Genomic DNA, 55,974 nt, shown 5'->3' on the forward strand with positions numbered 1-55,974 from the left:
AACGCAAGCCGTCAATTTTAGGACGGATAAGATTTGTCCGCCTTTGGCCGATTGTTGCCCGTCACGACCGGCAGCGATCGGTCGGCCACTGCCGGTCGTAATAGGCAGTGATTTTTTGATGTGGCAAACACCGGCCCCTGTAAAAATCCCAAGAAACTGAGTTATTCAAGCTTCGAACTGAGAAACGGCTGATACCTATACTTAGCCTCAAGCCCGTCCTGAATCCGCCCCTGAAGCAGTACCTAACTTATGCTTGGGTAGTGCCAGAGACGGTGTATCGCGGCTCTCCGAACTTCTTCGCTTTGAGAAGCATCCCGTGAAAGCTCCTCCAGAAACTCCGCGCCTGCACAATTGCACGCGAACGCTCGTGGGGCATCGTCATCTGGCGAACTCTTCGCAGCTCATTAAAACATGCTGGTCACTATAGCTGGATCTGCTGTCTTCCGGCTTCCTGCACCCAGGAGGATGTAAACACTATTTTTGGTTTCAAAAAGACAATTACTCTTTTGATCGACCAAGAGCGTGCTCCTGACCCAATCACCTGGTGAAAAGCGACGTGCACTATCGGTAACTACAGTGTGGGCATAGAGAAGGACTGGCTGAAAACCTTGCTCTGTAACCAACGCTTTCTTGTCATCTGAAATATCGAGATCGACGAGAATCCACTGCCTTACTGAGCAGTATGGTTTTCCTTGGCACAGCTCCTGAGCAAGCACGATGCCAGCAGCCTCGTCGTCACAGGCGCTATGTATTGCTTCGCCTTCTTTTGATAGAAAATCACTGATCTTTTCAATGCTTATGTTTGCCATTTACGGCCTCCCCTGTAGCCACAATTACCGTTGCCTGCGATTTGATCCCCATGCTTACCTCCGATTATTTGCCTAGCCAATGACGCGGACGATCGCGCGCAATTCACACGCTGCCACAACTCTGGCTAAGGCCTCACAGCATCAAAAACAAGCCAACAACTGCTGCCTATAATGCTGAGAAAAGTTCACCTGATAGCTTGGCTCAGCTGCAAAGCCCCCAAGAGAAATATTGTTCGTAGCTTCTGCCCCGTCAGCCAGCTCAAACCCTCCACCAATACCATCATCCAGGCCTTCAACGCTGCCAACAACTCCAATCAAACCGGGCTTTGAACCCGGGGTAAGGCCTGGCATCTGCACCTCGTTCAGCACCGCAAGGTCATCAGGCAGGTCATCCGCTATTCGCTCCGCAAAGCTCTGCAGCGTCGTTTCCGCCAGCATAAATAGCCAAGCCTGGTCATCGGATTCACCTGTGCGCCGAAGTATCCGCCCCAGTACTTGCCGGTAATGCAGTTCGGTTCGGGTGCGACTGAGGTAGCAGCACACTTGCAGGCGTGGAATGTCGGTGCCTTCGCTGATCATTCCGACGGCGACAATCCAGCGGCAAGCACCCTGCCTGAACGCATTGATCACCTGTTGCGCATCAGGGGTTTTGTTGGTCACGAAGCGGCAACCCTCACCCCTAGCATCCAGGGCCTGGACAATTTGCTGGGCGTGCTCAATATCAGTGGCAACGACCAAGCCGGCTGCATCCGGCTTGATCTGGCGAAGATCATTGAGCTTGCTGCAGCCAAGATCGAGTAGCTGATAGATCACATCGTCATGGCGCAGCAATTCTTCGTAGGTGACAGGTGATTCCCCTAAGAGCTTGGGAATGCTGGGAAACAGCTTCACAGAGCTATCAGCGCCCAGTTCTTCCGTGAGTTTCACCTTCTGATTGTCGAGCAGGACAATGCGAGGGGATCGGCACACGCCGTCTGCAATGGCCTCTTCCAGGCCATAACGATAGTCGCAGATCAAGTGCCCCTCCGGCGAGGAGTAGCGAGCCAGGGCAATGGCCCGATCGTCCGAACGCCAGGGTGTGCCAGACAGGGCCAGCGTGAAGGCAGCGCGATCCTGTATCCGGTGCAGTATCTGCTGGCCCCAGGCGTTGCTGAGCAGCGGATCATGGCCAGCGCAATGGTGGATCTCATCAAAGACCACCAGCACACGGTAGTTATCAAGAAGCTGCCAGAACCCCTCATCCCGGTATTCCATGGCTTGGTAGGTGAATGCCGCACCCACGGCACCTATCTGGCCGTCGAGACGCCTGCCAAGCACCGCAGCAAAGGTCGAACGGAAGCCCTCAACGACCTGGCAGGATGGCGCGAAGCACATCACTAGGTCGATCCTGTTTTGCTCAAGCAGCCGGCTGGCCAGTTCTGCAGCCATGCGCGTCTTGCCAGCCCCCGGTGTTGCCTGGCAGAAGAAATGCGGCGTGACATTAAAGTGCTCCAGTGCCCTGGTGATACATCTGCATTGCCAGTCCCGTAGCAATCGGGTCATAAGGGGGCAGCAAGCGTCTTGAGGGTCTTTTCGATGGCACGAAGATGCCCGAGCAGGCGAGAACTGCGATCTCTGGCCTCCAGGTACTCGCCTTCAACCTTGTCCCGCAAATGGGGCATATCCTCCAGAAGCAGCTTGAATCGCTCCGCCTCGCCCATTGAAGACAGGAAATCCAAGCGAATTTCTTTGTGAAGCGCTTCCAAGTGCTGATCCGTATGGTCTGAAGAGTTAAGCGGTAAAGCCTCATTTTCTGGCACTGCAAGTATCTGCTCGGGCTCACAGGCAGTCTTGAGGCTGTTCTCAAACCCGTTGTCGATCAGCTCCAGTTGCAAATGCGCCGGAATCGGCTGCAGGTGGTAGATCTGCCCTCGAACACGGAGATCTTTATCGAGTACGACCCACCCCATGCGCAGTAATCGACGGATCTGCTCATACACATAGCGGCGTACATCGGCGATACGGAAATTCATGCCGTCCAGGCGATTGGCATAGGCATCGCGTAGTTCACGGGTCGTGAACGTTGTGCGCCCTTCCTCCTGAAGCAGCTCATACAGACGCCTATCGAAGATAAACGAGGCCGATTTCATTGAGGCACCAGAAGAGTTAATGCGAAAGAAATACGGATTATAATCCGTGGCTCGTGTGTCCGCAAACGCACGATAGTGCCGCCTCAGTGGAATTGAGACGGTCATGGATAAGTTGGCGAAAGCGTTAGGGGAACGCATCCGAATGCAGAGGAAAGCCTGTCGGATTTCCCAGGATGCACTGGCGCTGGCGTGCAATATCGACCGCAGCTATGTGGGGCGGATCGAGCGTGGCGAAGTAAACATCACCGTCGAGAAGCTATACCGCATCGCAGGGGAGCTCGCCTGCGACCCTTCAAGCCTTCTGCCTCAGCTGTCAGAAATCTAACCCGACTGAGCAATACCGGCCTCAAGAAGGTCTGACCCTAGCGCCGTTTTTCACATTTCCCCAAGCCTCTCGCCGCCATCAGCATCCTAAAAACTGCTAACACAAACGCCCGACTTTTGGTCTCGTTATCCAATTCAGGTAGACCTAGCGGCTCAACAAACTCACCTTGGTTAGGTCTCGTCAGTGAGTTGCGATATGTGGCCCCTGTATTAGTCGCTTCAATGTCCGCTTCTGGCCCAGGCTGTGTAAAAACGTGCACTGAGATCGACGCGACCAAAAAGCGACCTCCTGTAGTCGCGGGGGGGGGGGCACAACCTGCAATGACTATCGATGAGAAGTGGGGGCAGGTGGGGTCAGTTGCTTCTGCGATTTGGCTTGTTGAGAATCCACCAGGCAATGGGGCTAGTTGTGAAGGAGCCCCTCTCAGTTATTTCCCGTTTTTTCAACAATTGCCCGATGTCGCAACGGGTATGCTAATTTTTATCTCCCCTCGGACTAGCTAACAGAGGCTTTTATTCCTGGTCACCTCATAAGCTCGTATGAGGTGACCAGGAGCGAAACAGCCGGGGGCGCTGCTTTGCCGGCTGAATCGATGCTGAGCGTACCTAGCCAGATTCTAAGTTAGACAGGATTATGTCGACACTGTTGACATGCTCACCTAACCGGTAGCTCGTCGAGAAACAGCACGCCGTGGTGGGCGAGGGTGATTTCGCCGGGTTGTGGTTTCGAGTTGCTGTGACATTTGGGAATAGATGCAACGCACCTACGCTGTGCTCCGCATTCTGTCGTATGATTCGCCCAAATATTACGCAACTCAAACATGCTAATAGGTGCAACTGGCCGCATTATGGATAGCAATAGCTGCAACCAGCCTCGGTTCTCAGTTGCGAGGCGCATAAAATCTACGACGCGTAGCCTTTCCGGAGTGTTTGCTTTTCGCGGACAAGGCGTTGCCTTCGAGTCCATGTTGGAGCGTGACTTCCTCAGTCGGATGGATTTCAGGAAGGATGTTCTGACTGTGGTCTCGCAGCCGGTTCAACTGGATTTCGTTGCTCGCAGCGGCCGATCCTATACTTATACCCCGGATTATCTGGTTCATTTCCATTCTCACACCCATCTGCGCCCCATGCTCGTGGAGGTCAAACCGGCAGAGAACTGGCGTGAGAACTGGCGCGACCTGCTACCAAAATGGAAGGCAGCGTTGCGTTATGCGAAGGAGCGAGGTTGGCGCTTCCATATCTATGACGAATCGCGGATCAGAGGCCAATCACTGAAGAACATCCAGTACTTAGAACGATTCAAGAACGCGGATTACGCGGATCAGGATCTGGACGCCATCATTCGCACGGTCGCTTTCAAGGGCATTGCATCAATCAGCTATCTCGTGGCGCTGCACTTTCAAGGCGCTGAAGCTCTGGGCAAATCGCATATCTTTCATCTCATCGCGACCCGTCAGTTGGATTGCGATATTTCCGGGCCTCTGAGCGATTCGTTAGAAGTCATGGTGGCCGAATGAATGACTTCGTTAGTGAACAGCCTAAGAGAGGCAAGATTGACCGGTCTTTCGTAAATATCGCGCCCGGCCAGGTTGCTTGCTATCAGAAAGAGACCTTCCGGATTACCCAGATATTAGATTTCCAATCCGTGCTGGCGATCAATGTCGAAACCGGGCAACCGAAGGTGCTTCAAATCGGCGAGCTCAAGCCGTTTCTTGGAGACAAGGTAAGAGGGCCCTACGCAGATTACGATTTAGAGGATATCGGTGCTGAGGAATGGGCCATCGCGCAGAAACGCTACGCGGTCATCGCCCCACTCCTGAGCATTGGAGGTCAGTCACGTAGCGTGGTCGAGCAACGTGCGAAAGACGCCGGTGTTGATGCGGTTACGGTTTACAGATGGCTGCGCCGTTACAAAGAGCAAGGCGAAGTTACCGCACTGATCCCACTTAAGCGTGGGTGGGGCAAAGGTCGTTCCAGGATCTCTGAGGGCGTCGAGAAGGTTATTGCCGAGACCATCGACGATTTTTACCTGACCGAGCAACGCCCGGATGTTGCCTCAACGGTTTATGAGGTCCGAAAGCGTTGCAAGGCTTTGAAGCTGTCTCCTCCAACCGTGTCGACGGTGCAGGCGCGCATCAAGAACATTCCTGATCGGACGCGTTTGCGAAGACGCGGCGATAAAGAACTCGCGGGCAACAAATATGACCCGCGCCCAGGCGGACTTAACACTGAGTACCCGCTCCAGATCGTGCAGATCGACCACACGCCGGCGGATATGATCATTGTCGACGACGTTCACCGGCGTCCCATCGGTCGTCCTTGGCTGACGCTGGCAATCTGCGTGTATTCGCGAATGGTGACCGGCTACTACCTGTCGATGGATGCCCCCTCTGCGGTCTCGGTGGCAATGTGCGTTGTCCATTCAATCCTACCTAAGGAAAAGTGGCTGGCACTTCATGGGGTGGATGCTGAATGGCCGGTGTGGGGGAAAATGGGCACGCTGCACAGTGACAACGGTGCTGATTTCAAGACCAATAGCCTTGTGCAGTCCTGTGTGAACCACAATATCCGTCGTGACTTCAGGCCGAAGAAAAACCCGCAATGGGGTGGACACATTGAGCGCTGGATGGGCACATTCGCCGGCATCAACAAAAAAGATCGGGGCGCAACTTTTAGCAATCCTGCCGAGCGTCGTGAATATGACTCTGAGAAGCAGTCGATCTACACGTTTGCAGAATACGAGCAGCGGTTGGTCAGAAACCTCATCAAGTACAACAATAAATTCCATGAAGAGATCGACATGGCGCCGATCAAGAAATGGAATCTGGCATTTTTCGGAGATAAAGAGCACGACCCGATTGTGCCCCTACCGCCCAGGGTCGCGGATCCGTGGGGTTTCCAACTCGACTTCTTGCCTGCGACGCTGAGAACCATTCACCCCTATGGCGTGGAAATGGACGCGATGTATTTCGCTGAAGCACTGCGGCCGTGGATAGGTGCAACCGATCCTAAAACAGGCAAGGCTCGAAAATTCCTTTTTCGGCGCGACCCTCGTGACATCAATCGAATCTGGTTCTACGACCCGGCGTTAAAAGAGCACTTTGAGGTACCGATCATTCGTGGCAGATACGCCGGCGTAACGGTGGGCGAGTACGTCAACGCCAAGAAAAAAGCGAGGAAGGCCGGCCGCGACGCGGTCAACCACGACGTTATCGAGCGGATGTTGGACGAAAACAAGCAGCAGGAAACTGAGGCTGCCATGCGCACCAAGCAGGCTCGCAAAAGTGTTCAGAAGCGGACGAACAACACCAAACAAACTACGCCGGCTCGGCCCACGCCGCACGTCGAGCCCAAGTTGCCACCTATTGGGTTACCTGAATCGCCGCAACTGTTGTCGGTGGATGAAGTGGACACTTTTGGAGAAGTCTGGTGACTAATTACGCCCATATCACACCGCAGTTCAGAGACGTGATGGAAAAGTCCGATCTTGATCGGCTCGCATTCCTGGATGAGCCGCGCTGGGTTGATTACCAGGCGGCTAACAACCTGATGGACATCCTCAATGGCTTGCTACGCAAACCCGAGCGTCCTCGCATGCCAAACCTCATGCTTGTCGGTGAGTCCAATACAGGCAAAACCACGGTGGTCACCCGGTTCAAGGAGCTATCAGGGCAGCCGTACGTCAGCGACGATGCGGTCAGCGTGCGGCCGGTAATTTGCGCTGAAGTTCACAAGCCTGATGAGCGAGAGCTGTATAACGCCATTCTTCGAGAGTTCTGGGCACCCCACAACCCCGTCGCGCCGCTGGAAAAGCTTCGACATCAGGCCATTCATCTCTTGCGTGATGCGCGTACTCGCATGCTCATTCTTGACGAAGTGCATACGATCAACAACGGATCGGCTGCCAAGCGCATGGATGTCATGAACGAATTGAAGATGCTGTCGAACATCCTTCACATTCCTTTGGTGTTGGTCGGCACCCGGACGGCACTTCAGCTACTGGTCCTGGATTCACAGTATTCAAGCCGGTTTGAGGTTGTCTCGCTGCCCAACTGGTCGGTCAATGCCGAGTTTCAGCGTTTCCTGAAAAGCTTCGAATCAGTGCTCCCTCTCAAATTCGCTTCAAAACTGTACTCGCCGGAGCTCACCCCGCTCATTCACGCGATCTCCAATGGCAACACGGGCAACATCGAATACCTTTTACGTGAGTGTGCAAGGGAGGCGATTCGAAACGGTTCGGAAGTGATTGACCGTCGACTGCTGGAGAAAAACCAATGGATGCGTCCTACCAGTGCAGATGGGGTGCGGGAGCGCGTCCTTTAAATCCGGTCTGGCCGATGGTGCCAGCTCTTCTGCAGGACGAAGTTATCTCCTCCTGGCTAATGCGATGTGCTTTGGCCCAAGGTTGCGATGCCACAACGCTAACAGGCGAGGTCTGGCCTAGGCTGAGGTACTGGTGCAACGATCCGGACAGAGAGTTATCCATTGAACAGTCGCAGCACCTGACCCGCCTTTCTGGCATTCCCACAGCAGCGCTTCAAGCGGCCACTTTACAGCCGCTGTATCAGTTGATGACGGGAACTGCGGAATTCCCAAGAGGGATAGCGCCCTGGTTTCTCTGTCTGGGGTGCCGGAATCGACGTCGCAGCGGCGGCCTTCAGTACTGCCCAAAATGCTTCAAGGAAAGACTTCCTCATTACCTGATACAGGATCGGCTGGCGTGGCACAGCGCATGTCCATTGCACCAGGTGATTCTGCTGGACCGCTGTGAATGCTGCCATGCGCCATTATGCCCTCATCTGCTTGCACCACCTGAGCAGACGCTAGGTCGGTGCCATCGCTGCGGATATGAGCTGGGCTTCGCGTCAACTGACAGGGCACCGATCCAGGCTCTGAGTTTCCAGCTTGCGGCTGATGAGCTGTTTTCCAAACCTACCCTGCGGTATGGCGAGAACCATCTGCTTCTGACTGAATGGTTTGCTCTGTCGCGATGGATGATTGGTATATTGCGCACCGCCGCGCGCGCACCCAGCCCCTGCACGGAGATGTTTTTCCGTGAGCTTGGTGTGAACCTGGCCGAACTCAGGCCTCCTCCAACGGGCTTGCCATTCGAGTATTTGTCACCCGTGGACCGCGCAGGCGTCTTGGCACACGTCTGGAGCATGCTAGAGGTCGGTCCCGAGCGCTTGGTGGCCGTGGCCGAGCGGGAGCACGTGCGCCCATCGCTGTTGCTGCCGCGCTCGGGAGAGTTATCGGCCTCACTTGCTAGACTTGGCGCAGTGCTGAAAAGCAGTCGACGCCGTAACTACAACCTCGCCCCAGTCCGAACCCCGCGCTCTGTGAAAAGCGTATTGATGAGATGGCAACGATTGCTCAGGAAGTTTCAACGATGACACCTCCGGAACTGCCACTGAAATGCGATGAATGCCAATGCATCGCATCGAAGATTCACCGGATCCACAAGGGACGGCGATTCTGCAACACGTGCTATGCCCGACTGTTCAAGCGCCGATTGTGTTCCGGCTGTGACAATTTCGCCCGGCTCCCCGTATTTGAAAAAGACGCCAAATGCATCCGCTGCGAGTCGAGAGCGCCTTGTGTACGGTGCAAGAAGACCGGGAAGCCGGTCGGATTGATGACGGTCTATGGCCCAGCATGTGCCAGCTGTGCACATCACTTTTCCGAACCTGAGCCTTGCCACCGATGCGGCAAGCTATCAACAAAACTAACCCGAGTCCTAGCAATCGATCCCGATGTTCGCTGCTGCGCTCAATGCGCACGGGCAGGCGCGGCAACGTGCCCGGATTGCCGTCATCACCGTTTCTTGGTCCAGTGCAACGATGGTCTGATGCGGTGTAAATTGTGCGCTGAAAAAGGCAAAGTTCAGTGTGCCAGCTGCACCCGGTTGATGCCGGCGGGACGCAAAAACGAATGCGAGACCTGCGCCTGGGAAAAGAGCCTTGATCGTCGCGCGCATATTCATGTCGAACTGTTCGCCCATGCCAGCACGCGTCAACGCTTCAATGAGTTCTGCCTGTGGCTCAAAAGTCAGATGGGGGCGCAGAAGGCAGCGCTGAAACTCAAACACTACGTGCCCTTTTTCAGCTTCCTGGATGCGCATTCCGTAGGTTTACCCTCGTACGTTTTCCTGCTCGAACATTTCAGTGCAGAGGGGCTTCGTAGGATGCAGACCCCAATGCTATGGCTCAGTGAGCGGTACGGTGTCGCGGCCGATGAGCAACTGCGCAACCAACACTCCGAAAAACGCCGAATTCAAGAGTTGATCGAATCGACGCCCGCCGGCGTTGGCTTGGAAGCACTGCTGGGTTACCGAGAGTATCTTCGGACCAAACAAGGCGACGGATCTACGTCGATCAGTTCTGTTCGGCTTTCCTTGCGTGCCGCGAAAAACGTATTGGCTTCAGCGTCACAGCAGTTCGATACGTTGCCCACGCAGAAGACGGTAACGGCATATCTCACTCAGTCGCCGGGACAGCGTGCGACCGCGCAGGGCTTCATCAGTTATCTGAACCGAACCCATGGACTCAGCCTTACAACAGAACTCAGCGAGCGTGCGGTAGCAAGGGCGAAAAATCGTAAGCTTGAGGCCACGCTATACAACTTGTACTCCACCGGTGGCGAAGGTGAAGACTACGAGCGTGCATGGATCAAGGCCGCACTGATGCTGTTGCATGGATTGAGGAGCGTGAATAAGAAGAGGTTCTCGTATAGCGCTCTCGTGGTGAAGGGAGTAGCTGGTTTTAATGTGGTGATCAACGTTCAAACGTATTGGGTACCTAGCTTTACCTCCGGTACTTCCTTGTTAAGTGATCCTATGATCTGAGGCAGATTGATATCAGATCGATCGAGATGAGACACAAATCGAGGGCTACATGCCCAATGCACTGAAGCATCCACTTTCATTTTTTGCCGATGGAGCTTTGGATAACCCTATCCAAACGGATGGAGCAGTCGTTGTGAGTTTGCGATGAGTGTTTTTGCGACGCTCGATGTCGCTCGAATCCGAGGTGTATCAAAGTTATGGAGTTTATGTTCGGAGCATAAACTCCATAATTTCAGTACAAATCCCGTCACTGCTCAGATGAGGGTGACGCCCAAGCGGTAGAAGGCGTAGAAGATCGTTGTGCCGATGTCAGAGTGATGCCGAAATATGTTGTGCGGATGTCTCAACGGCGTTTTCAGGTTACGGAAGTTACCGTTGGCAAACCGGATCTCAGCGCAAATTCTGGAGATCTCGACCAGCGCTTCGGCCTCGTTGTTGATTTCCACTAGAAGCCCTGAAATTTTCTCTTCACTGTACACGGTGTCTTTTCGAATTTTCTTGCGCTGTAGTTCAAACAGGTAGAAAGAGCGGCCCCTAATCTTGATGCGCGCAACCAAGATACCTCGACGGTGGTTAGCATTTTCTTTGTAAGAAAGCCATGTTCTATTCTTATCTTTGGGCGCTTCGGATGGGGTAAACGCCGCCAGTGTTAGTAATCTGAAGTCTTCGCTTTGCACGAAACCCTGACGCTCTGACTGCCACGCCAAGCTAGAGAAGCGGTTTTTGCCCAGGTGGTGTCGAAGCTTATCCCAAACAGTTTGAAGTGCGCCTCCATCACCCAAGACTCGCTTTGCGACAGCAGTGAATTTGCCGACGCCTTTGTTGTAGCCCTGCGGGTCTCCAGTGGAGAGCACCTTGGTCGTGCCCGGCGGGACCAGAATGGCCTTTTTCTTTGAAAGCGATCGCTCGTCAAATGAAACGGTATGGGGGCATTCCGGCCCGAGGATTTCAAACCCAGGATCGGGCTTTGACCATCGAGCAGATCCTTGATCGGGTTCCTGACGGTCGGTGATCAGAAACGGGTCCTGTGGCTTTTCCGTTTCAATCTTGACCCTCATCGTGTCGAGAAGGGTTGGATCTTGTTCAGAATCATCCTTGGAATATTTGACCCGGTTTATCTCGTAGGGATGATCCTGTGGCTGACTCATACCTGTGACTTCGTAGCACAGAAATGTGGTGCGATTGTTGATCCAGCGGCCACGAACCTTGACCTTTGCAGGGCCCTGGAACCACGGCTTAACCCGCAAACTCATTTCCTTCATGCGCTTGCCGTATGCATTGTCCAGTTCGGCGTAGAGCAGCTTGGCGGCCTCTTCGGTGTAATTGTTGTATAGGGCGTATGCGAGAAACAGCCCATCGTCGTCAGGAACATTGGGATGTGGTTTTACAAGCCAGCTGTTGGGGTCTTTCTGGGTATCGGCATAGAGAAGCTCCCGCACCTTGGGCCATGGGTAGGTCGTCAGTATCCGCGCCATGTCCGACGTGCTGCCATAACACCGGTACAGAAATTCAATACAGGGGATCAGGAGGTTTTTGCCTTTCGGTAGGGGAAAGCTGAGAAACTCGGTCAGTGCCTTATCTGTTGGCTGGCTTCTAAGCGGATAATCGATCTTGAAATAGGGAACGGGTTGGTGATTGCCTTTGATACTGACGTAGGACCAGACACCTTCAGTGAAATCCACAGAAAACTCTTGGTCTTTACCCAGGTCCGTTTCGGCAATGCATTTTCCCCCTTGCCAAATGGTCCCCAGACGAAAGCTTCCCAGCCGGCTTACGCCGATCAACGCAGGCGTCACGCCGGCAGGCTCATCGTTGCGGTCTAAAAACCGAAAGATGACCTCCACAAAGGGAATGCTTTCAGCTTCGAAATTTTTTCTAATGCGCTCGTAAGACCAGACCACCACTGTTCCATTGCGGATGTGCTTGATGGCATCGCCATCTTCGGTAGTACAAAGGTTGTCGCGGGGAGGAACTCGCTTGATTCGATGAAACAATTCGCAACTCCGAATATGCAGGAGCATCACGCTCGTCGCTGATTAGTGGCTGACTAAGCGTGGACTCATGCATATCGTCCTGATCATTTGAAGCTCCGTCAGAGGGGCTGTACGTTACCTGCAAAAAAGGATCAGCACCAAGTCGGCACCTCATGCATGCCGATCATTTTCTTTAGCATCTGTGAAACAGAGTCAGAACGACATCCCTTCCGATGCTTGAGCAAGAAGCTGCTCCACCTGACGGAATCCAACGGTTGTGGAGAGCATCTCAATCGAGCTTTTACCCGAGAAATGGGACTTCGGTTTTGACAGCCAGCGCATAGCCTTGTCAGTGTCGCCAAAAAAGGACTCGGCTAAGGCAATGGTATGTGCCAGGCGAAACAGGTGGTCACTTTGACTCGCGGTTAATCGCTCACCTGTGGCCAGCTTTGTCGTAATAGTTGGGGTGGGAAGGATTGCGTCCAGAGTACCGGAGCTGATGAGCCCTAAGTCGCTCATTGCCGTAAGGGCGGTCGCCTCAAAGCCAGCGTCGATCATCTCGTGAATTTGCTGTGCAGTCGCGTCGACCGGGATATTGAGAAGAACCTTCATACGGTTTCGGTAACTGTCATCAGCTTGAGCGCGTAAGACGTCGGTGCCCCTTGCAGACTCACGCTTCATGGCGCGTACGGGTGTCAGGATTATCGTGTCGCCGGCGACGGTGATAGCCAGCTCATCCCCGATGCCCAGACCCATTTCCTGCAACAGGGCGGGAGGTAAATCGACGATGACATCGTCACTGCCGTCTTGGGTGGCCTGGGTTTGAACGTACCAGTGTCTGTCTTTCTTCATATCATCCACCTGACGTGCAGTCTGCGATAAAGGATGCCCTATGCTCGCGCGTGCAACGGCATCTGTCATGGATAAAAAGAGCCTTCGCAGGATGCCGGGGCTTGAATGCGATCAGTGGTCCACTCGGTTTTGAGCCCGAAGGCGCTGGCTGTGGCTCGCTCAACTCAAACTCAGTAAATCACTCAGCGTAATTCTCTGGCGCGTGCCCGTACCCAGCAGCACGTACAAAGTATTTCTGGTAAAAAAGAGCCCTTCGTCCTCGTATCTCAGTTGAAACGTGCTGCGAACCCAGTCACCTCGGTTAAAGCGCTCGCGACTGTCGAGCACAACGTTGCGCGCATAGATCAGCACTGGTTCGAGGCCACGGGAGCGTAAGGCGTCGTAATCCTCGCCGCAGGATTCCAGCTCCAGCAAGGTCCAGTCCCGAACCAGGCAGTACGAATACTCGCCAAAATTGCTTTGTATAAAGTCGATTGCATCATCAACTGACAAGTCGCATCCGTTGATGCTCTCTCCTTGCCCACTCAACAGTTGCTGTAGCCGTAAGAGATCCATTCGCGCACGCCCCCCTTAGAGAATACTCGTTCGACTGAGCGCCGGCGGTTGTTCAGTGAGACCGCCGGAGTTACGTAGAGATGGTGATAGCGGGTATCGCCGATTGGCAAGCAGGCCTGTTGGGTGCCTCGTGATGCAGCGATGGCGTAGAGGATTGGGCGTCCTTTCCAATGCCGTCTCGGCATTTTTCAGTGTGCGTCCCCAGACCTGCCTGCGCGAGCCGTCCAGATGGTCTCCGAACGGCCGGTACGCTACGCCCTAAACGCTACGCGCGATCACCACCTTCATCTGCGGCGTCCAGTAATTTCTCCAGTGCTTCATAGCCTTCGTCTCGGCGCATGAGAAAGCCGATGACATCGTCGGCATCGAATCTGAATGGCTCAGAATCCAGGACTGTCCTGAAAAACGTGTTTGCTAGAACGATACCGCCCTGATTCAGCCAAAGCTCTGCTTTTCTACCATCGAGTTGATCAAAAAATACCGATAAAACCGCAGTCGCCAATGGGCGCATTTCGCTGGACGATGAGGAAAGCTCCCAATGCCAGCGTCCCTTGGTAGGGCAAAACGTTGGGCTATCATCGCTCAGCATGTAGTTCCAATTGTTGCTTTCCCACATCCAAGGCGCGGGCTGAAGCAGAGTTGGAGGAGTGCCTTCTCTATAGACGGTCACTTCATGGTTTCGACCATTACCCCAAACTTCAACTGGTCGGGTCTGGAAATATTTTAGGGCGCGCTCGCGAAGTTTGAAGGCTGCCAGTCGAGCGTTGACGCCACTTTGCACCTGCGCAGGTGTCCTGCCCTCGGCCACTTCCATCACTGCCGTTCCGAGATCAATGTTCAATTGATGCAGAGGTTGCAGATCTAGGTAGAGGCGTCCGATCAAAGGCTCAGGCAACTGGTCAGCACACCCCGCTTCCAGGATGACTGGCACAATCCGCACGCCCGGTTCATAAGCGATCTCGGCAAGCATTTTCAGCTCACGGTGCAACCCCGAACCTTTCTGTTGGGCGGCTCTGATGTAGTCCTGGTCACACAGGCATAAGACCTGGACTGGGCGCTTGGACAAGGCTTTAGCGATAACGCCATCGATTGAATCTCCGTAGGCGATGCTATCCCTATCCCAAAATACGTCATGGTTCCAACTGATTTGGGTGAGGACGCGCTGGCGTACCCACTCTTTGTTCTCAAACCCGTTGCCCCAGGCGTAGGAAATGAAGATGTGGCCACGGTTTTCTACTTCAGTCATTTTTCCAGTCTTCTGTAACGAGGGAGCGACATCACCAGGTCGCCGGTCTGGGGTGACGAATTGCGACGCACACGTCAACAGAAAGACCTTACCGAGGAATGATGAAGGCTAAAAGCCATCATATTGGAAATTATTGAGCTTTATGGGGTGGTTGTTCGGGTCGCGCCTGATGGGTAGCGGATGAGGCGGCCAGCAAACAGCGTCAGTTGTGCACTGAGTCACTGTTGGCGTTGCCAGTTACTTTGCTAATTTCTGAATAGATCTCTACATATTTATTAATGGGCGAAAACAAGCTCACGTTGACGTGTCGGAAATTTCCGCCACTCCCGTCAGTGTTTATTGCCACGCCTAAAGTTAGTTTAAGGTCGAGTTCTCTATCGCGACGATCAATATTGTTTGTTTGCGTTATTAATAATGTTGATGTTTGAACGGTCTTTCTGCCCTATCGTTTCGGGTGCTTGGTTCGCAGTTTCTACAGCTGCTGCCGCTCGTCGATTGGTTCAATAAAATCAAGGAAATTCGAGAGAAATACTGGACAAAAACCCACCATGGGCGATACTCTTACGTATAACTTAACGTAAGGAGTTTGAAATACTCTTTACGCTTCAAAATGGAATGGAGTCCTCATATGTTAGCTCGCAATGATTCAGCCTTTTAGTTGCACTGCTTAGGGCAGGAATTGGTTTCATGAGTTGACGACTCTGAGAAACAACCTTATGGCAGGATATATAAAATGGCGAATGGAAAAGTACTCAGGCAACTTGTAAAAGCGGGTGCTGTCGGAGATATGGCGGCGTTTCGTCGTGCATCTGAAGCTATCATCGAAGAAGAGCGCCAAAAGCAACATCACTTATTGGCAAATGATTTAGAGCAGATCCTTTATGGTGGGGATATGCATGTCCAGTCTGCACGTAAACCGCAGTTTACTGCGGACATTCCTGTGGACAAGGAGCGTGGACTTCCTTTGCTTGATATCAGGCCACCCAAGCGCTCGTTGGAGGAGATCATCCTTCCCGAAAGCAGTGCCTCTATGATCGACGAGATGCTGGAAGAGCATCGACGCGCAGAGGTGCTTCGTAGCTATGGCATGAAGCCATCCGGCAAAGTGATTTTCTTTGGCCCGCCTGGATGCGGTAAGACCTTGGCTGCTGAAGTCATCGCTTTCGAACTGGATCGCCCGCTGGCAATTGTTCGTCTCGATGCATTGGTCTCCTCGTTTCTGGGTGAAACAGCCGCGAATTTACGCAAGGTCTTTGATTTCATTGCGAAACATCAGTTAATCGTTCTTTTCGACGAGTTTGATGCCATTGGTAAAGAGCGTGGTGATAGCGGTGAGCACGGCGAGCTACGCCGCGTAGTTAATGCGGTGTTGCAGATGATGGACGCCTACGACGGGCAAAGCCTTATTCTGGCAGCAACTAACCACGAAAATATTTTGGATTCGGCAATTTGGCGCCGGTTTGATGACGCCATTGAGTTTCCGCTGCCTGATCACAAGCAGCTGATGGCATTGTTACAGCTGAAGTTGCGTGGGACCCGTCGTCAGTTCGAACTGGATGATCCCGAGTTACTAAAAGAATTCGATGGAAAAAGCGGTGCGGATGTGGAACGTGTTGTCCGGCGCGCTGTGAAGCGTATGATATTGCGTAATCAGGAGTTCCTCACGATCAAAGAACTACGCAACGCACTGGTGCGGGAGGGACTCCGCAAGCACTAACCTGCTATCAAGGACGATGAATTGGCAACTTACAAACACCTGAGTTTTGAGCGCGAAAACCTGGACAATCGTCGTCGGACGAAAAATCCCCCCAAGTTCACCAAGCGCGATGACTTGCGGGGGCATGGCCAGAAGCTTAACGGCTATTTTGCGACGGCAGCGGGTGTTGCTGCAAAGCAGCACAAGTCTGCCGAGAACTCCCCGTTTGTATTCAAGTTGCAGTACGACGGCGCGATGACGTTTGAAAATCTCCAGAAGCATGGCCTGGAATTCATCAGTCAGGAGGGCAAGCAGGTTTGTGTGGTGTTCGCGACCGAGGCCGGCCTGGCCATCTTTCAAGACCACCTGAACAAGTTGGGCGTGCTCGGGCAGAATGTCAGCTACAAGCAGATTCTGGAAGCCATCGAGGGTATCGATGCGTGGTCCGCCGAGGACCGCAAAAGCTGGGCCTTACGCCATATCGGCCTTCCAGACTCTGAAACATTCACACTGGACGTCGAACTCTGGCCACACCACGTCACCAATCATCCGGCACGCATTCGCCTTTGCGCCTCGTTCGAAAAGTGGCTGGCGGACAATGGCATCAAGACGATCCACAAGCTCAACTTCGACAGCTTGGTGATGTACCGCGTCGAGGTGAGTGATACTCAAGCACAAGGGCTACTCAACCATAGTGACGTGCGCATGGTTGACCTCATTCCCCAGACTGGCATCTCTTACCCGCAGCTGAACCGTGACATTGCTCAGATCCCGGCAAACATTCCACGCCCTGCCGACGATGCGGCGCGGGTGTGCATCCTGGACAGCGGTATCAACACTAACCATCCGTTGCTTCGATCGGCAATTGCAGAAAGTGAGTCATTCGTGGCGGGTCAGGACGCATTCGATGAGGCTGGCCACGGGACAGCCGTCGCCGGGATTGCGCTTTATGGCGACGTAGAAGCCTGTGATCGAAGCAACTTCTGGAATCCGCAAATCTGGCTTTACAACGGTAAGGTCATGCGCAAATGCCCAGACACCCACAATGCTATTTATGACGAGCACACGGTAGAAGCGACTCTGACAGAGGCCGTTGAGCATTTCGTGGGACTGGGCTGCCGCATCTTCAATTTGTCGCTGGGAAATACCAATGCGCCTTACGACGGTACACACATTCGCGGTCTGGCCTACATCCTCGATGTGCTTGCGCGTAAACACAACGTGCTGTTTGTCGTTTCTACCGGCAACTTCATGGGCTCTGAGGATCCGGCCGTACCGATAAAAAGCTGGCGGGACGAGTATCCGGAATACCTGCTGCACGAACGCAGTGTCATCATTGACCCGGCACCTGCGTTGAATGTGCTGACCGTCGGCAGCATTTCCCGCCACGACGCCACTTTCGACAGCCAGCGACACCCCGAGATCCATCAGCTGTCTCCGGCATCGGAGAACCAACCCTCACCGTTCACCCGACATGGCCCGTCGGTGAAAGGGGCTCTAAAGCCGGAGTTGGTCGCTCATGGTGGCAACCTGGCGTGTCCGGTGCATTACAACAATCAGCAGTGGAAGACCGACATGCGCGGTCTGGGCGTGCTGACGATGAACCATCAGTTCCAAGGCAATACGCTGTTCAAGGAACTCAGTGGCACTAGTTTCTCTGCGCCTTACATCACTCATTTGGCAGGGCGTCTGCTCAATGAATACCCGGAGGCTTCAGCCAATCTTCTGCGAGCCATGCTCGTGAACCATGCGTCTCTGTCGAGCGAGGTGGAGAGCACTTTCTCGGAGGAGATGCGCAAGGGTTACAAAGCCAATAAAGCGACCTACAACCGCGAGATTTCCCGCGATGTGGGTGGATACGGCCAAGTGAGTGAAAGTGACTTGTTCCGATCCTCGGATCAATGCGTTGTATTGATGTGCGAAGAGAGCATCGAGAAGGATGCCTGCCAGTTTTATGAGCTGCCTCTTCCTGCTACCTACCTGCGCAAGACGCGGGGTCTTAGGGAGTTGTGCGTCACGCTGGCCTACTCGCCGGCAGTGCGTACCACTCGCCTGGACTATCTTGCGACCCAGATCAGTTTCCGTTTGGTCAAAGGGGCTTCCCTGGACGAGGTGCAGGGCTACTTCAACAGGGACAAGCAGGAGGAAAATGAGACCCGTAGTGACGACGCCGAGCCGAACCGGGATATCTCCGCTCAACTGAGAAGTCGAGGTACGGTGCAGTCATCCAAGTGGACCTTCAAGCAACGCAATCCTGCTGAGAAATGGTTTGTCGTCGTGATTCGTCAAGATCGGGAGTGGAATCACCCGGACGTATTGGACAAAGAACCCTATTCGCTCGTGGTGACAGTAGCTGATCGCGATAACGAGCGGGCTCAGTTGTACACAGAGATCCAAGCCCAGCTCGAACTGCAGCTCCAGGCACGAGAAGAGGCCCGGCAGCGGGCGGCATTTTAGTCGGTTGAAGCTGCGTTACTTCATGAGATGCTCTCTGTTGTAGAGACCGGACGTCGGGGAAGATGGGCTGACGATTTCCTCAGGGCACCGGTCTCTCAACCTGAGCGCCAGTCGATGGGCGCATCAGAAAAACTAAAGCCGGAACGATTTCTGTTGCGCGCCCCACTAGGCACAACTCACGGCAGCTCGGCTGCGCAACTTGCACTAGATTGATGTGCACGACGTAAGCACCGGCTCGCAGAGCCATGGTTGGAATCTCTGCGGCCGGGAAGACCACCCCCGAAGTGCCGATCGACAGCAGAACGTCGCAATTTTTTGTTGCAAGAACAGCCTTCTTCCAAGCCACCGCCGGCAGTTCTTCACCGAACCACACCACACCCGGGCGTAGCTTGCCGCGGCAGCGGGGACAGCGAGGCGGCTCGATCCTCATATCCTCACTAGCAATCGGTTCCTCGAACGAGAAGGCCGTTGGAGTCCTATGGCAGGCAAAGCATTTGGGCTGTTCCAAGCTACCGTGCAGATGGATTACATCCACTGCTCCAGCTCGCTCATGCAGGTCGTCGATGTTTTGCGTGATCACCGTTACATCTCGCGTCCATGTCAACTGCGCAATGGCTTGATGCGCAGCGTTGGGCACCGCTTGCGCGACTTGCGCCCGCCGCCATAGATACCATCCCCAGACTAATGCTGCGTCCTCGCGGAACGCGTTAGCTGTCTCCAGCTTCTCCGGATCCTGGCGCGCCCATATTCCGGTCAACGGATCGCGGAATGTGGGTATACCGCTTTCGGCCGAGATGCCCGCACCGGTAAATACCACGATCCGCTTCGCACCCCCGACCAGCGAGACTACGGCTTCGACAGTGCTGTTCATCTTCCCACCACCTACGGCGCTTGTCTGTGCCAATAACGGGATGCTTCCGGCGTTGCTCAATACACGCCATATTCAATGCGGCCCAGATAGTCTTTGATCCGCTGATAGCCATGGTCATCATCAATAACGCTGCAAGGCGGTTGATAATCCAGGCCACGGGCGGGTTCGTTGAACCATTGCTCGGCACGATCACAGCTGCCGAGCACCTCTGCCGCCTGTCCCAAGATCATGTATCGCCGTACTAGATATGCTTGGTGGTGGCTGCTTAGACAATTGACGTTAGTAAAAGTGTTCTTACCAATCGACCAATAGTAAGGTTTGGGTTGTACTTTTGAGTGCATCGTTGCCACCTGCGAATTGCGACATTCAGCAGGTTCAGCATACATCGGCACTTGGCATCCGAGCAGTACATCCCGTCGAGCAGGGAAGGTTCGTATGACATTAACTCGCGACTGTCGAACTGGCACAGTGTTGCAGTCGTTGCTCCACGATTTCGCAGTCAACAGGTGGGAATCCCATTGCAGAGCCCTTCCACAATTCGACTATTGGAGCTTTGTGATTACCTTGAGTCTCAAATACAGCGAGGATCGTGTGCGAGAGGGACTTGTAACTGGACTTCCTTCAAGCCGGGGCATGCGCGGGATCAGTGTTTCCGCTCCATACGCGGACTGCATACAGTGATCCGTCAGGATGGGGGCAAAAAGGGAGCATCATGACAACTCAGAAATTATCCATTTGCGATTTGCAGTTAAACGTTTCAATCCGTGGCCAGGGTTCACCTCTGCTTCTGCTCAACGGCATGGGTGGCTTAATCCGTGCGTTCGACCCTCTGCGAAATGAACTGACCGACTACACGACCATCACGTTGGACGTTCCCGGCGTCGGCAAATCGCAGACGCCGCGTTGGCCAATGCGTCTGCCGCGTTATGCCGATACGATCGCTCAGATGCTCAAGCAATTGGGGTTCGACCAAGTCGATGTATTCGGCGTGAGTTGGGGCGGTGCTTTGGCACAGGAATTCGCTCTACGTTATCCAAGCATGGTGCGTCGCTTGATACTCGCTGCGACCTCGGCCGGCCCAGCAATGTTGGTAAAACCCGCTGATATCTTGGATTTTTTTAGCATGGCTAAAAGCGCCAAACCGCATAAGCAAAAAGGCCGGCGCAATTCGACAAAGGCGCTTATGCATTTCGGGGTTGCGAATGGGATGCTCTCGGTTAATCCCCAAACCTATTACCGTCAATTCACGGCATTGGTCGGCTGGACGAGCCTGTTACGTATGTTCCGCCTTCGCCAGCGGACGCTCATTCTCGCCGGCGATCGCGATCCGCTGGTGCGGCTTTATAACGGGCACATTTTGCGTCACGGCATTCGCCGTGCCGAACTGCATGTTCTGCGTGGCGAGGGTCATTTCTTCGTGTTGACCAGTGCTAAGCAAACCGCCGAAGTCATACGCGAATTCCTTGAGCGACCGCACGACGATAAAAAGCCCGCGATCGCCAACCTCACCTAACTGGCCACGTGAGCATTCAGCTTCAGTAGACCTCTGCGTAATTGCCCGCTCCCTCCGTTTTATACATCTCTGCAAACACCAGATTCTCGCAATCAATTTGGGCCGGTCTACAGGAATCACGCGTTTCGAACTGGGTTTGCTTAAGCTCCTTGCGTCGGCATCCTCCAGCCTTTCATTTGGATAACCTAAACTTCATCAGTGATGATGCTGACACCACCGGCTACGGATAGGTAGGCGCGTTTACATCCAACGGGTTAACTGACGCTCGATTAAATACCGTGAAAATGTGAACCAGTATCCGTTTCGGCCTTGAAAGCCAAACTTTTGTCGCCAGAAATGTATCGTCTTGATCGCAATGGCTCGAGAAATCCTAGGGCCTGCATCTGCCACTCAACACTACATGTCTTGCTTCGGGATACGACACTGGAGGAAATGAATGATTTCGACCCTGGAGCTGCGCAGAATCATTGAAGAGAGCTTTCGACCGCTGGAGTGCCAATGCACTTTAGTGACTGGAAATTCACTACAGGTCCGAGTGACTGATCCCGCGACGGGCAGCGTCGATCTGCTTGTCACTGGAATTTCGACGAATACATTGGTCAGTCCTCGGGCGATCTCAGAGCTGATTGCTGAGCTTCGGTACGATCTGGCGACCAACAAACAAAGAAACCTGTCGGGTATCGCTGCCACCCGTTGATAGTTGTAGGTGCCGAGGGCTTAGCCAATCCTAAGCCCTCATCGCGACTGCTAGGGCATTGGCGTTTCCGCCGGAGGCAGCGCGGCGGGCTTTTGGATGTCCTGCGTTACGGATGCAGTTTCCGTGCACTCAAGATTCACCTCTTCCTCTTCTCCCATCGTGCTGTAACGCTTGCGTAACTCACGCAGCTCCTTGGTATCCAGATGATCCAATGACATGAAGGCGTTCTGCGCGTCCTTTGTTGCTCGGATCAGTTCATCGAGTTTCAGGTGCAAGATGTCGTTATCCCTGTTCTGTGTGTTCTGGATGAGGAATACCATCAGGAAGGTGATGATCGTTGTTGACGTGTTGATGATCAGTTGCCAGGTGTCGTTGTAGTGAAAATACGGACCCGTTAACGCCCAAGCGATGATCAGCAGAATAGCTATCAGAAAGGTTTTCGAGCTGCCGGCCCAGTTCGAGAGTGCTTGGCAAAACTTTGCGAATTTCATGACCATAAATCCAAGTGGGAGATGCCATTTCGACCACGCAAACTCTATGAAATTCTTTGTTACATATGTCTTCTCTCTCCTCGCAATTCCTCCATCGGAAACGCTCCTAACTCTGATAGCGGTTGAGCTGACTGATCACGCAAAAGTTTGCGAAGCCTCCGAGGAAGGCCGACGACTGGCGATTAAAGTCTCAAAAAAAGTCATTCCGCGCCGCTTGTCGCCGTGACTGAAAACAAATTGCAATTACTCACACGGAATTCGCTTCAGATGTCTGTGAGCTCGCATTCGATCTTTCTCGAATGAGCATCGAGCCTCGTCTGACCTGAGGAGATTTGTCATGTTTCTACATAACAAGCGACTTCAATACACCGTGCGGGTTGCCGAGCCCAATCCAGGCTTGGCCAATCTGTTACTTGAACAATTTGGCGGCGCACAGGGAGAGCTCGCGGCGGCATCGCGATACTTCACCCAAGCGCTGGCCGAAGATGATCCGGGCCGTAAAGACCTGCTGATGGACATTGCGACAGAGGAGCTAAGCCACCTCGAAATCGTCGGCTCCATCATCGTTATGTTGAACAAGGGTGCCAAAGGCCGAATGGCCGAGGGCGTTGAAGAAGAAGGTGAGTTGTACCGGGCCATCAATGGTGCGGGCAACGATTCGCACATCACCAGCCTGCTGTATGGCGCCGGCGCACCGCTGACCAACTCCGCCGGCGTGCCTTGGTCGGCAGCCTATGTCGATACGATCGGTGAGCCGACGGCCGACTTCCGCTCCAACATTGCTGCCGAGGCTCGCGCAAAAATCGTCTATGAGCGGCTGATGAACGTGACGGACGATCCTGGCGTTAAAGAAGCACTGGGCTTTCTTATGACCCGCGAAATCGCCCACCAACTGTCCTTCGAAAAAGCACTCCACGCAATCCAGCCGAACTTCCCGCAGGGCAAGCTCCCCGGCATGCCGGAGTTCACCAACGTGTACTTCAACATGTCGCAAGGGGAAGGCAGCACCCGTGGTCCGTGGAACCAGGGCGACGATTGGGAGTACGTGGAAAACCCCGCGCCTGCCGTGGACGGCGGTGACGGTACCGCCAGTGTTCAACTAAGCGCTGAAGAAGAGGAACTGCTGCTGGATATGAAGGCACGAACCATGTCCGACCCGGACAGCAATCCCATCACCGGCGCCGATCTTGGCGCGGGTGTTCAGGGTGAACCGAACGCTTGATGACCAATACCGCACGCCACAACGGCGTGCGGTTTCTTTATCCATGCAATCCGAGGTACACGGCATGAATTCGAATACCGGCGTTTTCAACAATGACCTGGCGCAGTCCTTGTCCGATCGCTTCAACGCAACCGCTGCATCCTTTGATCGGACCGCTATGCGGATCGCCCAGACGTTGCGTCACTCGACCGCCAACGCCACAGGGAAACATCCAGCCGGACGATAGGAGGCGACATGTCACTTTCCTCATCGTCTGCGAGACCCTCACTGCGCAATTGGTTGGGCATGGCATCCAGTGGCGGTTGGCCTGGGGTGCTGTTTTGGTCGACGCTCCTGCTGGTCACTGGTTTGCTGTTGTTCAGTGGTTACTCGGCGCTGGTAGGGGCTGAAAAGGAAAATCTGCGTCTGGCGGCATTAGGAGGGTTGTCTGGATTCGCCGCGACCACCCTGGGCGCTGTGGTGGCGATCATCCTTCGCGATATTGCCTCGCGTACCCAAGACATCATGCTGGGGTTCGCCGCCGGCATGATGCTGGCAGCGAGCTCTTTCTCGTTGATTCTTCCGGGCATTGAGGCCGCTCAGGCACTGTGTGGAAACCAGCTACTGGCCGCCTGTGTTGTGGTGTTTGGACTGGCTCTGGGTGTGGCATTGATGATCGGTCTAGATCGTTTCGTGCCTCATGAGCATCAGGAAAGCGGCAGGCGCGGACCGGACTCTCAACGGTTCAATCGAGTGTGGTTGTTTGTCCTGGCCATCACCCTGCACAACCTGCCGGAGGGCATGGCCATCGGCGTCAGCTTTGCCAATGGCGATATGAAAGTGGGCCTGCCGCTGACGACGGCCATCGCCATTCAAGACATCCCGGAGGGGCTCGCCGTTGCACTGGCTTTGCGCGTCACCGGTATCTCTGCTTGGCGGGCGGCGTTGATCGCCATCGGTTCCGGTTTGATGGAACCCTTGGGCTCAGTGGTCGGACTCGGCGTATCGAGTGGTTTCGCCTTGGGTTATCCAATTGCCTTAGGTCTCGCAGCCGGCGCGATGATCTTTGTGGTGTCCCACGAAGTCATTCCTGAAACACACCGTAACGGCCACGAGACACCTGCGACCCTCGGTCTGATGTTGGGATTCGGGGTGATGATGTTCCTCGATACCGCACTGGGCTAATGGGATGAACACTTCATCCGGGAAGCGAAAAAATCTTGGAACGCCTCTTAAAAGAGCTTGGTCAGTTTTCATGATCACCACGATGGCGGACGAGCAATCCTCATCACGCCTCGGGTAAACATCCATTGACCAGAAGGAAGTTAGAAATGGCTAGGAAAACTGTTGAAGACTTGTTCATCCATGAACTCTCCGATGTTTACAGCGCCGAGAAACAGATCACCAAAGCGTTGCCGCGCCTAGCGCGGGCGGCGACCAATCCGCTGCTTGCTGAAGCCTTCACCTCGCACCTTGAAGAAACACAGGGCCAAATCGAACGTATCGATCAGCTGGTCGAGCTGACTGGACTGAAGCTCAAACGCATGAAGTGCGTTGCGATGGAGGGCCTGGTCGAGGAGTCCAAAGAGCTACTGGACGAAATCGACAAAGGTGCGGTGCTGGATGCAGCACTGATCGGCGCTGCGCAAAAGGTCGAGCACTACGAAATCGCCAGTTACGGCACGCTGATCGCGATGGCCAAGCACCTGAAACTCGACGATGCCGCTGCATTGCTGGAGGCCACCCTGGCTGAGGAGAAAGGCGCCGACGAGAAGCTGTCGAAGATCGCGGAGCAAGGCGGTAACCAGGCTGCGACCCTCGAGAAAAAATAAAGATTCAAATTGAGGCGGTAAGAACGCCACGGCGACTTTCGTTACCGTGGCGTTCTTTTAGCCAAGCTGACCTCGCCTTATCCAAGCCGGATACTTTATGGATCGCCGGTGCAGCGGTTGCCCTGCTTCTGGACCTTTATGGGCCATCCCACTGGAACACAAAAATAGATGATCATCGTTGCAGGTCATTTCTGAGGTAAACGCGTTGCCAAGAATCCTGACTTCACCGACCAGCGAGGCCGAGTTGACCGAACACAACGCCAAGATGTTCGGATCGCCCAAAGAACGGTTGGAATTTTATCGTCGCGAAATTCATTACGAGACCTCGATCCTGGCCAACCGGACTGACGCCTATCTGGCGGCGCAATCCTTTCTGGTCATCGCGTTCGCGTCCTGCATGGGGAATCTCAACCCTGAGTGGGGCAAGCTCTTCACGCTGATCGTGCCTCCCTTTCTCGCGCTGTTGGGATTACTCAGCACGCTCAACGCATGGCCCGGCATTCGGGCGGCCTACGACATCATCGATCATTGGTACTACAAGCAGAGCGAGCTATTGAGGAGCGAGCCGGTGATGGGCATGGCTTACGATGAATCACCGCTGTTTTGCGAGCGAGAGTCCACCCATAAGGGGTACCGAAAGGCGCTGTTGTTCTCGGTGCGCACCCCTTGGATTTTTGCAACGTTCTGGATCCTGCTGGGTTTCTGGTCGGTGCTCATCCAGCTCACGAAGCCGTTCGGTTAACCTTGAGGCCCCATGTACATGCTCACGTCCCCGGAGAATTTATGAGTTGACCGCGAATGCGCAGGAGATCCTGCTGCGCTTCGATACGCTTAGCATCGGCCTGCGCTTTCGCTTCAGTAAAGCGCTCCCAGGACACTGCACTGGTAGAGTCGCCCTCAAGCATGCTGTAGGCATGCGCCTCCAGCCGGTCCGCCTCGAGGAAAAGAGCTGCATTTCGCGCTAGCTCATCGTCGGTCGATGATACCGCTGATTGCGTTGTGTCTTGGGTCATATTGAAACTGCCTCCGTCCACGCTACTTTGGTGGTTTCCCGCCATCTCACATCTGTCACGCCGAACCTCTCAGCCATAGGCTTGCTGAACACCTTGAGCGGAGCCTTCCCCGGTTTTGGGATAGGCGCCAAATCCGCGTCGCAACATGCCCAATGCCAAGCATCCGCGTTTCGCATTTTGGGCGATCGAATGACGAACGACTTTGGCTTCCCGTGAAGCCGATATTCAATGACGTACAGATCAGTGCGATTCATGAGGCCCTCCTTTTGCTCATATGCAAAGGAGCGATGCGCTGCCGAAAAATTCCAAAAAAATATGTAGGAATGTGGCTGTCAATACACCTTGGTGCAAAGCGCTCCCTTCGAGAGGTATTTGTCCTCTGGTCGGCTCCTCTGAACTGTCTTCAAAGCAGTTGGCTCAACTGGCAAACCATGTCGCAGAGTCATCACCATGAACAGCTGCAAAATCCTTTTCTCTCCAGAGCAAGAGGCCAAGCTACGTGCCTACGATCGCTGGCATAGCGCAATGGATGATTGCACGCTGCGAATGGACTGCCCGGATGCTTACCACGACGAACTTTTGCGTCTAGCTGATGAAATGGATCGGTTGGGCGTCGTGACCTGGCAGGAATGGCGTGAGCTGCGTATTGAGGCCGATCAGGCTTATCTTCGTGCCGTCGCCGGCGCTGACTACCATGATTAGCACTACCAGCCGCGATGGGTGATCTGTGTAAAGCCATTGAAGAAGCTCGGCAATCCGCGCGATCACCGAAGCGCAGCGAGTCAGTTTTTACGCAACGGATAGCCTGGCTGTAAAACCGCTGCCACCGCCACGACAAAGTCATCCAATGACCACGGCTTTTGCAGGTACTGGGTCGAACGGGGGATAGTTGATGGCTCCAGCAAATAGCCAGAGATTAGGATGGATCCCGTGGAAGGCCACTTGCCCTTCACCATCTCGATAAATTCAGCACCCTGAATCTGTCCCGGTAATGCATGATCCACCACCACCAGAGGGCACGGCACATGCGCCTCAAGCAAATATGTCAAAGCATCGTCAGCTGTCTCAAAGGCTAGGGACTGTGCGCCGATTTCCTTCAGGATATCGCCCATGAGCATACGAAGCGTCGGATCGTCTTCAATCACGATGACTTTGCCAGAAATTGGCAGTAGACCTTCCCAAGTGAGCTTCAATCTCCGGATCCTTAACGTCTGCAGAGTTCAAAAGAAAATTCACGTCCGTCAGTGTAGTACCGGAACTGAATCGTCCAGGAATTAATACCCACCAGTCGACCGCCGCGGCATTGGAGACTTAGATCTACGACATGTTCCCGGATGAGAAAAAATCAGCGTGCCACAATTCGTCTGAGACCTAGACCCCCTAATCCATGGGATCTTGATGCCCTCCCTTGCCAGTTCACCCAATTTTCTTGGAGTATGGTCGAATGGTGTCGGGCGCCTGCGGGTGCACATTGAGTCAAAACGAGCTAAGGGAATGTCTCGCCGCTCAATATCATAAAGGGCAAATTATGCCTCACGAGTCTTTCGCAGCTGGTCTTGCAAAAGTTAAGGAAGCAGAGCTCACCACGTCTGAGCACGGGGTGACGAAAGACAAGGTTCGCGCAGCGATCGGCTTTCTCCTGGCAGTTTGCCTTTCGCTAGTGGTGGTTGCCATCTGGGAGGGCTGGAATTCGCGTGACTACCGGTTGCACGACAAGGAAGTGTCAATGGCCAACCTCGCGCAAACCCTGGCGTCACAAGCTCAGGCATCCATCAAACAAGCCGACACCGTGCTGTTCAGCTTGGTCGATCGAATTGAAACGGAAGGAATGAGCCCGGAGCAGTTACCTCTCCTACTACGTCTTCTCAATGCACAGCGAAACGAGCTGCCACAGTTGCATGGGTTATTTATCTATGACCAGAACGGCGCCTGGATAGCGGACTCGAGCGGCATCCTGCCGCCGAACGCAAATAACGCCGATCGTGAGTATTTTATCTACCATCGCGATCATCCTGACCGAGGCCCGCATGTAGGGCTGTCCATCAAAAGTCGCTCAACGGGCGATTGGGTCCTGCCGGTGTCGCGCAGGATCAACAACCCTGATGGCAGTTTTGCCGGCGTGGCATTGGCAACTATCTATCTTGATCACTTTCTCAAGCTCTACAACAGCATCGATATTGGCAGTAATGGCGTTATCAACCTGATTTCCTCCGACGCCAGAATCATCATCCGACGCCCCTTTAACGATGCGATCATTGGCAGCAGTGTTGCGGACGGCCCGCTATTCACCCAGTTGCTACCAAAGGGGCCATCTGGAACGGCCACGGTCAGATCATACGTAGATGGTGTAGAACGCGTCGTCGGGTTTCGACGGGTCAGTGGGTATCCTCTCGTGGTGTTTTCAGCCATGAATAAAGAGGAGGTATTGGCAAGCTGGTGGCAGGAAACATTGATGAGCTCCGCCATCGTAATTTTGCTGATGAGCGTTTTGGGTGGGATCGGTTATCGCTTCATCCGGTTGATGAAACAACAGAACCGAATTCAAAACGAATTACTGGGCGCTCAAGACAAGCTGCTTGATGTGAATCGAACCCTGGAACTGCTCGCCTTGGAAGACGCACTGACCGGGCTCGCAAACCGTCGCCAGTTCGACTTGTTCACGCAGGCTGAGATGGGAAGGGCCAAACGTAGTCACACCACCCTGGCCTTGCTGATGATCGACGTCGATCACTTCAAGCGTTTCAATGATCGGTATGGCCACTTGGTCGGTGACGAGTGTCTACGCAGGCTAAGTGGGATCATCCTTGAAAACATTAAGAGACCAGGCGATCTCGCTGCACGATTTGGCGGCGAGGAGTTCGCAGTTGTTCTGCCGGCAACCGATTACGTTGGGGCTTTTATCGTCGCGCAAAAGATCCGCAACGCAGTAGAACAAGCGCAGATTGCACACAAAGACAGCGAGCAGGGGATAGTGACGGTCAGCATCGGTGTAAGCGCCTGTAGCCCAAGAACTGAGGACACCCCGGACGATCTGATTGGTGCTGCTGATAAAGCGCTTTACATTGCCAAGACCAGCGGCCGAAACATGAGCGTGATCGCTGACTGAAAGGCGAACAAGCGAGCGCAAAAAACACTTCAAGCGTGCTCCCTGAAAAGCATCCTCGGTATCTGCTCGCCACAGGTACCACAGCAGTGCTCCTCGCCTGCCTACAAAACGACAAATGGGTGCGCTATCACTGTTGGTAGACGCAACTATGATGATTAGGTCGGCTCAACCATTGAGTGGAAACGTTCCAATTCTCGAGTGAGAAAGCGAAACGCCATAGCGGCAAGCGCTCACAGAAGTGTTAAGCAACCTAATCGTCTGATCACAAGCCGGGAGTCATACGTGGAAGCCCTCGACTCAGTCCTCACGGCGGCGCGTGCCCAGTTCGCGACCACCATCAGTTTTCACATCGTGCTGGCGGCGTTCACCATCGGTCTGTCGAATTTTCTACTGGTACTCGAGGCGTTGTGGCTCAAGACCGGTCGCGAAGTCTATCTGGATGTCTATCACTACTGGCTCAAGATATTCGCCCTTAATGTGGCGGTGGGTACGGCGTCAGGGCTGATTCTGGAATATCAGTTTGGGCTGAACTGGTCGCGTCTGGTGGTACAGGCGGGCGATATTCTTGGACCGTTGATGTTCTACGAAGTGTTGGCGGCGTTTTTCCTCGAGGCCGGGTTCTTGGGCATCATGCTTTTCGGATTGAAGAAGGTCGGCCCACGACTGCATTTCTTCGCAACTGGTGCCGTAGCCATGGGTTCGTTGATCAGCGCATTTTGGATACTGTCGGCCAACTCCTGGATGCACACACCCGCAGGCTATTCGATGTCAGGGGAGGGGCGCTTTCTGGCCGAAGACTGGTGGGCGATCATTTTCAATCCCTCGTTCCCCTATCGCCTGGCGCATATGACATTGGCCGCGCTGCTGGGTTCGGCAACGCTGGTGGCCGGCGCCAGTGCCTGGCAGTTGCTCAAAAGCTCGCACAATCCCCGCGCACGCCTGCAATTGTCCATGGCCTTTTGGACGGTCGTGGCTCTAACTCCCGCGCAAATTGTGGTCGGCGACCTACATGGCGAACACACTTTGAAGGTTCAACCGCAGAAGGTAGCCGCCATTGAAGGTTCGTGGACGCGTCCACCCGCAGGTGCGGGTGAACCGCTGCGCCTATTCGGCTGGCCGGATATGTCCGAAAGACGCAATCACTGGGAAGTGGCTATTCCGCGGATCGGCTCGCTTTACCTTCGTCACGACCTGAGCGGCACCATCGCCGCACTGGACGAGTTCGCGCCTGAGGACATTCCGCCGGTGCCGCCAGTATTTTTCGCATTTCGCCTGATGGTCGGGCTGGGGTTGATGATGTTGGCGCAAGGCATCGCCAGCCTCGTTCTTCGCTTTCGTAAGCGTCTGTACATTGCACGCGGGTGGTTATGGAGCTGTGTGCTGATGGCCCCAACGGGATTTGTAGCGATGCTCAGTGGTTGGATCGTCACTGAGGTCGGGCGTCAGCCCTTTACCGTCTACGGGCTACTGCGCACGGCCGACAGCGTGTCACGGGTCTCACGCGAGCAGGTGGTGACTTCTACGTGGGGAATTCTGCTGTTCTATCTGCTGGTATTCGGCATCGGCTTGTGGGTGCTGATGCGTTTGCTACGTGAGCCACCGCGCCGTGGCGAGCCGGGTCCGCAACCAACACTGCCTGACGAAACCGGACGGTCTTGAGGAAACGAGTCGATGGACACTGACTGGCTGACCCTGTTGTGTGCAGCAGCTCTGGCATTCTCGGTGATGAACTATGTGTTGCTCGACGGAACCGATCTGGGTGTCGGCATACTGCTGGGCCTGACGCATAGCAGCCGCAATCGACGCGCCATGGCTGTGACCATCCTGCCGATTTGGGATGCCAACGAAACCTGGCTCGTTCTCGGTGGCGGCGGGCTTCTGGCTTTGTTTCCGCTGGCCTACGCCATTCTGCTCCCCGCGCTGTACGTGCCATTTATCGCCATGTTTCTGGCATTGATACTGCGTGCAATGGCGCTTGAATTTCGTGATCACGCGCCCAGCGAGCGCGTTAAACGGCTGATCGACGGAGTGTTGCTGTGTGGCTCCCTGTGCACGGGACTGATTCAAGGTATTGTGCTCGGCACCCTGGTCAAAGGCGTCCCCCATCTGGGCAGTCAGTACAGTGGCGATGGCCGCGAGTGGCTCGAACCCTTTCCGCTATTTTGCGGCCTCGTACTCGTGCTGGGCTATACCTGGCTGGGCGCTTGCTGGCTGTATTGGCGAACCGTTGATGAACTGCAGCACCGTTCTGCGCGTCAGGCGAAGCAGCTGGCTTGGGGCACGGCAGGGCTTCTGCTGGTTTTAGTCGCTTGGACCACCACCTTGCACGATCAGTACTCGCAGCGGCTGACGGCGCCGGTGGTGTGGGTACCCGCGGTTTTGATTCTGATGGCTTTGCTGGCGGTATTCCGATCAGGGTTTCGCAGTCGTTTTGACTGGGTACCGCTGTTCTGCGCCCTGGGTGTATTCGTACTGGCGTTCGCCTTGATGCTCGTCGCGCTTTACCCGCTGATCATTCCCCCGGGTCTGACGCTACAAGCCGCCACCTCAAAGCCCAATAGCCAGGTCTTCATGCTCGTCGGCTTTGCCGTGTTGATACCGGTGACGTTGATCTACAACACCTATGGATTCAGAGTCTTCAGCGGCAAGGTACGTGTGGGAACAAAAAGCTGAAAAATTGCGGGTTTCTAAGACTGAATTTGTGGAAAAAAGACTTCAAACGTTGTGCCTTCTTCGGTGTTGGAACGCACCGTGACGTTCCCTCCATGTGACCGGGCGATTTCCCTCACGATGAACAATCCAAGCCCTACGCTGCGTGCGTTACGGTCGTTGGTGCCGCGGATCATGGGTTCGAATAGAGTCGCCATCAATGACTCAGGGATAATCGCGCCCTGGTTGCGAACGGACACAATGGTTTGATGCTCTTCACAAGATGAAGTGATGATGATCGGCTGCTTCAAATCTCCATAAGCAACGCTGTTAGCAACCAGGTTGCCAATAACTTGCTGTACCCGATCTGCATCAATGTATGCGATACCCGATCCATTGCAGTGATGCTGCAAATTTGCAGCGGGAAAAGCGACGCGCAATTCATCGACACTCTGGCTGACTAAAGTATGCAGATCAACCGGGGCCGGCGTTACTGCTATTCCTCGGCCGACCCGGGCCAAGGTAAAGTCCAACAGATCGGCAATCATTCGTTCAGCGCGGCCAGCTGACTGGCTGATATGGCCGAGCATTTTGAATTGCTTAGCAGACAGTTCGTCTCTGGTTAACATGTCAGACGCCATTTTTATCGCAGTCAGCGGTGTTTTCAGGTCATGGCTGACGATAGCAACCATCTGCTCGGCGAATGAGGCACGACGTTCGGCCTTTTCGTAGGCTATTTTCAACTCGCTTTGAGCAAGCTGAAGCGCAGTTTCCGCAACGGTTTTCTCGTGCAGTAGACCTTCGGCGACTTTTCGGGAGCTGAGTAGTTCGCGCTCATATTTGTCGCGATCGCTTATCGTGAATAGTGCCAGTTCAAAAAAAGCACCATCGGCATTTTCGCGCCTTACACCGTTAAGCAGCATTGTGACGCAATGTTTGTCCTTGTGGACCAGATCGAGCTTCACCTCGGCTACTGAGCCTTGCATACGCATCAGCGGCGCCCAATGGGTTTGGTGAAATATACGGCCGCCTATTGTCAACAGGTCTTGGAAACGCCGCCCGATCAAAGAGCAGGCGTCGAAGCCGATCCAACAGCAAAATGTCAGGTTGGCGAGCAAAATCGTCCCGTCCTCTTGCGTAACCACGAGGCCGCAAGGCGCGCCTTCAAATAGTGTCTGCGAGTCGGGACCTGGCGGTGCGTCAGTCGACATCCGCACCTGCCCTCAGCGTCAGGAAGCTGTCCATGGCTTCCGAACAGGCACTCGGTGCGCTCATGTGTGGGCAATGACCAACGTTAGCCACCAAGCTGAGTGTGCTGTTGGGAAGTACAGCATGCAGATATTCACCTACGGCGATGGGAGCGATGAAATCGTCGGTGGATTGCAGAATCAAGGTTGGTGTGACCAATCCCGCAACGTCCTTGCGATTGTCTGACATGAACGTCACGCGTGCGAATTGCTTGGCGATCTCAGGGTCGGTACGGCAGAAGCTATTGGTCAGTTCTTCTCCCAGTGCAGGTTGCCCGGGCGCGCCCATGATTACCGGTGCCATATTGCTGGACCAGCCAAGGTAGTTGCTGTCCAGCGTGTCGAGCAAGGACTGGATGTCTTCGAGTTTGAATCCCCCCACATAGTCATCGGAGTCAATGTAGCAGGGTGAAGGGCCAATCATCACATGCGCCGCAATTTTTCCAGGGCATAGGCGGTCCAGTAGGACACCTATCATGGCGCTAACAGAGTGGCCGACCAGAATTACTTCACCAGTGGCAAAATGATCGACGATTTCACCCAGATCATGGGCGTATCCCATCAAGGAACTGTATTTTTCCCGATCATACGCGCCGATATCTGACTGCCCCGACCCGACAAGGTCATAAAGGACAATCTTAAAACGAGACGTGAAGTGGTCGACCAAATAGCGCCACATGCTCTGGTCACAGCCAAAACCGTGGGAAAAGATCAGTGTCGAAGGACCTTCACCCATCACTTTTATGTTGTTGCGGTATCGCAGGTTCATGCGCGTCATCCCGAGAGTATCTAAGGTCTTTTGGCATTTTCGGCATTGTAGATAGCGCGGGTTGCGGTCATGCAGACCATTACAATAGCTACCCGTTAAGAGAGTATTCAGAAAACACGTGCTGCGATCTATCAGTACTATGGGGTCGGATGGCGGGGGAGGTGATTTTTATTCGGTACGTTAAGCGAATGATTTTGGCAGCTTCTGTGGCTTTTGGTTCAAATCATGCTGGGTGGAATCCATGCGATGAAAGTCACCACCCGGTAGCTGTCTATGTCGAATGATCGGATTACCGTTTAAATCGGACTTGCGTCCTGAATTCCTTCGTTATCGTCCGCTGATCTGACTTTGAGAAAGCTTACTGAACTCCAGTGTGCCCGAGTCCTTCGGTATGAAGACCAACGTCTTTTATTGAACGTACGAGGACATCACCATGCGAGCAATGACTTATCACGGCGCCCATGACGTCAGAGTCGAGAGCGTGCCGGATCCGGTACTAGAAGCGCCGGACGACATTATTCTGCGCGTCACCGCCACAGCCATCTGTGGTTCTGATTTGCACCTGTATCGCGGCAAGATTCCCACCGTCGAGCATGGCGATATCTTCGGTCACGAGTTCATGGGCATCGTCGAGGAGACCGGTTCTGGCGTGACTGCGGTCCAGCGCGGTGATCGGGTGGTGATCCCGTTTGTCATCGCCTGTGGTGATTGTTTCTTTTGCCAACAGGAGCTTTACGCCGCGTGTGAGACGACGAATACCGGCCCGGGCGCGGCGATGAACAAAAAACTGATTCCGCCGCCGGCGGCACTGTTCGGTTATAGCCGAATGTATGGCGGCATTCCGGGAGGTCAGGCTGAACTGGTTAGAGTGCCTAAAGCCAACACTGGGCCATTTAAGGTTCCAGGCACGCTGGCGGATGAGAAGGTGCTGTTTCTCTCCGATATCCTGCCAACCGCCTGGCAGGCGGTTCTCAATGCAAATATCGGTCAAGGTTCGAGTGTGGCCATCTACGGCGCTGGCCCGGTGGGACTGCTAAGCGCCGCCTGCGCCCGCATGCTCGGTGCTGAGCGCATCTTCATGGTCGATCATCATGCGTATCGCCTTGAATATGCGCAGCGTACTTACGGTGTTATCCCGATCAACTTTGATGAAGATGATGATCCGGCCGACACCATCATCCGGCAGACTCCGGGTAGCAGGGGCGTGGACGGGGTGATCGACGCCGTGGGGTTCGAAGCCAAGGGCAGCACCACCGAAACAGTACTCGCCACGCTCAAGCTGGAAGGCAGTAGCGGCAAAGCACTGCGCCAGTGCATCGCTGCGGTACGGCGCGGCGGCGTGGTCAGTGTGCCCGGCGTGTACTCAGGGTTCATTCACGGTTTTCTATTCGGCGATGCGTTCGACAAGGGCCTGACGTTCAAAATGGGTCAGACTCATGTGCAGCGGTTCTTGCCTGAGCTGTTGAAACACATTGAGACGGGTCGGTTGCAACCCGAGGCCATCATCACCCACAGGCTGTCGCTGGAACAGGCAGCGGAAGGTTACCGGATCTTCGACAAGAAACAGGAAAACTGTCGCAAGGTTATCCTGACACCTGGCAGCAGCGACGTACCACTGGCCGACGTGAATGAGACTCCGCCAATGGTCCCAGTCGCTTAACGGTAACCCTTATCCTGCTGGCCGCTGATAGTGCCAAAACTTAAGCCGTGACTGTTGGAGTGAAGCCTGTCCTCACCATTGGATGACAGGCTTTATACTTGCAGCAGGCTACCGTCGTCATAAACCAGAACACCCCTAGGTTCCTTGGCCCATGCCTTCAACTGCCCGCCGATAATTTGCCGTCGCTTTCTCAATCATCGATCTGCGCTCCTCTTTGGTGATGAACCCCTCTTCGCAATACTCCTCGGCAAGGCGCAGTAATTCATCGTATTGCTCAGGAGCGCTCATTCGAATTTCAGGATGAGTGAATAGTCGCTGCCAGGTTTCCAGTGCCTGTGCTTTTCTGTCTTCATACATGACATGACCCTCCAAGTATGGACGGTAGAAAGGTCTGCACGTTTACGGTTCAATACCGGTGACGAGTGGGTGGCTAGAGTTTAAAACGCCGAGCCGCACGAGAGTATGTTGAGAAACACCCGCAATACTTGGCTTTGAAGCATAAACACTTAAAGATCCGCATCACATGTGAGTTGCATCAATTTCCAATCAGTTGCATTTATTGTCAAATGTCACAGTTGCCACCGACCAGCGCCGGCCCCGATGCAGAATGGTGCGGTTGACGGAATGGACGCTGCGGCCAATGAGTCAGCGGCACGCCGCTGGCGACCGATTGAATCGCCGCCACTTCCAGCGCTTCGCACTCGGACAGGGGCGGCAGCAGGCCTGGCAGGCGACTCGCCAATAACGTTTTGCCAGTGCCCGGCGGCCCGCTGAACAACAGGTTGTGCGCGCCTGCCGCGGCAATCAGCAGCGCCCGTTTGGCGGCCATCTGCCCTTGCACTTCGTTGAGGTCGGGATAAGGTTTCGCCGCGTGGATCAGCCCGTCCGAGACATAAGGCTCGACCGGAGTATGTCCGTTGAAATGCGCCACGGCTTCCAGCAGATGATCCACCGCAAACACTTTCAGGCCAGAAGCCAGACAGGCCTCCTCGGCATTCGCCCGCGGCACCACCAGGGCCCGCCCGGCCTTGCGCGCCGCCAGCGCCGCTGGCAACACCCCGCGCACCGGCCGCACCGCGCCGGACAGCGCCAGTTCACCGAGGCATTCCACCTCATCCAGCGTGAGACACGGCACCTGCACACTTGCCGACAGAATCCCCAAGGCAATCGCCAGATCGAACCGCCCGCCGTCCTTGGGCAAATCCGCCGGCGCCAGATTCAGGGTGATCCGCCGCGCCGGAAACTGCAGCCCGGAATTGATGATCGCGCTGCGCACCCGATCCTTGCTCTCCTTCACCGCCGCCTCGGGCAGGCCGACCATGGTCAGTGACGGCAGGCCGTTGGCCAGATGAACTTCGACGGTAACGGCGGGTGCATCCACGCCTATCTGGGCGCGACTGTGGACGATGGACAGGGACATGGTCGTTCCTTGAGCTGAATCGGGGGCCGCTTCCTGCGGGTTTTTGAAGGGTAGTCGGGGAAAGGGGAGCTGGCGCGCGCGAACTTTCACTGGATGTTGCGGGAGGAGGTCAACCAATTTCGAGGCGAAAAAAAACCGCCTTGAGTAGACGGTTTTCAGTTTGCAGGCTTCGGTGAGGCCAAGGCCTGCGTATCCTTTGCGGACACACTCGTGTATGTGCAGGTTATGCACGTTTTCACGTTGACGCAAGCACCGACATCATTTGTCCAAAGTCAATATCACCTTGAAATGATTGACTCATTAAGGTGTGAAACATTGCTTAATCACTTGATACAACTTGTTTAAGTCCCCTTCGAACTACCGGCATAACATCCCCGGCGACGATGCCCACTCCTCGAGTTTTCGTGAAGTGTGGTCGGGAGCTAAAGATTTCATGTTCCTCGACACGGTATGAGACCCGTGCCGGTGCTGTTTTTGGGGAACCCACACCCGGCCGCCTTGGCGGACACACTCGTGTGTAGTCCCGAAGATGTTCGTACGCCGGAAAGTGCATCGGAGGTTTGGCCCCACGCAAGGAGGGCCAAAGTATGTCTAAGTTTCTTAAACATATGTGGCGCCTCGTCAGAATCGCGTTATGGGCTTTTCGCCTGTACGAGTTTCTGCGAGACCGTTGGAATAGTTCGTTGTAGAGGATTGATCTGACGGAAACCGCTCCTGCCTCGGCGGGGGCGGTTTAATGTCTACTCGCAAACTTGAAGGCGTCTCGGCCCAGCGGCTGCAGTCTTACTCGGCCGGCGGCGTCAGCCTGGCTTCCAGTTCTGCGACTTTGGCTTCAAGGCTTTCAAGGCGGGCGCGAGTTCGAGCCAGGACGACCATCTGGCTATCGAATTCTTCACGGCTCACCAGATCCAGTTTGCTGAAAGCACTTTGCAGCAGCATCTTGAACTGGCTTTCGATTTCGGCTTTTGGCAGCGGGGTGTCGCCGCTGAACAGGCGGGAGGCAGTGCCGCTCAGGGCGTCGAGGAAGTCTTTGGGCGCGAGCATGGAATGTGTCCTGTAAACAGTGGCGCGCAGTGTATCACGCAGTGTCTATAGTCATTGACGCAGGCACGGATGCACGCTTTTCGCGCAAGCGGACGGACGGCAACGCACCGTTGTTGTGCGTAACCGTCGGGCGTTTTTCGTGCAAACGCCTGTGACAGCGGCCAAGGGATTGAAATCAGAGGAATTTGGCGAGATGGCAAGCTTTCTGCTTAGTCGGTAGTGACCCATGCACTGATGCAGTCGCTGTGACGAATGCAGTGCGGCAGGCGGAGCGGGGAGTTTCGCCGGCAGCGGTTAGCTGGCGTCAGTCGGGCAGGCAAGGCCGACGATGCGTTACAAAGCCAGGCACTGCGCTTAGACTTGAGTCGGGTTTGTTTTCCTGGGGCAAGTCCACCAATTCGGGAGAGAGTTTCATGAAGCTAGTCACTGCCATCATCAAGCCGTTCAAGTTGGACGACGTGCGCGAGTCGCTGTCCGAAATCGGCGTGCAGGGCATTACCGTTACTGAAGTCAAAGGCTTCGGCCGGCAGAAGGGTCACACCGAGCTGTATCGCGGCGCGGAATATGTGGTCGATTTTCTGCCCAAGGTGAAAATCGACGTGGCCATCGACGACAAGGATCTGGATCGGGTTATCGAGGCGATAACCAAAGCGGCCAACACCGGCAAGATCGGTGACGGCAAGATCTTCGTGGTCAATCTGGAACAGGCGATTCGCATCCGTACCGGCGAAACCGATACCGACGCGATCTAAGCGCCGCCACAAACCCAACGCCCCAGGAGAAAACAATATGACTCTGCGTAAATTCGCAGGGCTAGGAGCCCTGTTGTCCATCGTAATGCCCGGCCTTGCAATGGCGGCAGACGAAGTGGCGGCCCCGGTCCTCAATTCCGGCGATACCGCCTGGATGCTCACCTCGACAGCCCTCGTGCTGTTCATGACCATCCCGGGCCTGGCGCTGTTCTACGGCGGCATGGTCCGCTCGAAAAACATTCTTTCCGTGATGATGCAATGCTTCGCCATTACCGGTCTGATCAGCATCCTGTGGGTCATTTATGGCTACAGCATTGCGTTCGACACCACCGGCATGGAGCAGGGCGTCGTCAACTTCAACTCGTTCTTCGGCGGCATGGGCAAGGCGTTCCTCGCCGGTGTCACGCCTTCGAGCCTGACCGGCCCGGCGGCGCTGTTCCCTGAGGCGGTGTTCATCACCTTCCAGATGACCTTCGCGATCATTACCCCGGCGCTGATCGTCGGTGCGTTCGCCGAGCGGATGAAGTTTTCCGCGATGCTGATCTTCATGGGCATCTGGTTCACCCTGGTCTATGCACCGATCGCGCACATGGTCTGGTCCGGTAACGGCGGCCTGATGTGGGACTGGGGTGTACTCGACTTCGCGGGTGGCACGGTGGTGCACATCAACGCCGGTGTGGCCGGTCTGATCGCCTGCCTGGTATTGGGCAAGCGTAAAGGCTTCCCGACTACCCCGATGGCGCCGCATAACCTCGGTTACACCCTGATGGGTGCAGCGATGCTGTGGGTCGGCTGGTTCGGTTTCAACGCCGGTTCCGCCGCTGCTGCCAACGGCACCGCCGGCATGGCGATGCTGGTCACTCAGATTGCAACCGCAGCTGCCGCACTGGGCTGGATGTTTGCCGAGTGGATCACCCACGGCAAGCCAAGTGCGCTGGGCATCGCCTCGGGTGTGGTTGCCGGTCTGGTGGCAATCACCCCGGCTGCAGGCACCGTGGGCCCGATGGGCGCACTGGTGATCGGTCTGGCGGCGGGTATGGTGTGCTTCTTCTGCGCCACCACCCTGAAACGCAAGCTTGGTTATGACGACTCCCTGGACGCATTCGGCGTGCACGGTATCGGCGGTATCCTCGGTGCGATCCTGACCGGTGTATTCGCTGCACCGTCGCTGGGCGGCTTCGGCACCGTGACCGACATCGCGGCGCAAGTGTGGATTCAGTGCAAAGGCGTCGGCTTCACAGTGATCTACACCGCGATTGTCACCTTCATCATCCTCAAGGTGCTGGACGCCGTGATGGGTCTGCGTGTGACCGAGGAAGAAGAATCGGTTGGCCTGGACCTGGCACAACACAACGAACGCGGCTACAACCTGTAAGTACGCGCATCGAAAAAACTTGCCCGGCTTGCCGGGCATTTTTTTGTCCTGGATTTGTCATTGAGAGAGCAGCTGGAAGGATTTTTCGTACGGCTTTCGTCGTGTTTACGATGGGCATTTTTCTGCGGCCAATGGCTTACATCATTGCAGGAATATTAGGGCCTTTGTTTTTTCCCAGAGCGCGCTAGAATGCGCCCCGAACGTGCGGAGAACTGTATGTGGCAACAGACTCTGATAACTCTGCGGGCACGGCCCCGGGGCTTTCATCTGGTAACGGACGAGTTACTCGCCGGCCTGCCTGAACTCAAGGCGTGCCGGGTCGGTCTGTTGCATTTGTGGCTGCAGCATACCTCGGCGTCGTTGACCATCAACGAGAACGCCGATCCGGCGGTCCGTCGCGACTTCGAACGATTTTTCAATCGTCTGATCCCACAAGGAACAGACGGCTATGAGCATAACGACGAAGGCCTGGACGACCTCCCGGCGCACTTCAAGGCCAGCGTGCTTGGCTGCCAGATCAGTCTGCCGGTATCGGCGGGACGTCTGGCTCTGGGAACCTGGCAAGGCGTTTATCTGGGCGAGCACCGTGATCATGGCGGTGCCCGTAAAGTCCTCGCCACCTTGCACGGTGAAGGGGCGTAAACCGCTGGTCACCAGCGGTTACCGATTTTTTTCCGGCGACTTTCGACAGTCGCCAAAGCTGGTCTATAACTAATCTGCTTTTCGCAAGTCATGAGGTAGAACATGAGCGACGATGATCTGGAAAACGACGACCTCGAAGTAGGCGACGAAGACGAGGCCGAGGACGGTCTGGAAGCAGCAGCGGAAGACGTTGCTGAAGACGATGGCGGTGACGATACGCCGGCCCCGGCTGCCAAAGGCAAAGCCAAGGCTGCGGTGTCGGTAGACGAGTTGCCGAGCATCGAAGCCAAGAACAAGGAGCGCGACGCCCTGGCCAAGGCCATGGAAGAATTCCTTGCGCGCGGCGGCAAGGTGCAGGAAGTGGAGGCCAACGTGGTCGCCGATCCGCCCAAGAAGCCGGACAACAAGTACGGCAGCCGCCCTATCTGAGGCGTGTCACTTGCTTGCTGAAAAAGCCCGCCGTCGCTGCGGGCTTTTTCATGCCTGGAACAAATACTCCAGACTCGCCGCGATCCCTTGCAGGGGTGAGCCTTGTGGTGAGGGGATTTATCCCCGATGGGTCGCGAAGCGGCCCCTGATGCAGCACGCCCCACAGTCCTGACACACCGCGCAAGATGACTTCACGGCTGCTGCGCAACCGATCGGGGATAAATCCCCTCGCCACAAAAAAGCGGTTGTGTGTCAGTAGGCGGTGGCATTCCAACGTGCGAGAACTGCCGGCAAATCAGTCAGGCTACGAATCTCGGCATCCGGCAGCCGCTCCGCTTCCCAGACCTTGCCCGCCGGGTTGAACCAGATCGCGCGCATGCCCGCCTGCTGCGCCCCGGCAATGTCGTCGCCCGGATGATCGCCAATGTGCACGGCTGCTTCCGCACTCACGCCACCGCGCTGCAACGCCTCGTGGAACAGCCGCGCATCCGGCTTGGCGATACCGATGTCTTCGGCGCACAACGCAAACTTGAAGTAATCGGCGAGCCCGAGGCGGCGTACGTCGGCATTGCCATTAGTGACCACGCCGAGAGCGTAGTGGTTGGCGAGGATTTCCAGGGTGGGTTCGACCTCGGGAAATACCGAGATCTGGTGCCGTGCCTGCAGGAACACTTCAAAACTTTTGTCGGCCAGATCCGAAGCCTCGCCGTGGGCGTACCCGGCGTCTTCCAGTGCGTGGAACAGCACCCGCCGGCGCAGCGCGCTGATGCGGTGCTTGAGGCCCGGTTCGCGGTTAAGCACCCGTTCGCGAATCGCCCACAGATGCTCCACCGGCACCGCGCCCAGGTTCGGTGCGTGTTCGCTCAGCCATTCGCGCAATACCGCTTCGGCGCTGACGATCACCGGGGCGGTGTCCCACAGGGTGTCGTCGAGGTCGAAGGTGATCAACTGGATGTTCATGAATCGTCGCCTTTGCTGCGTTTGGCCCGGGGGTGGGCGCTGTCGTAGACCGCCGCCAGGTGCTGGAAGTCCAGGTGGGTGTAGATCTGCGTGGTCTTGATGTCCGAGTGGCCGAGCAGTTCCTGCACCGCGCGCAGGTCCTGCGAGGATTCCAGCAAGTGGCTGGCGAAGGAGTGCCGCAGCATGTGCGGGTGCAGGTTCTGCCCCAGTTCACGTTCGCCGGCCAGTTTCACCCGCACCTGAATCGCCCGTGGGCCGAGGCGCCGACCTTGTTGGCTGACGAACACGGCATCGTCGGCCGGGTTGGTCATGGCTCGCAGCGGCAGCCATTGCTCCAGTGCTTCGCGCGCCTTTTTGCCGACCGGCAGCAGGCGGGTCTTGCTGCCCTTGCCGAGCACCTGAACCATGCCGTCGGCCAGATCCAGCTGATCGAGGTTGAGCCCGGTCAGTTCGGACAGGCGCAGGCCCGAGGAGTAGAACAGTTCGAGAATCGCTTGATCGCGACGGGCGAGAAAATCGTCCTCGACCGCACCTTCCAGCAGTTGCAGCGCACGGTCGGTGTCGAGGGTTTTCGGCAAGCGCCGTTCGCCTTTCGGCGGCGCCAGGCCGGTCGCCGGGTCGTGTTCGCACAGACCTTCGCGATTGAGGTAGTGATAGAGCCCGCGCACTGCCGAAAGCAATCGGGCAAGACTGCGTGACGATTGTCCCTGAGCATGCAGCCGGGCAATCAGGCTGCGCAGACGCTGAATATCCAGCGCCGCCCAACTGCCGATGTTCTGCTTGATGCACCAGCCGAGGACTTTATCGAGGTCGCGGCGGTAGGCCGACAGGGTGTGCGGCGACACCTGTCGCTCACTGCGCAGGTGTTCGCAGTAAGCGTCCAGTTGTCGTTCCATGTTCAGCGTACCGAGCGCAGGGAGCTGTTGACCCGTGGCAGCACGCGGCCCATGACTTCGGCGATGTAGCTGAGAAACAGCGTGCCGACTGAGCTTTTGTATTGCTGCGGATCACGGCTGGCGATGGCCAGAATACCGTGGATGCCTTGGTGGCTGACGGCGACCACGGCGGTGGAGCCGATCTGCTTGCGTTGCTCTTCGCCGAACAGGAAGTCCAGCTCATGTTCACGCAGAGTGCCGCTGACGCTCTTGCCTTCGGTGAGCAGACCGCCGATCGCGGTTTGCGCGTCGGCATGAGTCACCCAGCGGCCAACCGGTACCGGGTTGTCGCCGAGCAGGATCAGGCTGACAAAGGGCACCTGAAAGTCCTGGCGCAGACTGTCTTCGACACTGATCACCACGTCTTCCAGGCTGGCCGCGTCCATCAGCGACAGAATCAGGCGACGGGTCTTGTCGAACAGCCGGTCGTTGTCGCGGGCGACGTCCATCAAATGCGAGAGGCGATGACGCATCTCGATGTTGCGGTCGCGCAAAATGCTCATCTGCCGTTCGACCAGCGATACGGTGTCACCGCGCTGGTGGGGAATGCGCAAGGCGGGCAGCAGTTCTTCGTGCTCGACGAAGAAGTCCGGATGAGCCTCCAGGTATGCGGCAACCGCTGCCGCCTCCAGGCTCTCGGACGCTGATTCGTCGGACTGTCGGGCGGGTACCTGAGGCTTATCGGTCATGGCTTCTGCTCACTCAAAGACGCACTTGTCCTTCGTATACACGCACTGCCGGGCCGGTCATCAGCACTGGCTGGCCAGGGCCTGCCCATTCAATGGACAGACGCCCGCCGGGCAGGTCGATCAACAGCGGCGAATCCATCCACCCCTGGCTGATAGCCGCGACAGCCGCGGCGCAAGCCCCGGTGCCGCAGGCCTGGGTCTCCCCGGCGCCGCGTTCCCAGACGCGCAATTGCGCGCGGTGGCGGTCGATGACCTGGATGAAACCGACGTTGACCCGTGCCGGAAAGCGCGGATGGTGTTCGATTTTCGGTCCCAGTTCATGCACCGGTGCGGTATTGATGTCCTGCACGCGCAGCACCGCATGGGGGTTACCCATCGACACGGCGGCCAGTTCGACCGTGGTGCCGTCGACTTCCAGCTGATAGCTGGACGCCTGCGCCGGTGTGTCGAACGGAATGTCCGCTGGCACCAGGCGTGGTGCGCCCATGTTCACGCCGATCTGGCCGTCGTTACGCACATCCAGCTCGATGATGCCGCCCTTGGTCTCGACGCGAATCTGCCGTTTGGCGGTCAGGCGTTTGTCGAGCACGAAACGCGCGAAGCAGCGCGCACCGTTGCCGCACTGTTCCACTTCCGAGCCATCGGAGTTGAAGATCCGGTAACGGAAATCCACGTCCGGGTTGCTCGGCGCTTCGACAATCAGCAACTGGTCGAAACCGATACCGGTGTGCCGGTCGCCCCATTGCTTGGCGTGCTTGGGCTGAATATGCGCGTGCTGGCTGACCAGGTCGAGAACCATGAAGTCATTGCCCAGGCCGTGCATTTTGGTAAAACGCAGCAGCATGGGTTACTCCGGCAGCAGGCTTTCGCCGGCAAACAGCTCAGCCACGGTTTCGCGGCGGCGCACTTCCAAAACCTGATCACCGTCTACCAGCACTTCAGCGGCACGGCCGCGGGTGTTGTAGTTGGAACTCATCACAAAGCCATAGGCACCGGCCGAATGCACGGCCAGCAGGTCGCCTTCTTCCAGCGCCAGCTCACGATCCTTGGCGAGGAAATCGCCGGTTTCGCAGATCGGGCCGACGATGTCGTATTTGCGCGCAGCGGAGTCACGCGGTTTGACGGCGGTGACGTCCATCCAGGCCTGATACAGCGCCGGGCGGATCAGATCGTTCATCGCCGCGTCGACGATGGCGAAATCCTTGTGTTCGGTGTGCTTGAGGTATTCGACCTGGGTCAGCAGCACGCCGGCGTTGGCGACGATGAAGCGGCCCGGCTCGAACACCAATGCCAGATCACGACCATTCAAACGCTCGCGCACAGCCTTGATGTAGTCGCCGGCCAGTGGCGGCTCTTCATCGCGATAACGCACGCCCAGGCCGCCACCGAGATCGATGTGGCGCAGGTGGATGCCGCAATCGCCGAGGCGATCGACCAGATCGAGCAGACGGTCGAGGGCATCGAGGAACGGTGGCAGGCTGGTCAGTTGCGAGCCGATGTGGCAGTCGACACCGATCACTTCCAGGTTCGGCAGGTGCGCCGCACGCACGTACACGTCTTCGGCGTCGGCAATGGCGATGCCGAACTTGTTCTCTTTGAGACCAGTGGAAATGTACGGGTGGGTGCCGGCATCGACGTCCGGGTTGACGCGCAACGAGATCGGCGCGCGAACGCCCAGTTCGGCAGCCACCACTTGCAGGCGCTCCAGCTCGTCGGTGGATTCGACGTTGAAGCAGTGCACGCCGACTTCCAGGGCGCGACGCATGTCGTCACGGGTCTTGCCGACGCCGGAGAAGACGATCTTGTCGGCACTGCCGCCAGCGGCCAGCACACGCTCCAGTTCGCCACGGGAAACGATGTCGAAACCGGCGCCGAGACGGGCCAGGACATTCAGCACGCCGAGGTTGGAGTTGGCCTTGACCGCGTAGCAGACCAGGTGCGGCATGCCGGCCAGCGCATCGGCGTAGGCCAGATACTGGGCTTCGATGTGCGCACGCGAGTAGACATAGGTGGGCGTGCCGAAGCGGTCGGCGATGGCGGACAGCGCCACACCTTCCGCGAACAGCTCCCCGCCACGGTAGTTAAAAGCGTCCATGGCGATCCCTTATTGGTAAACGTCGTGCTTGTGTGCTTTGGACGGCTGCTTTTGCGAAGACTGGGCTTGCTCGGCCGGGTCCTGATCGTCATCCGGCAGGTACAGCGGGCCTTTTTGACCACAGGCCGAAACGAGGCAGGCAACCGCGACGAGCGCAGCAAGGGAAGAGATCAGGCGCTTCATGGCGAAATCCTTGAAAATGCGTTAATTGCGCCGGAGTATACCGGCCACCCGGCAGCTTGCCTATGCGAGGGGGTTCCCGTCCGGCGGGGCTCTCTGGATACTGGCAATTCCTGCGGGAGCGCTGGATGGGAAATGGTGCTTGGTCGTTAATCTTTGCAATCGGCCGGCAGCGTCCGTATCTTGCGGCGCTTGAGCCTGACCCGACATTTTTTGAGGTTGCCACAATGAGTTTGTCCGAAGCGCGTTTCCACGATCTGGTCGATGCCACCCAGCAGGCGTTGGAAGAGTTGCTGGAGGATCATGCCGACGATATCGAGATCACGGCCGGCATGATGACCATCAAGTTCGATAACGGCAGCCAGTTGATCATCAGTCGCCAGGAGCCGCTGCGTCAGCTGTGGCTGGCGGCGCGTTCCGGTGGATTCCATTTCGACTACGACGAAGAGTCGGGCAAATGGAGCTGCGAGAAGTCTGAAGAACTGCTCGGTGAAGTACTGGCTCGTTGCGTTCAGGACCAGACCGGCCTCGAGCTGGACTTCGAAGAGATCTGATCGTGACCGAGGTTGCCCCGCGCCCACCCAAGCCGCTCTACAGCAACGTCAGCCCAGCGGTGCCGTCACCGTGCAGCGGCGTGTGCCGGCTGGATGAGCAGAAGGTTTGCCTTGGCTGCTTCCGCCATGTCGAAGACATTCGTGAATGGCGTTCGGCGGACGATCAACGCCGCCGGGTGATTGTTGCCCAGGCCGCCAGGCGCAGAACCACCTCCCTGTAGGAGCTGCCGCAGGCTGCGATCTTTTGATCTTGCTCCTTTAAAAGCAAAGATCGCAGCCTGCGGCAGCTCCTACAGGGTTAGCGGGGTGCCGGGTGGGTGGCTTGTATATTTTTTGAGCTGTGATAGTGTCCGAACACGCCTCAACCCATCGAGGCCTGGTGAAAACCCCGTCTTTTTTGGCGGGGTTTTGCTTTTTTTGTGTGCAGAAGAAAGGAGTCTGCCCGGATCATGACCGCACCTTCCATCACCCTTACCCGTCTGGACGTACAACGTCTGGAGCGCCTGATCGACAACCTGAACGAGAAAGACCAGGCTGCGCCGGGCGTGATCGCGCTGCAAACCGAACTGGACCGCGCCGATACACTGGTCGGCCACGATGAAGTGCCCGCTGATGTCGTGACGATGAATTCCCGCGTGCACTGCCGCGAAGAAGGCAGCGGCAAGGATTATCACCTGACGCTGGTCTATCCCAAGGATGCCAATGCTGACGAAGGCAAGATCTCGATCCTCGCACCGGTCGGCAGCGCGCTGCTGGGCCTGAAGGTCGGTCAGCACATCGACTGGCCCGCGCCGGGTGGCAAGACCCTGAAACTGACTTTGCTGGAAGTCGAGTCGCAACCGGCCAACGGCGGTGATTTCCGCGAGTGACCCCGCCTCAGATCTGTTCGAGCGCCTCGTTCAGGGCGCGCTCCAGGTCGGCCTTGTAGCGCAAATACAGATTGCTTGAACTCTGCCCGTCACCAAGCAGGCCCGAGAGGTCCAGGTCGGTGATGTAGCAGCGATAGCGCTCGGTTTCGCGGCGCTGTTCGACGATCTCCCGGGCGACCACGCTAAACAGCTGGTCGCCATGTTCGAGCTCGCTGAATTCTCGTTGATTGCAATACAGGGTGACCTGCACTTCGCCCGGTGCGGCTTTGCCAATGATTGCCTGCACATCGTAGAACGGTTTGTTCACCGGGGTTTGCGGCGCCGACCGTGCTTCGACCCGGCGCGCGCGCCCCGGGCCTGAAGGCAATAACTGGTAATACAAGGTTTCGAGGCTGATCGCCGGGCTGCCGTCCATCGGCAACAGTGCTTCTCGCCGGTACTGGATCGATTGCAGGAATCGCTGCAGCGGCACCAGCAGGCTCTGTTCGTCGTGGTACGGCAGATGCTGTTGCCACAGCGCGTTGAACTCATCCAGCACGTACAACTCGGCCTGTTGTTCGGTAATCCGGTAGAACACCTGAATCGCCTCCGGCTGGCCCATGGGCAGAATCAGCGCGAGGTCATGATCCTCCAGCGCCATCGGATCCAGGTGCAGCGGGCTATAGCGCGGCTGTTCTTCACCCAGATAATCGAGCAGCGCCGGCAGGGTGGCGAGCGCGACATGATTGACCTGGCCCGGCACCAGTTCCAGCACGTGATAGTGCTGTTGCACCTGAATCAGGTAGCGGTGATTGAGCTCGCTGAGCAGCAGAGTCTGCGCAGTATCGATGACTTCTTCGACGCGCCGGGCAATGAACTGTGCGCGGTTGTGGCAGAAGCAGCGCACTTTCAATGACGGCTGCTGCGGGCCGCGCGGCAGGTTGTTGAGGTAGTCGCGCAGGCAATCGAGCAATGCGTGGGGACCGTCGAAGCGGTTGACCAGCACTTCGTTCCAGCTGTTGAGCGTGACCTGATCGAGGGTCAATACAAGGTTTTCGCGCACCCCGGCGTAACTCAACGAATCGGTGCGCTCGGTGGTCATCAGGATGTTCAGGTCGCGATGATGCTTGAGCGGGTCGACACCGACGTTGACCAGTATCAGCACCTCGCTCGGCATCGCGGCGCGCAGCAGCGGCTCTTCTGCAACGGTTGGCAGGGGCAGGGCGATGCACTGCTGCAGGCTGCCGAGCAAGTTGAACAACTCGAACTCGCTCATGTCGCTGGTGCCGGGATGAAGGGCCAGGCGCGTGCTGCTGTCGATCACGCCGTTGCGATGGCACCAGGTCAGCAGCTCGAGCAACTCGCGGCTGCGCTTGATCGGCGCAAAGTGCTCCCATTCCAGGGCGTTCAGGCTGCCGTTGTACAAGCCCCACTGGGTTTGCCCGGGCTCTTTCTTGTTCGGCGACTGCACCAGGGTCAAGGTGTCTTCGGCGAGGTCCGGGGCGATGCCGGGATTGATGAATTCGACCTTGTCGGCCTTGCGCTCGAACGCGGCGTACAGACGACGGCCAAGCACGTTCAGGTCGCGCTTGTTGATCAGGCTGACGGTCTGTTCGCTGCGGGCAAACTGGGTCAGGAAGCGGTAGCTGTAATTCAGCTCATTGACCAGGGCGCGGCGTTCAGCGCTGACCTGGCGGACTTTCCACTGGCTGCGGCTGTCGAGCAAGGCCAGTTGGCGCTGATCCCAATGCCATTCGTGCGCCAGGCGTTCCAGCAGCGAGCGCTGCCAGCTCTGGGTGCGGCTGCTGCCAGTGAGCTTGCGGTTGACCTTGAGGTACAACGCGCGTCGTACCAGCTCCAGCCGCTCCGGCTCGTTGCGGGCGGTCAGGTACTCTTCGATGCGTCGGTACACGACCATGTACGGATCCAGCTCATCCAGATCCAGTTGATTGGCAAACACGGCCTGCTTGTAACGCAGGCTCAAGCACTGCACTTTCGGGTGTTCGCTGGCGTAGACCTCGGTCAGCAACAATTTGAGTACCGATTTGTAGGGCGACTCAATGCCCTTGAACAGTTGCCACAGGCCGGCGCCGATGAACTCGCCCGGCGGAATCGTCGCCAAATGCCCGAGATCCAGCGTCTCGTCGGCGCGGATGAAGCGCTTGGACAGCAAAGTGTGGGTGTACAAGTCGTACGCACTTTCTTCGTAGACCGGCACCAGCCACCAGATCGGCGTGCGTCCGCCCAGCCAGATCGCGGTGCGATAAAACTCGTCCAGCAGCAGATAGTGCTGAGTGCTGCCGCAATTTTCGGAGCTGAGCTGGCTGTCGCGTTCGCCTGTGACGAAACGCACCGGGTCGATCAGAAAGAAGTGCGCCTCGGCGCCCTGGGTTGCGGCCCAAGCTTCGAGCAGCTGGCATTTTTTGCGCAGCTCGGCGATCTCACTTTCGCCCAGATCCGGCGCATGGCAGACCCACACGTCCATGTCGCTCTGATCGGCCTGGGCCAGGGTGCCGAGGCTGCCCATCAGGAACAGCCCGTGAATCGGCCGTGGCGGGTTGCTGCCGTGGCGTGGTTTGTAGGAGAACGAGCGAGTCAGGCGTTGTGCTTCGGCGAGGGCGATGGCGTCCGGTTCATAGTTGGACAGCCCGGCTGGCGTGCTGCCGGACACATAGCCCGGCAGCAGCGGATGATTGACGTGGAAGAACAGCGGCAGCAGGGTCAGCACGCCTTGCTGGCGGGTCGACAGCCCTTCGAGTGCCCGGCCAAGGCGACCTTCATTGAGCTTGAGAAAACGCGCGCGCAGCTGGCTGAGTACCTTGCGGTCGATGCCTTCGTCCAGATCGGGGCGGATTTCATGGGTGCGCGTCATGTCAGCTCAAACCGGCTCGTGGGCTCGGACGAAGAGGGTCTCGGAATGGGAGGCAGTTTAGCCTTTGCACGGCGGGACTTTTAAGCTGAATTTGTTTTTTGACGTCAGATTTTTAGCGCGAGGGCCGGGCAGGCCCGCGGAAATCCCGTGGCAGGAGTTCCCGTGGGCAAAAGAAGGGGGGATCAGGCGGTTTCCTGCTCTCTCAGAATGGTCAGCACGGTTTGCACATTTTGCGCGGCATCGCGACCCAGGCTGGTCAGATACCCGCCATCGGGCTGGTCGGTGAGTTCTTTTTCGAAGAGGCGTTTGGCGGCGGCAATGTGTTTCGGGGCAGCGGTCTGATGAATTTTCAAACCTTCCTGGGAACTGTCCAGGTTGAAGAGTGCGAGGACTTCCAGTTCGGCAACCAACTCAGGGGTAAGCGACATAAGGACTCCAGACTTTCTAGGAATTGGACGACAGCGTCCCTAAGGTGAACCCGCTTTTGCGGCATGTCCAGTGCTCAGATCAGGGATTTTGTCTTGAGGCGGATTCCAGTGTAGTCGGGGCCGGAGAGATGGCTGGATGGATGGGTGACAAATTGTGTGGGAGTGAGCCTGCTCGCGAAAGCGGTGTGTCATATAGCGTTGTTTTTGCTGATACACGGCATTCGCGATCAGGCTCGCTCCCACAAGGGGATATGTTTTGCTTACTGCTTTTCCGCTGGCAGCTCGGGCAGCGCACGCAGTGCGGTTTCATACCACTCGGTATCGAACGCGCGGTCTTCGTCGAGCATCGCGTCAATCTCATAGGCCAGCACGTGCGCCATCAGGTTGAGGATCTCTTCGCGCTCGACACCCACCAGGGTCAACTTGTTGAAGGTCGCCTTGGCGGCTGGCGGGTTGTCGCTTTCGATCTGGTTCTCGATGGCTTCGATCAACGTCGCCTCGGTGAACTCTTCTTCGTCGTTGTCGATGTCTGTCGGCTCGCTCATGGCAGGCTCCTCAAGGAAAGGCGCCAGTTTACCCGCATTCAGCGGCGTGATGCTGCTGGCAGGATCGTGACGGGCGATCTATAAATAGTGCCTGCCCACCCCGCACGGCCTGGAGGCTATGTGATGTTCAAGCTCTATGGATTCGCTGTCAGCAACTACTACAACATGGTCAAACTGGCACTGCTGGAAAAAGGCCTGGCGTTCGAAGAAGTCACCTTCTACCCGACGCAGACCCCGGAGTCGCTGGCGATCAGCCCGCGCGGCAAAGTACCGGTACTCGGTGTCGATGCCGGATTTATTAACGAAACCGCGATCATCCTCGAATACCTTGAGCAGACCCAGAAAGGTACGCCGCTGCTGCCGAGCGATCCATTCGAGCGAGCGCAGGTGTTGGCGATTGCCAAGGAAATCGAGCTGTACATCGAGCTGCCGGGTCGCGCCTGTTATGGCGAGGCGTTCTTCGGCGCGACGGTGCCGGACGCGATCAAGGAGAAAACCAAAGCCGAGCTGTTGCTGGGTTTTGCGGCACTGGGCCGACACGGCAAGTTCGCGCCGTACGTGGCGGGCGACAGCCTGAGCATTGCGGATTTGTACTTTCTGTACAGCGTGCCGCTGGCCTGTGCGGTCGGGCAAAAACTGTTCGGGATCGATTGGCTGGCGGAGATGCCGAAAGCCAAGGCGCTGCTGGAGCAGCTTGAGCAGAATCCGCATGTGCAGAAGATTGCGGCGGACAAAGAGGCGGCGATGCCGGCGTTTTTGGCGATGATCGCTGCCAAGAAGTGAATATTGCAGCGTTTGTAAATAGGTAATCGCTGGCAAGCCAGCTCCCACAGGTCTTTGGGTCGAACACAAAATCGTGTTCCAACAGAGAACCCTGTGGGAGCGGGCTTGCCCGCGATGCTTTTAGCGGCTTGCGATCAACGTCTGACCGCGAACCACCGCTGCCTTTACCTGCGCCGGCGCAGTCCCGCCGATGTGGTCACGGGCATTCACCGAGCCTTCCAGCGTCAGTACGGCAAACACGTCCTGCTCGATCTGGTCGCTGAACTGGCGCAATTCTTCCAGGCTCATCTCGGCCAGATCCTTGCCGGTATCCACGCCGTATTTCACCGCGTGACCGACGATTTCGTGGCAATCACGGAACGGCAGGCCACGGCGTACCAGGTAGTCCGCCAGGTCGGTGGCGGTGGAGAAACCGCGCAGGGCCGCTTCACGCATGATCGCGTGTTTCGGCTTGATCGCCGGGATCATGTCGGCAAAGGCGCGCAGCGAATCGCGCAGGGTGTCGGCGGCGTCGAACAGCGGTTCCTTGTCTTCCTGATTGTCCTTGTTGTAGGCCAATGGCTGGCCTTTCATCAGGGTCAGCAGGCCCATCAGCGCGCCGAATACCCGGCCGGTCTTGCCGCGTACCAGCTCCGGCACGTCCGGGTTTTTCTTTTGCGGCATGATCGAGCTGCCGGTGCAGAAACGATCCGGCAGATCGATGAACTGGAATTGCGCGCTGGTCCACAGCACCAGCTCTTCGGAGAAGCGCGACAGGTGCATCATCGCGATGCTCGCGGCCGAGCAGAATTCGATGGCGAAGTCGCGATCGGAAACGTTGTCCAGCGAGTTACCGCCGACGGCATCGAAACCCAGCAGTTGCGCGGTGTATTCGCGGTCGATCGGGTAGGTGGTGCCGGCCAGCGCAGCGCTGCCCAGCGGCATGCGGTTGGTGCGCTTGCGGCAGTCGACCAGACGCTCGTAGTCGCGGCTGAGCATTTCGAACCAGGCCAGCATGTGGTGGCCGAAGGTCACCGGTTGTGCGGTCTGCAGGTGAGTGAAGCCGGGCATGATGCTCGCCGCTTCACGGTCGGCCTGCTCCAGCAGGCCTTTTTGCAGGCGAGTGATTTCGGCCAGGATCAGGTCGATTTCGTCACGCAGCCACAGGCGGATGTCGGTGGCGACCTGATCGTTACGGCTGCGCCCGGTGTGCAGTTTCTTGCCGGTGATGCCGATGCGGTCAGTCAGGCGCGCTTCGATGTTCATGTGCACGTCTTCGAGGTCGACGCGCCAGTCGAACTGGCCGGCCTCGATTTCGCCCTGGATGGTCTGCAGGCCATCGATGATGCTGTCGCGCTCGGCATCCGTCAGCACGCCGACCTTGGCCAGCATGGTGGCGTGGGCGATCGAGCCCATGATGTCGTGGCGATACAGGCGCTGGTCGAAAGTGACGGAGGCGGTGAAGCGGGCGACGAAGGCGTCGACGGGTTCACTGAAGCGGCCGCCCCAGGACTGATTGGTCTTGTCAGTGCTCATGAATTCGCTCGTATCGGCTTGGAGAAAGAAGGCGTGAAACGCTGGCGCGGATAATAACAGGGTTGCCAATCCTGTCGCTGACACCGGTCGATACGTTTTTTTCTCATCTGCTCGTTCATAGTCGGCGCTGTCTGCAAGGGATTTGCGCAAGGATATTTTTCGATTGAGCAATATCGGCCCGGCAAGCGTCTACAGTTGGACATAAGGGTCGGCCCGACTGCAGATCGCGCTAAGGTCTGGACGCCGACTATAAGAAGAGGGGGTGGGTGGATTTGTCCTTTGGCATACCCCGTGAAAAACGCAGAAAACAGCGGGCTTTGAGCAGTACGACCCGGACACTGGCAAATATTGCTGGCCGACGTACGGCACTTTTTGGCGCTCGGGCTAGTCTTAGCGTGGATCGCGGTGACGGACGTCACTTCACCTGTCTACGCTATCCTTGTGCGAGACTCACGCAGGAATCCAGCGCAATATGAATGTCCTGATCGTTGATGACGAACCACTGGCTCGCGAGCGCCTCAGCCGAATGGTGAGCGAGCTCGAGGGTTATACAGTTCTGGAGCCCAGCGCCACGAATGGCGAAGAGGCGTTGGCGCTGATCGACAGCCACAAGCCGGATATCGTGCTGCTCGATATCCGCATGCCGGGCCTCGATGGCCTGCAGGTGGCTGCCCGTCTGTGCGAGCGTGAAACGCCGCCGGCCGTGGTGTTTTGCACCAGCCCCGATGAATTTGCCGTGGAAGCCCTGCAGGCCAGCGCCGTGGGCTATGTGGTGAAACCCGTGCGAACCGAACATCTGCATGACGCCCTGAAGCGGGCTGAACGTCCCAACCGGGCGCAACTTTCGGCCCTGACTCGGCCTGCCGCCGAAAGCGGCAACGGCCCGCGCAGTCATATCAGCGCCCGAACCCGAAAAGGCATCGAACTGATCCCGCTGGATCAGGTGGTCTATTTCATTGCTGATCACAAGTACGTGACCCTGCGCCATGAAAGTGGCGAGGTGCTGCTGGACGAGCCGCTCAAGGCCCTCGAAGACGAATTCGGCGAGCGTTTCGTGCGCATCCACCGTAACGCGCTGGTCGCCCGCGACCGTATCGAGCGTCTGCAACGCACGCCGCTGGGGCATTTCCAGCTGTTCCTCAAAGGCCTCAATGGTGATGCGCTGATCGTCAGCCGGCGGCATGTGGCCGGTGTGCGCAAGATGATGCAGGGCCTCTGACCCGGTCTTCGCGCGCGGTTGCACGTTCTTCTGCCGGGCATTGCAGGCCAGGGAGGCCACGCCGTTTCTGATTCAAGTCAAAGTGGATTTGGCTGAGCTGTTATTATCCGTCGTATCTATTCAGTACGGATTGATCCATGTCCTCTCGCGAAATCCGCATCGCCACCCGTAAAAGTGCGCTGGCCCTCTGGCAGGCCGAATACGTCAAAGCCCGTCTGGAGGAGGCCCATCCGGGTCTGCTGGTGACGCTGGTGCCCATGGTCAGTCGCGGCGACAAGCTGCTCGACTCACCGCTGTCGAAAATCGGCGGCAAGGGTCTGTTCGTCAAGGAACTGGAAACCGCGCTGCTGGAAAACGAAGCCGACATCGCTGTGCACTCGATGAAAGACGTGCCGATGGACTTCCCTGAAGGCCTGGGCCTGTTCTGCATCTGCGAACGTGAAGACCCGCGTGATGCCTTCGTTTCCAATACCTATCAAAGCCTGGACGCGTTGCCTGCCGGCGCCATCGTCGGTACCTCCAGCCTGCGACGTCAGGCGCAACTGTTGACCCGTCGCCCGGATCTGGAAATCCGCTTCCTGCGCGGCAACGTCAACACCCGTCTGGCCAAGCTCGATGCCGGCGAGTACGACGCGATCATTCTCGCGGCAGCCGGCCTGATTCGTCTCGGTTTCGAAGACCGCATCACCTCGGCGATCAGTGTCGACGACAGTCTGCCGGCCGGTGGCCAGGGCGCGGTCGGCATCGAATGTCGT

Annotated in this window: 56 protein-coding genes and 3 pseudogenes (1 of these 59 only partly in view); 30 read left to right on the top strand and 29 right to left on the bottom strand. The window is 56.5% G+C overall.

Going from position 1 to position 55,974, the window contains the following annotated elements:
• Positions 1-404: 404 nt before the first annotated feature.
• From L6D63_RS06270 to L6D63_RS06280, 3 genes are all read right to left on the bottom strand, one after another.
• Positions 405-809 carry a DUF6957 family protein gene (locus L6D63_RS06270; protein WP_131670704.1) on the bottom strand — a complete coding sequence of 135 codons (405 nt, stop codon included), beginning with the start codon at positions 807-809 and terminating at the stop codon, positions 405-407.
• Between the two features lie 141 nt (positions 810-950).
• Complete coding sequence (locus L6D63_RS06275) at positions 951-2,351, bottom strand: DEAD/DEAH box helicase (protein ID WP_131670703.1); 1,401 nt, start codon at positions 2,349-2,351, stop codon at positions 951-953.
• Positions 2,348-2,938, bottom strand: a complete 591-nt coding sequence (locus L6D63_RS06280; RefSeq protein ID WP_131670702.1) for a hypothetical protein — start codon at positions 2,936-2,938, stop codon at positions 2,348-2,350. Before L6D63_RS06280 ends, L6D63_RS06275 begins: the two co-directional genes overlap by 4 nt.
• 103 nt (positions 2,939-3,041) lie before the next feature.
• Between L6D63_RS06280 and L6D63_RS06285 the strand changes: the two genes are divergently transcribed.
• Complete coding sequence (locus L6D63_RS06285; protein WP_131670701.1) at positions 3,042-3,263, top strand: helix-turn-helix domain-containing protein; 222 nt, start codon at positions 3,042-3,044, stop codon at positions 3,261-3,263.
• Between the two features lie 663 nt (positions 3,264-3,926).
• Here L6D63_RS06285 and L6D63_RS28745 read toward each other — a convergent pair.
• Positions 3,927-3,992: pseudogene (locus L6D63_RS28745) on the bottom strand (ATP-binding protein); the annotation flags it as partial.
• A gap of 235 nt (positions 3,993-4,227) precedes the next feature.
• On the opposite strand from L6D63_RS28745, the gene L6D63_RS06290 reads away from it, so the two are divergent.
• The 5 genes from L6D63_RS06290 to L6D63_RS06305 all read left to right on the top strand — a co-directional run bounded on the left by L6D63_RS06290 (position 4,228) and on the right by L6D63_RS06305 (position 10,106).
• Positions 4,228-4,779 (top strand): TnsA endonuclease N-terminal domain-containing protein, encoded by a 552-nt coding sequence (locus tag L6D63_RS06290; RefSeq protein WP_034139805.1) that lies wholly within the window; start codon positions 4,228-4,230, stop codon positions 4,777-4,779.
• Positions 4,776-6,695, top strand: a complete 1,920-nt coding sequence (locus tag L6D63_RS06295; RefSeq protein ID WP_131670699.1) for a Mu transposase C-terminal domain-containing protein — start codon at positions 4,776-4,778, stop codon at positions 6,693-6,695. Before L6D63_RS06290 ends, L6D63_RS06295 begins: the two co-directional genes overlap by 4 nt.
• A complete protein-coding gene (locus L6D63_RS06300) occupies positions 6,692-7,585 on the top strand; it encodes a TniB family NTP-binding protein (RefSeq protein ID WP_034139803.1) in 894 nt (297 codons plus the stop codon). Before L6D63_RS06295 ends, L6D63_RS06300 begins: the two co-directional genes overlap by 4 nt.
• Positions 7,586-7,599: 14 nt before the next feature.
• Positions 7,600-8,655: a TniQ family protein gene (locus L6D63_RS28750; protein WP_373873757.1), complete on the top strand. Its 1,056-nt coding sequence runs from the start codon at positions 7,600-7,602 to the stop codon at positions 8,653-8,655.
• Between the two features lie 455 nt (positions 8,656-9,110).
• A complete protein-coding gene (locus L6D63_RS06305; RefSeq protein WP_236170290.1) occupies positions 9,111-10,106 on the top strand; it encodes a hypothetical protein in 996 nt (331 codons plus the stop codon).
• A 254-nt stretch (positions 10,107-10,360) separates the two neighbouring features.
• Here L6D63_RS06305 and L6D63_RS06310 read toward each other — a convergent pair whose 3' ends face one another.
• From L6D63_RS06310 to L6D63_RS06325, 4 genes are all read right to left on the bottom strand, one after another.
• Positions 10,361-12,100, bottom strand: a complete 1,740-nt coding sequence (locus L6D63_RS06310) for a hypothetical protein (protein WP_034139918.1) — start codon at positions 12,098-12,100, stop codon at positions 10,361-10,363.
• A 192-nt stretch (positions 12,101-12,292) separates the two neighbouring features.
• On the bottom strand, positions 12,293-12,931 hold the full coding sequence (locus tag L6D63_RS06315; protein ID WP_236170291.1) for an antitoxin Xre/MbcA/ParS toxin-binding domain-containing protein: 639 nt from the start codon (positions 12,929-12,931) through the stop codon (positions 12,293-12,295).
• Between the two features lie 159 nt (positions 12,932-13,090).
• Positions 13,091-13,486: a DUF6957 family protein gene (locus L6D63_RS06320; protein ID WP_131670697.1), complete on the bottom strand. Its 396-nt coding sequence runs from the start codon at positions 13,484-13,486 to the stop codon at positions 13,091-13,093.
• Positions 13,487-13,751: 265 nt separating this feature from the next.
• Positions 13,752-14,732 carry a toll/interleukin-1 receptor domain-containing protein gene (locus L6D63_RS06325; protein ID WP_131670696.1) on the bottom strand — a complete coding sequence of 327 codons (981 nt, stop codon included), beginning with the start codon at positions 14,730-14,732 and terminating at the stop codon, positions 13,752-13,754.
• Between the two features lie 733 nt (positions 14,733-15,465).
• Between L6D63_RS06325 and L6D63_RS06330 the strand changes: the two genes are divergently transcribed.
• Positions 15,466-16,449, top strand: a complete 984-nt coding sequence (locus L6D63_RS06330) for an AAA family ATPase (RefSeq protein WP_034139800.1) — start codon at positions 15,466-15,468, stop codon at positions 16,447-16,449.
• Positions 16,450-16,470: 21 nt separating this feature from the next.
• A complete protein-coding gene (locus tag L6D63_RS06335; protein ID WP_131670695.1) occupies positions 16,471-18,885 on the top strand; it encodes a S8 family peptidase in 2,415 nt (804 codons plus the stop codon).
• Positions 18,886-18,964: 79 nt separating this feature from the next.
• Here L6D63_RS06335 and L6D63_RS06340 read toward each other — a convergent pair whose 3' ends face one another.
• Together L6D63_RS06340 and L6D63_RS06345 are read right to left on the bottom strand one after the other, a co-directional pair.
• A complete protein-coding gene (locus L6D63_RS06340) occupies positions 18,965-19,756 on the bottom strand; it encodes an SIR2 family NAD-dependent protein deacylase (RefSeq protein ID WP_131670694.1) in 792 nt (263 codons plus the stop codon).
• Between the two features lie 56 nt (positions 19,757-19,812).
• Positions 19,813-20,097: an MbcA/ParS/Xre antitoxin family protein gene (locus L6D63_RS06345; protein ID WP_176393372.1), complete on the bottom strand. Its 285-nt coding sequence runs from the start codon at positions 20,095-20,097 to the stop codon at positions 19,813-19,815.
• A gap of 371 nt (positions 20,098-20,468) precedes the next feature.
• Between L6D63_RS06345 and L6D63_RS06350 the strand changes: the two genes are divergently transcribed.
• Together L6D63_RS06350 and L6D63_RS06355 are read left to right on the top strand one after the other, a co-directional pair.
• Positions 20,469-21,269: an alpha/beta fold hydrolase gene (locus L6D63_RS06350; RefSeq protein WP_131670693.1), complete on the top strand. Its 801-nt coding sequence runs from the start codon at positions 20,469-20,471 to the stop codon at positions 21,267-21,269.
• A 436-nt stretch (positions 21,270-21,705) separates the two neighbouring features.
• Positions 21,706-21,966, top strand: coding sequence for a DUF1652 domain-containing protein (locus L6D63_RS06355; protein WP_034139797.1), 261 nt, complete (start codon positions 21,706-21,708; stop codon positions 21,964-21,966).
• A 50-nt stretch (positions 21,967-22,016) separates the two neighbouring features.
• On the opposite strand, the gene L6D63_RS06360 is transcribed toward L6D63_RS06355, so the two are convergent.
• The gene (locus L6D63_RS06360; protein ID WP_080761495.1) at positions 22,017-22,457 is read right to left on the bottom strand and encodes a low affinity iron permease family protein; all 441 of its coding nucleotides are present in this window, start codon (positions 22,455-22,457) and stop codon (positions 22,017-22,019) included.
• Positions 22,458-22,794: 337 nt separating this feature from the next.
• Between L6D63_RS06360 and L6D63_RS06365 the strand changes: the two genes are divergently transcribed.
• From L6D63_RS06365 to L6D63_RS06380, 4 genes are all read left to right on the top strand, one after another.
• Positions 22,795-23,679 carry a manganese catalase family protein gene (locus tag L6D63_RS06365; protein ID WP_034139796.1) on the top strand — a complete coding sequence of 295 codons (885 nt, stop codon included), beginning with the start codon at positions 22,795-22,797 and terminating at the stop codon, positions 23,677-23,679.
• A gap of 234 nt (positions 23,680-23,913) precedes the next feature.
• Positions 23,914-24,843 carry a ZIP family metal transporter gene (locus tag L6D63_RS06370; RefSeq protein WP_034139795.1) on the top strand — a complete coding sequence of 310 codons (930 nt, stop codon included), beginning with the start codon at positions 23,914-23,916 and terminating at the stop codon, positions 24,841-24,843.
• A 146-nt stretch (positions 24,844-24,989) separates the two neighbouring features.
• A complete protein-coding gene (locus L6D63_RS06375) occupies positions 24,990-25,490 on the top strand; it encodes a YciE/YciF ferroxidase family protein (RefSeq protein ID WP_034139794.1) in 501 nt (166 codons plus the stop codon).
• 205 nt (positions 25,491-25,695) lie between these two features.
• Positions 25,696-26,232 carry a hypothetical protein gene (locus tag L6D63_RS06380; protein ID WP_034139914.1) on the top strand — a complete coding sequence of 179 codons (537 nt, stop codon included), beginning with the start codon at positions 25,696-25,698 and terminating at the stop codon, positions 26,230-26,232.
• A 22-nt stretch (positions 26,233-26,254) separates the two neighbouring features.
• On the opposite strand, the gene L6D63_RS06385 is transcribed toward L6D63_RS06380, so the two are convergent.
• The gene (locus L6D63_RS06385; RefSeq protein WP_052199021.1) at positions 26,255-26,503 is read right to left on the bottom strand and encodes a hypothetical protein; all 249 of its coding nucleotides are present in this window, start codon (positions 26,501-26,503) and stop codon (positions 26,255-26,257) included.
• Positions 26,500-26,757 (bottom strand): DUF6555 family protein, encoded by a 258-nt coding sequence (locus L6D63_RS06390; protein ID WP_034139792.1) that lies wholly within the window; start codon positions 26,755-26,757, stop codon positions 26,500-26,502. Before L6D63_RS06390 ends, L6D63_RS06385 begins: the two co-directional genes overlap by 4 nt.
• Before the next feature lie 196 nt (positions 26,758-26,953).
• Between L6D63_RS06390 and L6D63_RS06395 the strand changes: the two genes are divergently transcribed.
• On the top strand, positions 26,954-27,205 hold the full coding sequence (locus tag L6D63_RS06395; protein WP_034139791.1) for a hypothetical protein: 252 nt from the start codon (positions 26,954-26,956) through the stop codon (positions 27,203-27,205).
• An 80-nt stretch (positions 27,206-27,285) separates the two neighbouring features.
• Here the strand turns inward: L6D63_RS06395 and L6D63_RS06400 are convergent, their stop codons facing one another.
• Entirely contained in the window at positions 27,286-27,696 is a 411-nt protein-coding gene (locus L6D63_RS06400; RefSeq protein ID WP_034139790.1) for a response regulator, read from the bottom strand.
• Positions 27,697-28,031: 335 nt separating this feature from the next.
• On the opposite strand from L6D63_RS06400, the gene L6D63_RS06405 reads away from it, so the two are divergent.
• The 3 genes from L6D63_RS06405 (at position 28,032) to cydB (ending at position 32,282) form a co-directional block, all read left to right on the top strand.
• Complete coding sequence (locus L6D63_RS06405; protein WP_034139913.1) at positions 28,032-29,609, top strand: sensor domain-containing diguanylate cyclase; 1,578 nt, start codon at positions 28,032-28,034, stop codon at positions 29,607-29,609.
• 282 nt (positions 29,610-29,891) lie between these two features.
• On the top strand, positions 29,892-31,268 hold the full coding sequence (locus L6D63_RS06410) for a cytochrome ubiquinol oxidase subunit I (RefSeq protein WP_034139789.1): 1,377 nt from the start codon (positions 29,892-29,894) through the stop codon (positions 31,266-31,268).
• A 12-nt stretch (positions 31,269-31,280) separates the two neighbouring features.
• A complete protein-coding gene (gene cydB, locus L6D63_RS06415; RefSeq protein ID WP_034139788.1) occupies positions 31,281-32,282 on the top strand; it encodes a cytochrome d ubiquinol oxidase subunit II in 1,002 nt (333 codons plus the stop codon).
• A gap of 14 nt (positions 32,283-32,296) precedes the next feature.
• Here cydB and L6D63_RS06420 read toward each other — a convergent pair whose 3' ends face one another.
• Positions 32,297-33,469 carry a PAS domain-containing sensor histidine kinase gene (locus L6D63_RS06420; protein WP_131670692.1) on the bottom strand — a complete coding sequence of 391 codons (1,173 nt, stop codon included), beginning with the start codon at positions 33,467-33,469 and terminating at the stop codon, positions 32,297-32,299.
• A complete protein-coding gene (locus L6D63_RS06425) occupies positions 33,459-34,274 on the bottom strand; it encodes an alpha/beta fold hydrolase (RefSeq protein WP_034139786.1) in 816 nt (271 codons plus the stop codon). Before L6D63_RS06425 ends, L6D63_RS06420 begins: the two co-directional genes overlap by 11 nt.
• A 433-nt stretch (positions 34,275-34,707) precedes the next feature.
• Between L6D63_RS06425 and L6D63_RS06430 the strand changes: the two genes are divergently transcribed.
• Complete coding sequence (locus L6D63_RS06430) at positions 34,708-35,934, top strand: zinc-dependent alcohol dehydrogenase (protein WP_131670691.1); 1,227 nt, start codon at positions 34,708-34,710, stop codon at positions 35,932-35,934.
• Positions 35,935-36,069: 135 nt separating this feature from the next.
• On the opposite strand, the gene L6D63_RS06435 is transcribed toward L6D63_RS06430, so the two are convergent.
• The 3 genes and pseudogenes from L6D63_RS06435 to L6D63_RS06445 all read right to left on the bottom strand — a co-directional run bounded on the left by L6D63_RS06435 (position 36,070) and on the right by L6D63_RS06445 (position 38,398).
• Complete coding sequence (locus tag L6D63_RS06435; protein WP_034139784.1) at positions 36,070-36,291, bottom strand: hypothetical protein; 222 nt, start codon at positions 36,289-36,291, stop codon at positions 36,070-36,072.
• Positions 36,292-36,511: 220 nt separating this feature from the next.
• A pseudogene (locus L6D63_RS06440) lies at positions 36,512-37,354 on the bottom strand (YifB family Mg chelatase-like AAA ATPase); the annotation flags it as partial.
• A 783-nt stretch (positions 37,355-38,137) separates the two neighbouring features.
• Positions 38,138-38,398, bottom strand: coding sequence for an accessory factor UbiK family protein (locus tag L6D63_RS06445; RefSeq protein WP_041071977.1), 261 nt, complete (start codon positions 38,396-38,398; stop codon positions 38,138-38,140).
• A 413-nt stretch (positions 38,399-38,811) separates the two neighbouring features.
• Here L6D63_RS06445 and glnK point away from each other — a divergent pair, with 413 nt between their 5' ends.
• From glnK to sutA, 4 genes are all read left to right on the top strand, one after another.
• A complete protein-coding gene (gene glnK, locus L6D63_RS06450; RefSeq protein WP_002555808.1) occupies positions 38,812-39,150 on the top strand; it encodes a P-II family nitrogen regulator in 339 nt (112 codons plus the stop codon).
• Between the two features lie 37 nt (positions 39,151-39,187).
• Positions 39,188-40,525, top strand: coding sequence for an ammonium transporter (locus tag L6D63_RS06455; protein WP_131670686.1), 1,338 nt, complete (start codon positions 39,188-39,190; stop codon positions 40,523-40,525).
• A 216-nt stretch (positions 40,526-40,741) separates the two neighbouring features.
• On the top strand, positions 40,742-41,167 hold the full coding sequence (locus L6D63_RS06460; protein ID WP_003229414.1) for a secondary thiamine-phosphate synthase enzyme YjbQ: 426 nt from the start codon (positions 40,742-40,744) through the stop codon (positions 41,165-41,167).
• Between the two features lie 102 nt (positions 41,168-41,269).
• The gene (gene sutA / locus L6D63_RS06465; protein WP_007951900.1) at positions 41,270-41,596 is read left to right on the top strand and encodes a transcriptional regulator SutA; all 327 of its coding nucleotides are present in this window, start codon (positions 41,270-41,272) and stop codon (positions 41,594-41,596) included.
• Between the two features lie 252 nt (positions 41,597-41,848).
• On the opposite strand, the gene L6D63_RS06470 is transcribed toward sutA, so the two are convergent.
• The 6 genes from L6D63_RS06470 to lptM are packed head-to-tail and all read right to left on the bottom strand — an operon-like array spanning position 41,849 to position 46,458.
• Positions 41,849-42,556 carry an HAD family hydrolase gene (locus tag L6D63_RS06470; RefSeq protein WP_131670685.1) on the bottom strand — a complete coding sequence of 236 codons (708 nt, stop codon included), beginning with the start codon at positions 42,554-42,556 and terminating at the stop codon, positions 41,849-41,851.
• Positions 42,553-43,452: a tyrosine recombinase XerC gene (gene xerC, locus L6D63_RS06475; protein WP_047297261.1), complete on the bottom strand. Its 900-nt coding sequence runs from the start codon at positions 43,450-43,452 to the stop codon at positions 42,553-42,555. Before xerC ends, L6D63_RS06470 begins: the two co-directional genes overlap by 4 nt.
• Positions 43,453-43,454: 2 nt before the next feature.
• Positions 43,455-44,180 (bottom strand): DUF484 family protein, encoded by a 726-nt coding sequence (locus L6D63_RS06480; RefSeq protein WP_095668028.1) that lies wholly within the window; start codon positions 44,178-44,180, stop codon positions 43,455-43,457.
• A 13-nt stretch (positions 44,181-44,193) separates the two neighbouring features.
• Positions 44,194-45,024, bottom strand: coding sequence for a diaminopimelate epimerase (dapF, locus tag L6D63_RS06485; protein ID WP_131670684.1), 831 nt, complete (start codon positions 45,022-45,024; stop codon positions 44,194-44,196).
• A gap of 3 nt (positions 45,025-45,027) precedes the next feature.
• On the bottom strand, positions 45,028-46,275 hold the full coding sequence (gene lysA, locus L6D63_RS06490) for a diaminopimelate decarboxylase (protein ID WP_047297260.1): 1,248 nt from the start codon (positions 46,273-46,275) through the stop codon (positions 45,028-45,030).
• A gap of 9 nt (positions 46,276-46,284) precedes the next feature.
• Positions 46,285-46,458 carry an LPS translocon maturation chaperone LptM gene (gene lptM, locus L6D63_RS06495; protein WP_007911098.1) on the bottom strand — a complete coding sequence of 58 codons (174 nt, stop codon included), beginning with the start codon at positions 46,456-46,458 and terminating at the stop codon, positions 46,285-46,287.
• Between the two features lie 224 nt (positions 46,459-46,682).
• On the opposite strand from lptM, the gene cyaY reads away from it, so the two are divergent.
• From cyaY to rnk, 3 genes are all read left to right on the top strand, one after another.
• Positions 46,683-47,009 carry an iron donor protein CyaY gene (gene cyaY / locus L6D63_RS06500; protein WP_041071991.1) on the top strand — a complete coding sequence of 109 codons (327 nt, stop codon included), beginning with the start codon at positions 46,683-46,685 and terminating at the stop codon, positions 47,007-47,009.
• 2 nt (positions 47,010-47,011) lie between these two features.
• Positions 47,012-47,230 carry a DUF1289 domain-containing protein gene (locus L6D63_RS06505; RefSeq protein WP_047297259.1) on the top strand — a complete coding sequence of 73 codons (219 nt, stop codon included), beginning with the start codon at positions 47,012-47,014 and terminating at the stop codon, positions 47,228-47,230.
• A 228-nt stretch (positions 47,231-47,458) separates the two neighbouring features.
• Positions 47,459-47,878 carry a nucleoside diphosphate kinase regulator gene (rnk, locus tag L6D63_RS06510; RefSeq protein ID WP_041071993.1) on the top strand — a complete coding sequence of 140 codons (420 nt, stop codon included), beginning with the start codon at positions 47,459-47,461 and terminating at the stop codon, positions 47,876-47,878.
• A gap of 7 nt (positions 47,879-47,885) precedes the next feature.
• Here rnk and L6D63_RS06515 read toward each other — a convergent pair whose 3' ends face one another.
• The 3 genes from L6D63_RS06515 to L6D63_RS06525 all read right to left on the bottom strand — a co-directional run bounded on the left by L6D63_RS06515 (position 47,886) and on the right by L6D63_RS06525 (position 51,702).
• Positions 47,886-50,729 carry a class I adenylate cyclase gene (locus L6D63_RS06515; RefSeq protein ID WP_131670683.1) on the bottom strand — a complete coding sequence of 948 codons (2,844 nt, stop codon included), beginning with the start codon at positions 50,727-50,729 and terminating at the stop codon, positions 47,886-47,888.
• 182 nt (positions 50,730-50,911) lie between these two features.
• Positions 50,912-51,157: a TIGR02647 family protein gene (locus tag L6D63_RS06520; protein WP_003229392.1), complete on the bottom strand. Its 246-nt coding sequence runs from the start codon at positions 51,155-51,157 to the stop codon at positions 50,912-50,914.
• A gap of 260 nt (positions 51,158-51,417) precedes the next feature.
• Complete coding sequence (locus tag L6D63_RS06525) at positions 51,418-51,702, bottom strand: hypothetical protein (protein ID WP_047297257.1); 285 nt, start codon at positions 51,700-51,702, stop codon at positions 51,418-51,420.
• 123 nt (positions 51,703-51,825) lie between these two features.
• Between L6D63_RS06525 and L6D63_RS06530 the strand changes: the two genes are divergently transcribed.
• Positions 51,826-52,485 (top strand): glutathione S-transferase family protein, encoded by a 660-nt coding sequence (locus L6D63_RS06530; RefSeq protein WP_047297256.1) that lies wholly within the window; start codon positions 51,826-51,828, stop codon positions 52,483-52,485.
• Between the two features lie 120 nt (positions 52,486-52,605).
• Here the strand turns inward: L6D63_RS06530 and argH are convergent, their stop codons facing one another.
• Positions 52,606-54,000: an argininosuccinate lyase gene (gene argH, locus L6D63_RS06535; RefSeq protein WP_047297255.1), complete on the bottom strand. Its 1,395-nt coding sequence runs from the start codon at positions 53,998-54,000 to the stop codon at positions 52,606-52,608.
• Positions 54,001-54,335: 335 nt separating this feature from the next.
• On the opposite strand from argH, the pseudogene L6D63_RS28755 reads away from it, so the two are divergent.
• The 3 genes and pseudogenes from L6D63_RS28755 to hemC all read left to right on the top strand — a co-directional run.
• Positions 54,336-54,476, top strand: a pseudogene (locus tag L6D63_RS28755) (sensor histidine kinase); the annotation flags it as partial.
• Positions 54,473-55,219, top strand: coding sequence for a LytR/AlgR family response regulator transcription factor (locus L6D63_RS06540; RefSeq protein WP_041072003.1), 747 nt, complete (start codon positions 54,473-54,475; stop codon positions 55,217-55,219). The pseudogene L6D63_RS28755 and the gene L6D63_RS06540, both read left to right, overlap by 4 nt.
• Before the next feature lie 137 nt (positions 55,220-55,356).
• A protein-coding gene (gene hemC / locus L6D63_RS06545; protein ID WP_095668034.1) for a hydroxymethylbilane synthase crosses the window boundary here: on the top strand, positions 55,357-55,974 show its 5' portion. Its footprint extends 324 nt past the window's final position; the window shows 618 of its 942 coding nt (coding positions 1-618); it begins with the start codon at positions 55,357-55,359; its stop codon lies beyond the right edge, outside the window.

This window comes from Pseudomonas parakoreensis (assembly GCF_021602155.1).
GTDB classification, from domain to species: domain Bacteria; phylum Pseudomonadota; class Gammaproteobacteria; order Pseudomonadales; family Pseudomonadaceae; genus Aquipseudomonas; species Aquipseudomonas parakoreensis.

Coding starts and splice junctions, on each gene's coding strand:
- L6D63_RS06270 (WP_131670704.1), bottom strand. CDS start 809: ATGGCAAACATAAGCATTGAAAAGATCAGTGATTTTCTATCAAAAGAA.
- L6D63_RS06275 (WP_131670703.1), bottom strand. CDS start 2,351: ATGACCCGATTGCTACGGGACTGGCAATGCAGATGTATCACCAGGGCA.
- L6D63_RS06280 (WP_131670702.1), bottom strand. CDS start 2,938: ATGAAATCGGCCTCGTTTATCTTCGATAGGCGTCTGTATGAGCTGCTT.
- L6D63_RS06285 (WP_131670701.1), top strand. CDS start 3,042: ATGGATAAGTTGGCGAAAGCGTTAGGGGAACGCATCCGAATGCAGAGG.
- L6D63_RS06290 (WP_034139805.1), top strand. CDS start 4,228: ATGTTGGAGCGTGACTTCCTCAGTCGGATGGATTTCAGGAAGGATGTT.
- L6D63_RS06295 (WP_131670699.1), top strand. CDS start 4,776: ATGAATGACTTCGTTAGTGAACAGCCTAAGAGAGGCAAGATTGACCGG.
- L6D63_RS28750 (WP_373873757.1), top strand. CDS start 7,600: ATGGTGCCAGCTCTTCTGCAGGACGAAGTTATCTCCTCCTGGCTAATG.
- L6D63_RS06305 (WP_236170290.1), top strand. CDS start 9,111: ATGCGGTGTAAATTGTGCGCTGAAAAAGGCAAAGTTCAGTGTGCCAGC.
- L6D63_RS06315 (WP_236170291.1), bottom strand. CDS start 12,931: ATGAAGAAAGACAGACACTGGTACGTTCAAACCCAGGCCACCCAAGAC.
- L6D63_RS06320 (WP_131670697.1), bottom strand. CDS start 13,486: ATGGATCTCTTACGGCTACAGCAACTGTTGAGTGGGCAAGGAGAGAGC.
- L6D63_RS06325 (WP_131670696.1), bottom strand. CDS start 14,732: ATGACTGAAGTAGAAAACCGTGGCCACATCTTCATTTCCTACGCCTGG.
- L6D63_RS06330 (WP_034139800.1), top strand. CDS start 15,466: ATGGCGAATGGAAAAGTACTCAGGCAACTTGTAAAAGCGGGTGCTGTC.
- L6D63_RS06340 (WP_131670694.1), bottom strand. CDS start 19,756: ATGAACAGCACTGTCGAAGCCGTAGTCTCGCTGGTCGGGGGTGCGAAG.
- L6D63_RS06345 (WP_176393372.1), bottom strand. CDS start 20,097: ATGCACTCAAAAGTACAACCCAAACCTTACTATTGGTCGATTGGTAAG.
- L6D63_RS06350 (WP_131670693.1), top strand. CDS start 20,469: ATGACAACTCAGAAATTATCCATTTGCGATTTGCAGTTAAACGTTTCA.
- L6D63_RS06355 (WP_034139797.1), top strand. CDS start 21,706: ATGATTTCGACCCTGGAGCTGCGCAGAATCATTGAAGAGAGCTTTCGA.
- L6D63_RS06360 (WP_080761495.1), bottom strand. CDS start 22,457: ATGAAATTCGCAAAGTTTTGCCAAGCACTCTCGAACTGGGCCGGCAGC.
- L6D63_RS06365 (WP_034139796.1), top strand. CDS start 22,795: ATGTTTCTACATAACAAGCGACTTCAATACACCGTGCGGGTTGCCGAG.
- L6D63_RS06370 (WP_034139795.1), top strand. CDS start 23,914: ATGTCACTTTCCTCATCGTCTGCGAGACCCTCACTGCGCAATTGGTTG.
- L6D63_RS06375 (WP_034139794.1), top strand. CDS start 24,990: ATGGCTAGGAAAACTGTTGAAGACTTGTTCATCCATGAACTCTCCGAT.
- L6D63_RS06385 (WP_052199021.1), bottom strand. CDS start 26,503: ATGACCCAAGACACAACGCAATCAGCGGTATCATCGACCGACGATGAG.
- L6D63_RS06390 (WP_034139792.1), bottom strand. CDS start 26,757: ATGAATCGCACTGATCTGTACGTCATTGAATATCGGCTTCACGGGAAG.
- L6D63_RS06395 (WP_034139791.1), top strand. CDS start 26,954: ATGAACAGCTGCAAAATCCTTTTCTCTCCAGAGCAAGAGGCCAAGCTA.
- L6D63_RS06405 (WP_034139913.1), top strand. CDS start 28,032: ATGCCTCACGAGTCTTTCGCAGCTGGTCTTGCAAAAGTTAAGGAAGCA.
- cydB (WP_034139788.1), top strand. CDS start 31,281: ATGGACACTGACTGGCTGACCCTGTTGTGTGCAGCAGCTCTGGCATTC.
- L6D63_RS06420 (WP_131670692.1), bottom strand. CDS start 33,469: ATGTCGACTGACGCACCGCCAGGTCCCGACTCGCAGACACTATTTGAA.
- L6D63_RS06425 (WP_034139786.1), bottom strand. CDS start 34,274: ATGAACCTGCGATACCGCAACAACATAAAAGTGATGGGTGAAGGTCCT.
- L6D63_RS06430 (WP_131670691.1), top strand. CDS start 34,708: ATGCGAGCAATGACTTATCACGGCGCCCATGACGTCAGAGTCGAGAGC.
- L6D63_RS06435 (WP_034139784.1), bottom strand. CDS start 36,291: ATGTATGAAGACAGAAAAGCACAGGCACTGGAAACCTGGCAGCGACTA.
- L6D63_RS06445 (WP_041071977.1), bottom strand. CDS start 38,398: ATGCTCGCGCCCAAAGACTTCCTCGACGCCCTGAGCGGCACTGCCTCC.
- glnK (WP_002555808.1), top strand. CDS start 38,812: ATGAAGCTAGTCACTGCCATCATCAAGCCGTTCAAGTTGGACGACGTG.
- L6D63_RS06455 (WP_131670686.1), top strand. CDS start 39,188: ATGACTCTGCGTAAATTCGCAGGGCTAGGAGCCCTGTTGTCCATCGTA.
- L6D63_RS06460 (WP_003229414.1), top strand. CDS start 40,742: ATGTGGCAACAGACTCTGATAACTCTGCGGGCACGGCCCCGGGGCTTT.
- sutA (WP_007951900.1), top strand. CDS start 41,270: ATGAGCGACGATGATCTGGAAAACGACGACCTCGAAGTAGGCGACGAA.
- L6D63_RS06470 (WP_131670685.1), bottom strand. CDS start 42,556: ATGAACATCCAGTTGATCACCTTCGACCTCGACGACACCCTGTGGGAC.
- xerC (WP_047297261.1), bottom strand. CDS start 43,452: ATGGAACGACAACTGGACGCTTACTGCGAACACCTGCGCAGTGAGCGA.
- L6D63_RS06480 (WP_095668028.1), bottom strand. CDS start 44,180: ATGACCGATAAGCCTCAGGTACCCGCCCGACAGTCCGACGAATCAGCG.
- dapF (WP_131670684.1), bottom strand. CDS start 45,024: ATGCTGCTGCGTTTTACCAAAATGCACGGCCTGGGCAATGACTTCATG.
- lysA (WP_047297260.1), bottom strand. CDS start 46,275: ATGGACGCTTTTAACTACCGTGGCGGGGAGCTGTTCGCGGAAGGTGTG.
- lptM (WP_007911098.1), bottom strand. CDS start 46,458: ATGAAGCGCCTGATCTCTTCCCTTGCTGCGCTCGTCGCGGTTGCCTGC.
- cyaY (WP_041071991.1), top strand. CDS start 46,683: ATGAGTTTGTCCGAAGCGCGTTTCCACGATCTGGTCGATGCCACCCAG.
- rnk (WP_041071993.1), top strand. CDS start 47,459: ATGACCGCACCTTCCATCACCCTTACCCGTCTGGACGTACAACGTCTG.
- L6D63_RS06515 (WP_131670683.1), bottom strand. CDS start 50,729: ATGACGCGCACCCATGAAATCCGCCCCGATCTGGACGAAGGCATCGAC.
- L6D63_RS06520 (WP_003229392.1), bottom strand. CDS start 51,157: ATGTCGCTTACCCCTGAGTTGGTTGCCGAACTGGAAGTCCTCGCACTC.
- L6D63_RS06525 (WP_047297257.1), bottom strand. CDS start 51,702: ATGAGCGAGCCGACAGACATCGACAACGACGAAGAAGAGTTCACCGAG.
- L6D63_RS06530 (WP_047297256.1), top strand. CDS start 51,826: ATGTTCAAGCTCTATGGATTCGCTGTCAGCAACTACTACAACATGGTC.
- argH (WP_047297255.1), bottom strand. CDS start 54,000: ATGAGCACTGACAAGACCAATCAGTCCTGGGGCGGCCGCTTCAGTGAA.
- L6D63_RS06540 (WP_041072003.1), top strand. CDS start 54,473: ATGAATGTCCTGATCGTTGATGACGAACCACTGGCTCGCGAGCGCCTC.